The sequence below is a fragment of the Rhodococcus sp. P4_B6 genome, from assembly GCF_056402215.1.
Window position 1 is genome coordinate 1 of sequence record NZ_JBFUHV010000027.1, and the last position, 57,671, is coordinate 57,671.

Genomic DNA, 57,671 nt, shown 5'->3' on the forward strand with positions numbered 1-57,671 from the left:
GGGGACCGGGGCTGCCTGCGCGACACCCGCGACCGCCGGGGCCTCACCCGCCGCGGCGGCGACCTCGGCCGGTGGGATGCCGTTGGCGATGACGCCGTCGATGCCCTTGAAGAACACCCCGGCCATCTTCTTCGCGACGCCGGTGATCATCCGCTGCCCGACGCCGCCGACCATGCCGCCGACGACGGCGTCCGCGTCGTAGCTGAGCAGGGTGCCGCCGTCGCGTTCCTCGAGCCGCACCGTCACGTCGGCCTTGACGGTGCCGGGCGCACCGGCTCCGGACGCCGTCATCACGAACGACTGGGGCCGATTCTGCTGCGACAGAATCACTTCGCCGTCATAGGTGCCCTTGATGGATGCGACGCCCGCGGTGATGGACAACTTGTAATGGTTGTCGCTGACCTGCTCGAGGGACTGCACCCCGGGAATGGTGGCCGCGAGGACCTTTCCGTCCTGCAGGTTGTCGTACACGGCCTCCGGCGGTGCGGTCAGTAGGGCGGTGCCTGCGATTCTCATTCGTTCTCCTTGCTCTGTGACGACGCGTGCGCGAGGCGAAGCTCGAACAACTCCGAAGGGGATATCGGCATGGATGTGATCGGGATGCCTTCCGCGTCCTCGATCGCGGCGGCGATGACGGCGGACGTCGGAATCACGCCCGCCTCGCCCGCACCCTTCATACCGAGGGGATTGAGGCCGGATGGGGTGACGGTGTGGTCCATCTCGAGCGAGTCGGGCATCTCGGTGACGAACGGCATCAGGAAGTCCATGTACGACGCGTTCAGCATCTGGCCGTGCTCGTCGTAGACGATCTTCTCGTACAGCGCGCCGCCGACCCCCTGCGCGACCGCGCCCATGACCTGGCCCTCGACGATCCGCGGGTTGATGACGTTGCCGCAGTCGTGGATGACGGCGTACCGCCGGACGTGGATTTCCGCCGTCACCGGATCGGTTTCGACGATCGCCGCGTGCACGCCGGACGCGAACGTCGACGTCGGGGGCGAGTAGTAGCCGGTGGCCTCGAGCCCGGGTTGTTCACCTTCCCGGACCGGCGGAATCGTCATGTCCGTGTCGGCTTTCGCGAATCCGGTGGCCTGCCGCGACGCGTCGTCGAACGCGTAGCGCAGCGGGTTCGACAGCACGGCGACCACGCCCAGCGAGATGGAGGTGCCCTCGGCGCCGGGCAGCGTGCCGATCTTGCACACGTGCCCACCGCGAAGTTCCAGTTCGGCGGGATCGAGGTTCAGCGCGTCCCCGGCGATCTTGCGGGCCTTCTCCGCGACCATCTGCGCGGCCACGTGGAACGCCGACCCGGACATCACGGCGCCGCGGGACGCGAACGTGCCGACGGCATAGCCGAATCGGCGGGTGTCGCCGGTGACGATCTCCACGTCGGTGACCGGCACGCCGAGGTCGTCCGCGACGATCTGCGCGAACGCCGTCTGGTGGCCCTGCCCCTGAGTGGTCAGACCCGTTGCGGCCTTCACCTTCCCGGACGTTTCGACGAGGACGTGGGCGCCCTCGTACGGGCCCGGCCCGGTTCCCTCCACGTAGGCGCCGATCCCGATGCCCACGGCCCGGCCCTCGGCCTTCGCCTGCTTCTTGTACTCGGCGAACCCGTCCCAGTCGATGAGCTTCTTCAGCTTGTCGATCCCGGCCTGGTAGTCGCCGGTGTCGTAGATCAGCGGGCGGCCGTCCTGGAACGTGAGATGGAAGTCGTACGGCATCTCCTCGGGCCGGATGAAGTTGTGCTCGCGGACCTCGATGACGTCCTTGCCGAGATACTTCGCGATCGCGTCCATCGCCCGTTCCATCGCGAACACGGCCTGCGGGCGCCCGGCGCCGCGGTAGGGCGTCACGATGACGGTGTTCGTGTACAGCGAATACGCGTCCACCCGGAACGACTTCGGCTTGTACGGCCCGAGCACCTGCGTCGACGTGTTCAGCATGACGATGATGCCGTACGGCAGGTAGGCGCCGTTGTCGTGCCAGAACGTGAAGTCGAACGCGAGGAGGGTGCCGTCGTCGTCGAATCCGACCGTCACCTCCTGGATCTGGCCGCGTTCGTGCGCGCTCGACACGAAGTGCTCGCGCCGGTCCTCGACCCATTTGACCTCGCTCGAGATGCCCGCCGTCCCGAGCCGCCGCGCGGCCCAGGTGACCATGACCTCCTCCGGCCACGGGTGGACGATCTTGACACCGAAGCCGCCACCGACGTCGGGGGCGATGCAGTGGACCTTGTTGTGCGCCATCTTCAGCCGGGCCGCGATCGCGGCACGCGCCGACGTCGACGTCTGAGTCGACGTCCAGAACGTGAGCGCCTGCTCGTCGGTGTCCCAGCGCGCGTAGACGCCCTTGCCCTCCATCGGCATCGCCGCCGACCGCTCGATCTCGAGGTTCAGCGTGAGCCGGTGCGGTGCGTTCGCCAGTTCCGCGTCCACGTCGCCGAATCCGTGCTGCAGGTGCGCCGCGACGTTGTCGGGGACGTCCGCGTGCACGGCGTTGTCCGCCTGCCGTGCCACGTCGATACCCACGACCGGCGGGAGCATTTCGTACGTGACGTCGATCTTGGCGCACGCGTCCTCGGCGATGTACCGGCTGTCGGCGACGACCATCGCGATCGCCTCACCGACGTGGTTGACCTCGTCCTTGGCGAGCGGATACCCGTTGCGCGGGGCGGTGATCGCCGGGTGCGGGATCAGGAGGGGCAGGTTCTCGGCCATCTCCGGGGAGTCGTCCGCGAGGTCGTCGTACGTGTAGATCGCGTGCACGCCGGGCAGATCCAGGGCGGCGTCGATGTCGATGCCGGTGATCCGGGCGTGCGCGTGCGGTGACCGGACGAACGCGGCGATGAGCGCGTTGTGGCCCAGGTCGTCGAGGTAGCGGCCGTTGCCGGACAGCAGACGGGCGTCCTCGGTGCGGGGAATCGGTTTGCCGAACAGCTTCTCGGATTCGGCGGTGTCCCGTCCGGTGCGCTTCGTGCCTGCCGGCGCGGTGCGGGGTTTCGTGACGCTCATGCTCTCCCTGCCCTTCCCCCGACGGGGTTGGTGGTGCCGCGGACCTTCGGATCGAGTGACGCGCGGGCCGACTCGTCGTCCTTGCCGAGCGGGAATTCGCCCGAACGCTCCCGCTTGATCTCCGCGGCGCGCAGCACGGCCGCCCGGATGTTCTGGTAGCCGGTGCACCGGCAGAGGTTGCCGGCGATCGCGTCGGTGGCTTCCTCGCGGGTGGGCGAGTCGTTCTCCTCGAGGAACGCAGCGATGGTCGTGACGAACCCGGGAGTGCAGAACCCGCACTGCAGGCCGTGGCAGTCGATGAACGCCTGCTGCACCGGATGCAGCGTGCCGTCGGGTTCGACGAGACCCTCGACGGTGGTGACCTCACGGCCCTCGAGGCTCGCGGCGAGCACCAGGCACGACCGCACCGGCTTGCCGTCGAGCAGCACGGTGCAGGCGCCGCACACGCCGTGCTCGCAGCCGACGTGGGTTCCCGTCTGGCGCAGATGGTGCCGGATCGCGTCGGACGCGAGCGTCCGCGACGGCAGCAGCACCGTCTGCGTCACCGCGTTGAGCGTGAACGTCACCGCGACGTGCTGTTCGCCCGTCTCCTCCTGTAGCTCGGCGAGTTGCTCGTCGATGCTGGTCGTTGCCTTTGCCATGGTCATCTTCCTCCCGCCGACGCGTGCACGGCGGCACCGTCGAGCACTGCATCCTGCGCGGCCGCGAACCCGACCCGTGCGGTCAGCGCCGCCACCAGTTGCGACCGGTACCGCGCCGTGGCGTGGATGTCGGGTTCGGTGTCGATCCGTTCCCGCGCGAACTCGGACAGATTCCGCCACAACGGGTCCCGGTCGTCCGTCGCGGACGCGCCCTGGAGGATGTCCGTGTAGTCGACGACCTCACCGAGTTCGCCGGCCGACACGTACGTCATCCGGGCCTCGGCCACGACGCCGTCCTCGACCCGCACCTGCGCCGCGACCCCGACGAGTGCGTAGTCGCCGTGTCTGCGGGCGATCTCGTCGATCGCCGTCCCGACACCGGGCTCGGCGGCCGGGACGGTGACACTGGTCGCGATCTCGTCCGCCTCGAGGGTGCTTTCGAGCGGCCCGGCGAACAGGTCGGTCGACCGGATCTCCCGGACCCCGCGCACCGAGCGCACGGTGATCGAGCCCCCGAGCAGCGCGAGCACGGCCGGCATCTCGGCGGACGGGTCGGCGTGCACGATGGACCCGACCGTCGTGCCGCGGTTGCGGATGGTCGGGTGCGCGACGAGACGCAGCCCGCGGCCGATCAGCGGCTGCACCTGGGCGGCGCCGCGGTCGGCTTCGAGCACCGAATGCGTGGTCAGGGCGTCGAACGTGACACCGAGGTCGCGTGACGACGACACCGCGTCCAGCCGGGGGATCGACCCGATGTCGACGAGGTGCGCCGGCGCGGCCAGCCGCATCGAGAGCAACGGGATCAGCGACTGCCCGCCCGCGAGCACCTTTCCCTCGTGAGCCACGTCCGCGAGGATCTGACAGGCCTCGTCGATCGACCGAGGTCGGTGATAAGTCAGTGGCGACGGTTTCATTCCTCAGATCCTGCCCGTATCGTACGCTCGACGTTTCGTGAACTAGTGACAAACCTCACGTGCTGACGCTGGCAGATCACGTGAGCTGACCGACCCGGTCCGGGACCGTTCCGTCGTCGGTGGTCGGCTTCGGGTGGTGACGGCCGGTGCCTGCGTCGTCGGGGTTGTCGGCGTCCTTCGGGGCGATGACGCGGCACAGGTGGTACATCCCGATCACCACGATCGTGCCGAGCGCGATGCCGCTGAGGGAGAAGCTGTCGCTGAACGTCAGCTCCACGTCACCGATCGCGATGATCAGGCCCGCCGCGATGGGCATCAGGTTGAGCGGATTACCGAAGTCGACGCCGTTCTCCTTCCAGATCTTCGCGCCGAGCAGGCCGATGATCCCGTAGAGCACAACCGTGATTCCGCCGAGCACGCCGCCGGGGGTCGCGGAAATGACGGCACCGAACTTGGGGGAGAAGCCCAGCAGCATCGCGATCACCCCGGCCGCGGCGTACGCGGCGGTCGAGTACACCTTGGTCGCGGCCATGACGCCGATGTTCTCCGCGTACGTCGTCGTGGGGGATCCGCCGACGCTGGTAGCAATGGTGGTGGCCAGGCCGTCGCCGATCAGGGCGCGTCCCATCATCGGGTCGAGGTCGGTCTTGGTGATCTCCGCGACGGCCTTGACGTGTCCGGCGTTTTCCGCGATCAGGGCGATGACACCGGGCAGCACGAGGACGATGAACGTGAGACTGAACGACGGCGCGTGGATGCCGACGATGCCGTTCGCCTCGTCGGAGAACGGCGGAAGCCCGATCCACGACGCCGAGGAGACGCCGTCCCAGTTGACGCGGAAGTGCTCGGTGACCGCGCCGGCGACCGGGTCGTACGACGTGATCATGCCGGTCGTCAGGTCGAGCACCCACGACAGCACGTAGCCGAACAGCAGGGTCAGGAAGATCGCGACCCGCCCGAGGAATCCGCGCAGCGCGACGCTCGCCACCACCAGCACGACCATCACCGTCAACGCGACCCACTGGTCCTGGGGCCAGTACGTTCCGGCGACCACCGGGGCCAGGTTGAACCCGATCAGCATGACGACGGCGCCGGTGACCACGGGCGGCAGGATCTTGAACACCACCCCGCCGCCGAGGAAGTGGATCAGCACGCCGATCCCGGCGAGCACGAGACCCGACACCAGGATCGCGCCCGTCACCTGCGCGGACGTGCCGCCCTGGGCACGGATCGCGGCGATGCCGCCGACGAATGCGGCCGACGTCCCGAGGTAGCTGGGAATCCGGCCCTTGACGACGAGCAGGAAGAAGAGCGTGCAGAATCCCGACATCATCACGGCCAGTTGAGGATTGAGGCCCATGATGATCGGGAAGACGAACGTGGCCCCGAACATCGAGACCACGTGCTGCCCGCCCAGCCCGATCGTGCGGCCCCAGCTGAGCCGTTCGCTGGGGGTGACGACCTCCCCGGGTGCGATGGTCTTGCCATCTCCGTGCAGTGTCCAGATAGGCATAGGGGGACCTTTCAGACAGGTGGCGGTGCAGGGGTGCCGGCGGGCCGCTTCTGGCGATGTGCCGCACGTCACAATTACACCTCGATAGGAGGGAAACGTTATTACAGCGTCAGCCACCCGGCGTGAGAAGAATCTGCCAGGGCGTGCCCGGCGAAATTGGCAACTTTAGGAATTGATGCCGCGCATCGCCATGATCTTGAGGGCGAGCGACAGGTCGAGGCGCAATTCGGGGTGATCGGTGAACGACCCGAGCATCTTCTCCAGCTTCACCACCCGGTACCGCAGGGTGTTGTAGTGAAAGTGGAGTTGACGTGCGGTTTCGGCGATGTTGATGTTGGTGGCGAGCAGCACCTCGAGGGTGCGCCGCATGTCCTGCGCCTCCGCTGTGTCCGCGGTCAGTTCGCGCAGCGTCTCGCTCGCGAACGACTCGAGTTCACGGTCGTCCTCGACGAGACTCAACAGCCGGTACACGCCGAGGTCGTCGAAATGCGTCACCGCCCAGGCGCCGGTGATCTGCCGTCCCACCTTCAGCGCGGTCCGAGCCTGACCGTAGAGGGCGGGGATGCCGTCCACCGAGTCCGTCGGCCGGGAAACGCCCACCCCGAACGGGCGGCGACCGCCGCCACCGGCGCCGCGCACAGTGGCGACGAGTTCGTGGACGAGGTTCATCGTGTCGGTGCCGACACCCATGAGGATCACCGTCTCGGTTGCCAGCGCGGTGACGGCGGCGCCCTGGTCGCGGCCCGCGACGGCGCTGGTGAATGCCCGCGCCTGCCGCTCGACGAGCGGCATCCGGGTGGGCATCGACGGTTCGTCCTCGCCGACCGGGTCGGGTTCGATCACCACGACCACCACGGGGCGGTCCAGGTCCCAGCCGAACGTCTTGGCGTGCGCGACCACGTGCTCGTGTTCGCCGCCGCGGCCGAGCAGCAGGTCGCGCACGAAGTTCGCGCGGTGCTTCTCCTCCACCGAGGAGACGACCAGTTCGCGGGCCACCACCAGGGCGCACACCGCGGCCGCCTGCTCGACGAGGTACAGGTCCTCGCTGCGCAGCGCGCGTCCGGTGCAAGAGTGCACCAGCCGCCCGTGGTCGATGCCGTTGGCCGAAATCGCTGATACCGCGATGGACTCGTCGCCCAGCCGGTGCAGGCCGAGCCCGCCCTCCGTGGAATCGGTGCGGACCCGTCCGGTGGAGTCGAGCGCTGCACTCGATGCCAGCCGGCTCAGTTCCGACTCGTCGCCCGCCCGGCACAACTGACGTCCGTCGGGTGTCGTGATCAGCACCGCCCCGCCCAATTCGGCGGCGACGGCGACGGACAGTTCGGCGAACCCGCCGCCTGCCATCACGACGTCGACGAGCACCCGCCGCAGCCGGTCCGCCTCGAACACGGCGTCGACCTGCCGGGCCGACAACTCCGCGAGAGCCGCCGCCAGCGGATGTGCCTGCGAGTACAGGTCGGCGACCACGACGACCGGAAGCCCGAGTTCGTCGGCCGCATCGGACATCTCGGCCGGCAGCGGCGCGGTGGGGTCGTCGAGGCGCACGGCGAGCCCAGCGACACCTCGCCGGTCGAGCCGGGCCAGGAACGCGTCGATCGGCTCGACCAGCCGGCCGAGAACCGCGGTCGTGGTGATCAGCAACTGTCCGGTCCGGAGCCACGGTCCGATGCCCGGCACCGCCATCACGGCGATGTTCGACACCTCACGCGAGGTGCCGCTCTCGCCGGCGACGAGGGTCGGGGAGACGAGCAGATCGGATGCCAACACGTCGGCGAGCGGTTGCGGCGCAACGCCCGGACCAGGCCCGTTGCCGGTGTCGGCGGCTGCGCGGAACCCGGGAGCGGAACTACCGGCATCCCTCGTCGTCACTGCAACACCCTGCTCACCTGATCCGACACTCGCCCCGGATGGCGCGAAAGCCTGACCTTAAGTCTCGACCCGAATACCCGTCAAACGTCGCTCACGCGGTGCACTCGAGCGGACGGCCGGTCCCGGCGGGCGCGTCACGGTGGATCGGACCGCTCAGCTGCTGGAGCTCGAGGCCCGTGGTTCCGCGGGTCGTCTTCATCATCTCGGCGAGGATCGACACCGCCGTCTCCTCGGGGGTGCGGGCACCCAGGTCGAGGCCGATCGGCGAATGCAGCCGCGCCAGCTCCGCCGCGGTCGTCCCCTGTTCGCACAGCAGCGCGACCCGGCGCTCGTGTGTGGCCCGACTGCCCATCGCGCCGATGTACGCCGCGTCCGATCGCAGGGCCAGTTTCAGCAGCGGGATGTCGAATTTTTCGTCGTGGGTGAGCACGGCCAGGACGGTCCGGTGGTCGACCGGTGCGGTCTCGAGGAACCGGTGCGGCCACATCACGACGACGTCGTCGGCGTCCGGGAACCGGGCGCGCGTCGCGAACACGGCGCGGGCGTCGATCACCGTGACGTGGTAGCCGGCGAACGCGCCCAGCGTGCACATGGCGGCGGCGAAGTCGATGGCCCCGAAGATGTACATCCGCGGTGGCGGCGCGAAGATCTCGACCATGCACACCGTCTCGGACCGCAGCTGATACACCTGCGACTCACCGGCCTCGAGCCGCCGGCGGACGCTGTCGACGTCGGCGCCGGGCAGGTCGAGGTCGCCCACCGGCCCGTCGCCGGTGATCACGCAACGCCGGGTCCGCGATCCGTCGCCGGTTTCCGTCACGACGGCGATCGATTCGCCGCCGCGGATGCGCCGCGCCGCGTCCGCGAAACCCGGGAAGTCGTGCCGCCCGATGCGCTGGACGAACACTTCGATGGTGCCACCGCACGTCAGTCCGACCCCGATCGCGTCGTCGTCGGCCACACAGAACACCTCGGTGCGGCTCCGCCCGTCGGCCAGCACGTCCCGCGCCGTCTCGTACAGCGTGCTCTCGACGCACCCACCGGACACACTTCCGAGCACCTCACCGGATTCCGACACGGCCATCGCCGCGCCCGGCGCCCGCGGGGACGACTTCCAGGTGCGCACCACCGTAGCGAGCGCGAACGTCTCGCCGCGGTCGAACCACGATTCCAGGCCCGTCAGGATGTCGCGCATCGTCTCGTCCTCCTCGGGTGCTTCTTCGGGTAGCTCACGCTAACCGGCCGTGACCTGCCGTCGCGGCACACAATGCGCCGAAATCCCCAGCGGCCGCTTGTGCATTCTCGCCATCGCTATCGACCGGCGAGTCCGCAATTCTCGGACGGTCCCCTTCCTTCTCAGAGAACCGAGGATCCACCATGAACCAGTTGCTCAGCGGGATCCGGGTCCTCGACCTCACACGGGCCCTCGCCGGACCGCTGTGCACGGCACTGCTGTCCGATTTCGGCGCCGACATCATCAAGGTCGAGACCCGTTCCGGTGGCGACAGTTCCCGGCAGTGGCCGCCGTTCGACGGCAGCGACAGCCTCTACTTCACCTCCGTCAACCGTGGCAAACGTTCGGTCGCTCTCGACATGCGTAGTGAGCAGGGCCGGAAACTGCTGCGCCGCATTGCCGTCGGCGTGGACGTCATCGTGGAGAACTTCCGTCCCGGCGTTCTCGCGGAGATGGGACTCGACCAGGAGTCGCTCGCCGCGGACAATCCCGGGGTGATCGTGATGAGCGTCAGCGGTTTCGGCCCGACCGGTCCCGAGCAGTTCTCGCCGGGACTCGATCAGGTCGCGCAGGGCATGTCGGGGCTGATGTCGGTGACCGGCGCCGGTGACCACACGCCGATGCGCGTCGGGATCCCGATCATCGACACGGTGTCCGGTATCTATGCGGCGCTGGGCATCACGGCGGCACTCGTGGCCCGGGGGCGGGACGGTGCGGGTCATCACGTGCAGACGTCCCTGCTCGAATCGGCGCTGTCGATCATGTCGTTCCAGGCCCAGGACTACCTGAGCACCGGACGCGTCGCGGAGCCGAACGGGAACACGCACCCCACGATCACGCCGTACGGCACGTTCGACACCGCCGATTTCCCGATCATCATCGCGACCGGCTCGGACAAGCACTGGGACTCGCTGTGCCAGGTTCTCGGGGATCCCGCCCTCGCCGACCGGCCCGAATACCGCACCGGCCAGTCACGACTCGCGCACCGGGACCAGCTCACCAAGGAACTTCTCGAACTGCTGTCCGTGCGTCCGGCCGCCGAATGGGTGACGCTGATTCGCGCGGCGGGCATCCCGTGCGGTCCCGTCCACACGATCGATCAGGCGTTCGCCGACCCGCAGGTGCAGGCCCTGAAGATGGTGCAGCCCGTGGCCACCCCGGACGGCGGTGAGGTGCCGCTGGTCCGGAGCCCGTTCTGGGTCGACGAGGAAACCCTGCCGATCCGGAATGCGCCACCGATGGTGCTGGGGCAGGACACGGCGGAGGTGCTGGGCGAATTCGGGTTGAGCGAAGCAGACATCGAGGGTCTGCGTCGCGACCACGTGATCTGACACCTGGCCGTGGTCGCCTCACAACCGGGCGGCCACGGCCAGCGCGACGTGCTCGCACCACGGCCGCGCGACGACCTGCACGCCGATCGGCAACCCCGACTTCGTGATTCCCACCGGAACGACGACGGACGGCAGACCCGTCACACTGATCGCGCGGCAACTCGCCAGGGCCTGAGCCCACGTGAGAGACTGCCCACCGACGTCGAACAGTTCTTCGCCGAGCGGCGGCGCCGGAATCGAGGCGACGGGAAGGACGAGGACGTCCCCCATCTCGCCGAGCAGCCGGTGCACCAGTTCCGATCGCCGCGCCCACAGCCGTTCGACCCCGCGCCGGTCCACGTCCCGCCCGTCGGCGAGCATCGCCGCGATGTTCGCCCCGAAGCCGGTGCCGAGTTCTTCGATGTCGGTGTGGGTTTCGACGGACCGCAACTTCCCGAACAGGTCGTTCCCCTCCGCCAGCGCCGCACCCCGGTACGGGCGGGCACCGAGTTGCCGGGCGACACCGGCGACGGCCGCGACGATCTCCTCGTCYACCGGGACGGTCCCCTCACCGGGTGCCCACGTGACGTCGAGACGTGGGAGGTCCACCGTGCCCGGGTCGGTCCACCGATATTGCCGGGACGAGAGCACCCGCAGCACGAGGGCCGCGTCGTCCAGCGTCCGCGCCATCGGACCGATCGTCTGCAGCGTGCCGTGCATGGTCGCCGGATTGGTCAGCAGGTGATCGCCCGACGGGACACCGGGATACTGGCCGTCGGGGTCGACCCGGCCGACGGTCGGGCGGACGGAGCGCAGTCCCGTGCAGTGCGCGGGCCAGCGCACCGAACCGCCGAAGTCGGTACCGAGGCCGACCACGCTCATCCCGGACGCGATCGCCGCCGCCTCGCCGCCGCTCGACCCGCCGGGTGAGCGGGGTACGCCGTCGGGCCGGAGTGGGTTCACGGTGTACCCGAACAGGTCGTTGTGCGTGAGGCCGCTGGCCCCGAACTCCGGGGTGTTCGTCTTCCCGACGAGGATCGCGCCGGCCGCCCTCATCGCGGCCACCGCGGGGGCGTCGACAGAAGGCACGTTGTGCTCGAGCGCGCGCGATCCCGCCGTCGTCCGGACACCCGCGGTCGCGATCAGGTCCTTCACCGTGAACGGCACCCCGGCCAGCGGACCGACGTCCTCACCTCGGCCGATCCGGCTGTCGAGGTCGTCGGCGGCCCGGATCGCCTGGTCCTCGGCGACGGTGACGACGGCGTTCAGCTCCGGGTTCCGCGCCTTGATGTGCGCCAGGTGGTCGTCGAGCACCTCGCTCGCGGACACCTCCCGGCTCGTCACGGCGCGGGCGATCGTCCGCGCGTCCGAGCCGACCCAGCTGCCGTCGTTACCCCACACATGTCCTCCTCGGCTCGTGCTCAGGGGTCGACGCTAGACATCCCCGGACCCGCCGCACACGGCCAGTGTCCACAGGAATGCGGAGCCCGACCTGTGAAGAGTTGATACTTCGCCGCGCTACCGGCTCTGGGAGGATCGGATGATGCTCTCGCCCTGGGTCCGCCTTGCCGTCGCGCTGTTCGCGGTCAGCTGGGGAGCCAACCAGTTCGCCCCGATGCAGCTGGTCTACCGCGAGCATCTCGGTCTCGGGAGCGGTTCGTTCACCGCGATGCTCGCGTCGTATGTCGTCGGTCTGATCCCTGCGCTGCTGTACTTCGGGCGCGTGTCCGACCGGTTCGGCCGGCGCGCGGTGATCCGTCCGATGATCCCCGTCGGCATCGTCTCCTCCCTAGTCCTGATCGCGGGAGCCGCCGTCCCCGACCTGCTCTATCTGGGACGGGTGCTGGCCGGACTCGCCTCCGGCATGGCGTTCGGCGCCGGCACCGCCTGGATGAAGGAACTCAGCTCCACGTCGCCGGCCGGGGCGGGTGCGCGCCGCGCCGCCATGTCGCTGTCCGCGGGATTCGGCTGCGGAGCGCTGTTCGCCGGCGTGATCGCGCAGTGGCTCCCCGAGCCGGAACTGCTCCCGTATCTGGTGCACATCGTGTTGATGGTCGGCGCCCTGGCACTGGTGTGGTCGGTGCCCGATGCGCGGGTCCGCGCGACGGACCTCGTCGCCAAGCCCCTGTCGGCGCTCGCGACCTCCCGGTTCCGGTGGGGCATCGCGCCCTGGGCGCCGTGGGTGTTCGGGGTGGCGACCGTGTCGTTCGCGACGCTTCCGCCGCTCGTGTCCGAGTCACTGCGCTCCACCTCGGTGGCGTTCACCGGTCTCGTCGCGGCACTGACCCTGATCACCGGGGCGGTGATCCAGCCGTGGGCCAAACGGTGGTCGCAGCAGGACGACGCCACCGGGATCCGGGTCGGCATCGTGCTCGGGGTGCTGGGTTTCGGGGCCGCGACCGTGGTCGCGTATACGCACGGTGCGCTGCCGGTGGTCGCGATCGTCGTCGCGGCCTTCCTTCTCGGATCCTGCTACGGGATCCTGCTCGGGTCCGGTCTCGCATCCGTCGAGAAGCTGTCGCCGGAAGACGAACTCGCGCAGACCGTGGCGGTGTTCTACTGCCTGATCTACGTCGGCTTCGCCGTCCCGTTCGTCATCTCACTCCTCGCCCCGCACGTCGGCTACGCCGCCTGTTTCGCGGGGGCGGCGCTGCTGATGCTGGCGTCCGTGGCCGTGGGCCGCAAGGCGAAGGATCCGCACCTCACCCCCACGTGAGTGGCAAAGTGTGCCCGGGCACGCTTTGCCACTCACCTGGGGTCAGCGGGTGCTGAACCCGCCGTCGACGACCAGTTCGGAGCCGGTGACGAAGCTGGCATCGTCGCTGACGAGGTAGGCGACGGCCGCGGCGAGTTCGGTGGGATCGGCGCGTCGACCGAGGGGCGTTTCCGGCACGACCCCGCCGTCGGGCTCCTGGGCGTTGATCGGGGTGCTGACACCGACGGGGACGAGGGCGTTGACCCGGATGCCGTCCGGAGCGAGCTCGAGTGCCGCGGTACGGGTCAGCCCGAGCATGCCGGCCTTGCTGGCGGCGTAGGCGGCATAGCCGATGGCGCCGGACGGGCCGAAGATCGAGGAAGTATTGACCACTGCGCTCCCGGTTCCTTTGCGCAGGAGCGGGATCAGGGTCCTCAACCCCAGGAAGGCGCCGGTGAGATTGACCGAGAGCACCCGGTTCCACACGTCGAGGCCGAGGTCTTCGAGCGGGGTGACGTCGACGATCCCCGCGTTGTTGACCAGAATGTCGAGCCGGCCGTGCTTCGCATCGAGCAGCCGATAGGCGGCGTCCCAGTCGTCGGGCGTGGAGACGTCGAGGTGCAGGTAGGTTGCGTCGAGGCCCTTGGCTCGGAGTTCTTCGGCGGTGCGGGCTCCGTCGTCGTCGAGGACGTCGGCGAGGAAGACGACGGCACCTTCACCGGCCAGCCTGTAGGCGTGGGCGGCGCCTTGACCTCGCGCACCGCCGGTGACGAGTGCGACGCGGTTCGTGAGACGGTGGGAAATTCCATTGCCGGAGGTAGGCACGAAAAGTCCTTTCGGTGGTGGGGTCGGGGACGGATCACACGACTCCTTGCGCGAGCATGGCGTCGGCGACACGGATGAATCCGCCGATGGCGGCGCCGGCGACGTAATTGTCTGCGTCGTCGGTGTAGGTGGCCGCGGTGGCCCGGGTGTGATCGTGGATGTCCCGCATGATGTTTTCGAGGCGGCTCTCGGTTTCCGCCCACGTCCACGACGTCCGGGCGGCGTTCTGCTGCATCTCCAGGGCGGAGGTGGCCACACCCCCGGCGTTCGCCGCCTTGCCGGGACCGAAGAGGACGCCGGCGTCGCGGAACAGTGCGACCGCCCCCGGGGTGCACGGCATGTTCGCACCCTCGGAGACGGCCTGAACTCCGTTGCGAATCAAGGCGGTTGCGTGCTGTTCGCCGAGTTCGTTCTGGGTGGCACACGGAAGGGCGACATCGCAGGGCAGGTCGAAGACGGAACCGGTCGTGACGTAGGTGGCGGACCGGCGTTCGGCGGCATACGCGGACAGCCGGGCCCGCCGGACCTCCTTGACGTCCTTGACGTCCTTGAGCAGGTCCACATCGATGCCGGCGTCGTCGACGACGAAGCCGCCCGAATCGGAGCAGGCGATCACGGTGGCCCCGAGTGCATGGGCCTTCTCGATCGCGTAGATCGCCACGTTGCCCGAACCCGAGACCACCGCGCGGCGGCCTTCGAGCGTCCCGCCGCGGGTGGCCAGCATCTCGCGCAGGAAGTACACGGCCCCGTACCCGGTGGCTTCGGTCCGCGCATGGGATCCGGCCCACCCGACGCCCTTCCCGGTGAGCACGCCGGCTTCGAAACGGTTCACGATGCGCTTGTACTGTCCGAACATGTAGCCGAGTTCCCGGACACCGACGCCGATGTCGCCGGCCGGCACGTCGGTGTGCTCGCCCAGGTGGCGGTAGAGCTCGGTGACGAACGACTGGCAGAACCGCATGATCTCGGCGTCGCTGCGCCCGGCCGGGTCGAAGTCGCTGCCACCCTTACCGGCGCCGATGCCCTGCCCGGTCAAGGCGTTCTTGAAGATCTGCTCGAAGCCGAGGAACCGGATGACTCCGAGGTCGACGGTCGGGTGGAAGCGGAGTCCACCCTTGAACGGCCCGAGGGCGCTGTTGAATTCGACCCGGTATCCGCGGTTGACCTGTACCTGTCCGGTGTCGTCGACCCACGGAACGCGGAACATCACCTGGCGTTCGGGTTCGCAGAGCCGTTCGAGGATCCGCGCCTCGACGTACTCGGGATGCCGGTCCAGGACCGGTCCGAGGGCGGCGAGGACTTCCTCCACCGCCTGATGGAAGACCGATTCCCCGGGGCTGCGATGACGAACGCTACGGAGAACCACGGAAACGTGATCGGTGGAAGGGAGAGTGTCGGTGTCCAGGAGTGTCATTGCTTCCTCCGCAACGAAGTGTCGATAGGGGGTCGGGTTCTACGAGGCGCCGTTCGGGCCGGTGAGGGTGGTGCCGGTGGGGAGGTCCGCAGGGGTCGCGGTGGTCTGCGCCGCCGAGGCCAGCGACTGGTTGCGGGTCTCCTCGGCCCAGAAGAAGCTGATGACGAAGCCGAGGAGGGTGATTGCGGCTCCGATGAGCATGGTGGTGCCCGTGCCCAGCGTGTCCAGCGACACCGGCACCAGGAAGGTCCCGGCCGCTGCACCGACGCGACTGATCGCGGTCGCCAGCCCGACCGCGCTGGCACGGATCTGGGTGGGGAACAACTCGTTCGGGTAGATGAACACCAGGATGTTTCCGGCGCTGTTGATCAGGGTGAACAGGAAGAAGAACACCATGACGAACCAGGAGGGGGCACCGGGCCACACGCCCAACGGCACGAGCGCGAGGGCGCCGAAGAAGAAGCTACCGAGGATCAGGGGCCGCCGTCCCCGCGTCTCGACCCATCGCATCCCGGGAAGTGCACCGAGAACGAAGCCCAGATTCAGGATGATCTGACCGAGAGTTTCCGAGGCACCGTTTCCACTGAAACCCATGTGCGAGAGAATGATCGGCCCGTAGGTGAACAGCGCGAACTGCGGGATCGCGAAGCACATCCAGAACAGTCCGCAGAATACGACGCGTCGCAGGTAGTCGCCGCGCAGCAGTTCGGTGAACCGGCCCGGGCCGGGGGAATCTTCGTCGGCGGCCAGGGTCGCGATCTCCTCGAGGGTGACATTGCGGCCGAGCACGTCCGACACGTGTTCGCGCGCCTCCTCGAGTCGGCCCTTCGCGACCAGCCAACGGGGCGACTCGTGGGCACCCATGCGCAGGAGCAGGACGATGACGCCGAACACCGCGCCGCTCGCCAGCATCCACCGCCACGACTCCGGTCCGTACACGCTCGTCAGCGCGAAGCCGACGAGGTAGGCGACCACCGCACCGACCAACCAGACCACCGACAGCAGGCCGATGATCGCGCCGCGGGACTTCTTCGGAATCCACTCGGTCAGAAGAGATGTCGCGATCGGATAGTCGGCACCCACCGCTGCGCCGATGACGAACCGCAGGGCGATGAGCTGCCACCCGGTTTCGATCCACAGGCAGGCCACGGAGGCGAGGATCATCACCAGCAGGTCGGCGGTGTACATCACCCGTCGGCCGATCCGGTCGGTGACGGGGCCGAAGATCAAGCTTCCGAAGAACAATCCGACAAGCGAGACCGCGCCGGCGAATCCGAGCGTGCTCGCGTCCAGGTCGAGGTCGGCGCTCGCACCCGCGAGGGCGACGCCGACGATACTGAGTAGGTAGCCGTCCAGGAACGGGCCACCGGAACAGGCGACGATCAGCTTCTTGTGGTATCGCGTCAGCGGACTGTCGTCGATGAGATGAGTGGTCATGGTGTGTCCTCGGGGAGGGGAGGTCAGGGGGTTGGCACAGCGTCGGGATGCGCGGTCGCGACGGTCACTTGCCGATGCGGGCGGCGTCGCCGACTGTCGCGGCGTAGGCGTCGAGAAGCCGTTCGGTGTCGGCGATCTGGTCGTTCCAGATGTCGCGGGGGATGTCGATGCGGTCTTCGGCCTCCTGCAGTCGCGCGACGTAGGCGGCGACGTCGGCGCCACCCGGCCCGGCCTGCTCGTGCAGGGTGATCATGCGTTCGGCGATCTCGGACTGCCGGCCGTAGACGGGGATCTGCGGGCCGCGCGGCGCGGCCATTCCGATGTAGTACAGCTTTTCGAGGCCCTGCGGGATGATGCCGCCGGCGTAGCGAAGCGGTCGCTGGTTGCGGCGGGCGATGAGGGCGTCGTCGACGAACGGCACGCTCGGGTGGAACCCGGTGGCCCACAGGATGGTGTCGTACTCCCTCGCCGTGCCGTCCGCGAAGTGGACGGTGTTGCCGTCGAATCGGGAGATGTCGTGGCCGACGACGCCGACCCGGCCGTGGTGGATCCAGTACAGCAGAAGGTCGTTGACGACGGTGGCACCGTCCGCGAGCGTGCGGTGCTTCGGGACCGGCATCCCGGGGTAGTCGGCGTTCTCGCCGATCGACACCCGGGCGAGCAACCGGGCGATCAGGTCCTGTTCGGAGGGTGAGAACTCGGCCATGAACGGCAGTTCCTGGCGCGGGCGGCCGAAGTACATCTTCGGCTGGAAGTACGAACCGTGCCGCACCACGATGTCGGCTTCGAGACGGTGCTGGGCGACGTCGACGGCGAGGTCGCAGCCGGAGTTGCCGGCCCCCACGACGAGCACACGGTTGCCTTCGATATCCCCGACGTTCCGGTAGCTGCCGGAATGAATCTGCTTGCCCGCGAAGGTGCCCGGAACGTGGGGCACCTTGGGGTCCCACAGGTGTCCGTTGGCGATCAGCACGCCGTCGTAGGTGCCGGCGCCGCTGGTGGTCGTGACGTTCCACCCCGCCGATCCGGTGGGGCCGTCGGTGTCCACGGGGGTGACCGACAGGACCTCGGTGTCGAACGAGATCCGCTTGTCGTGCCCCCGGGCACGGGCGTAGGAGGCGATGTAGTCGCGGATCTGGTCGCGCCGCGGGAAGTGCGGGTACTCCGCGGGCATCGGAAAGCCCTCGAAGTGGGTCATGTCGCGGGAGGTGATCAGGTGCAGGGCGTCGTAGTCGGTGTTCCAGTGGCCGCCGACGCGATCACTCTTCTCGTAACAGTCGACCTGGTAGCCACGCTCGGTCAGCACGTTCAGGGCCGAGAGTCCGGCCGCGCCGGCGCCGATGACACAGTAGGAAGTCATGGTGTTCCTTTCGAAGAGGGATCGGACGTCAGCGGATGACATCGCCGCCGGAGAGGACGATGGTTTCGCCGGTCATGAACGCGGCGTCGGGGCCGGCGAGGATGGACACCCAGCGGGCGATTTCCTCGGGTTCGGCCACCCGGCCCAGCGGAATGCCTGCGGCCGCGGCGGCCATCCGGCCGGTTGCCGCGTTGCCGGGTGTGTTGACCCAGCCGGGCGCGATGGCGTTGACGCGAATTCCCTTCGGCGCCAGCTCCAGTGCGAGTTCCTTGGTAATCATCACCACCGCTGCCTTCGAGGCGCCGTAGAGCATCTGTCCCGGCGAGACCGTGAAGGCGTCGACGGACGCGAAGTTGACGATCGCGCCGCGCTGCATGTGCGTCACCGCCTCGGCCGCGACGTTGAGCACGCCGAGGACGTTGACGTCGAACACCGTGCGGTACAGGTCCTCGGTGAAGTTTTCGAGGGTGCTGGGCGGGTAGATGCCGGCAATGTTGGCTACCAGCTCCAGGGACCTCGATCCGTCCGCGAGGTGATCGGCGATCGCGCGGCCGACGGCCTCCCGCGACGTCACGTCGACCTCGACGGTCCGCACCGTCGCACCGGGCGCCTCGAACTCCGTCGCGACGCGGTCGAGGGCGAGGACGTCCCACCCCTCCTTCACCAGAGCGGCCGCCGTGCTCCGTCCCATCCCGCTCGCCGCACCGGTGACGACCGCTGTCTTCACTTCGCCCAGGCCTGCCATCGTGAACTCCTTCGATCGACTTTCGCCGGTGTGTTCCAGCCCACACTCGACTTGCTGTTTCCCCAGTCTGTGCGACGCCTGGGGGCTCGTAAACGGCATAGTCACAGCGCCAGTTCTAGGTTTTACCTATAGATACCGGCGAATGTTGAGCGTTGGGATCGGCGAGGTTACTGCCGTATTTCACGGGGAGCGGGATGTGTCACAGCGATGCCACGACGGGCGGAGGGGCGGCGGTGTCAGCGCCCGTTCTCGCTCGCCGCCGTCCGGGTGGGCCGTCGGCCGCTCCACCCCGAGGCCACACTCTGCAGAGCGGAGATGTGACGGTGGGCCAGGGACATGAACTGCCGGGTCGCCGGGGACAGGCTCCCGCTCGCGTGGGTGACGAACGCGAAACGCTCCTCGTAGGGCGGGTCGAGCGCAACCCACGTCACCTTGTTCGCGCTCTCGTGCGACCGGGCGACGAGATAGGAGACGAGGGTGTCACCGATTCCGTCGGCGGCAAGCTCCATGGCCGCCGACTGGAATTCGACCTCGATGGTGGGCGCCACCTCCACCGACGCCGCCTCGGCGCGTGCCGCGATACTGCGGCGAAGCGGGTCGTCGGCCTGCCACCGGGCCTCCGACAGGATGAGCGTCGCCCGGGACAGATCCTCGATGGAGATCGGCTGCCCCGTTCGGTTCGCGTCGGCGCTCACGTACACCACCTCGTCCACCAGAACGGGGTCGCTCACGGCGAGGCGGGTCTCGTCGATCGGCAGCTGGACGAGTCCCGCCTCGAGATCGCCGTTGCGGACCGCGTTCGCCACCTCGGACGAGTTCAACCCGACGATCTTGACCTTGACCTGGGGGTGCAGCGACCGGAACTCCGTGATCAGCGGTGTGAGGAGGTAACGGTGCGCGCTACTGAACGTGCCGAACGAGACCTCGCCGCCAGTCAGCGTGCGGGCCTCGCGGGCGGTGGCCGCGAGGTCGTCGGCACTGCGCACGGTCTGCCGGGCCAGCGGAATGATCATTCGGCCGACGTCGGTCAGCTGTAGCGTCCGGTTCGTCCTCGTGAACAATTGCGCGCCGATGTTGCGCTCGAGCCGTCGGATCTGCTCGGACAGGCTCGGCTGGGCCACGTGCTCGGCCGCGGCTGCGGCCGAGAAGGATCCGGCCTCCACCGAGCGCAGGAAGTACCGCAGCTGACGCAGAGTCGGCCCTTCGGACATCGGCAGAAACCTTCTCGATAGGAGCTTCCTTGGTCTGGAGTCCCAGTATGCCGCACACCGGCCGGCGTCGACGCGCTGAAACGGCGCCATCACAACACCTTCGACGCACTCCGGAACCACCGATACGGAACGTCGAGAAGGAATGCGCGATGACGGTGATCGAGCCGCGTGTTCCCGGCTACGGGCGTAAGAGGAATTCTCCGGCGAGCCGGATGGCTTCGCGTTTGGTGTACCCGGGGTGGTCGGCGACGATGAAGTGGCGGCCGATGGCGAGCCCGAACATCAGGGTGCTGCGCGCCTCGATCTCGTCGGGGTCGGTGACGAAGGTGCCGAACATCGTGCGCAGGAACTGCATCCGCTCGTTGTCGATGCGCTGCAGGCGTGCCGCGACGGACCGGTCGTGGTGCGCCCAGGCCCGGATCGCGAGGTCGATCCGGTGCAGGTCCTCCGAGTAGGTGAGTTGACCCACGCGCCGGATCCGCTCGGCCGCGTCGCCGCCTTCGGCGTCGGCCTGGGCGATGACGGCCTTGGTGCAGCGGCGTTCCCACTCGTCGAGCATCTCCGTGAGCAACGCGGGCCTGCCGTCGAAGTAGCCGTAGAACCCGCCCTTCGTGACGCCGAGTTCGGCGGCGAGTGCCTCGACGCGGACGGCGTCCGGTCCGCCTCGCGCGAGGGCGTCGAGCCCGGCCTCTATCCAGCGGGCTCGTGTGGTGCGGGCGACGGCGGGAATCGGTCCACCTCCATTGATCGCGGTCAATTTGTACGGTACCGTATAGATGAAATATACGGTACCGTATAGATCGGGGACGACAGTGCCACGAATAGCAGAGGCCACGTACACCGAGCAGCCCTGGCGCATCCACGAATTCACGAGCGACTTCGACGTCGAGGACGTGTGGTCGTATCGCACTCCGGGAGCCGGTCCGGACGACTTCCCCACAATGCTCGCCGCGATGCGGGCCCAGGGCGGACTCGGGAAACAGCCCCGGGTCGTGAGATTCCTGTTCGCCGTCCGGTGGAAGCTCGGCGAACTGTTCGGCTGGGACGATCCGTCGGCGGGCGTCGGCGAACGGGTCGCCTCGCTCCGCGACCGCCTGCCCGACGACCTCCGCGACGCTCCCCGCGGCCCCGACGACGCGGGCATGCCGCTCACAGCGGTGTACGAACTCGACACGGAGGCCGCCCGCGAACTGGCGAACACCACCGTGCACACCGTGATGCATCTCGGCTGGGTGCAAGCAGCGGACGGCGACTACGGGCTCCAGATGACCGTCCTCGTCAAACCCAACGGCCGGTTCGGGCGGCTCTACATGGCCGCCATCGCACCGTTCCGGCATCTCCTCGTCTACCCGGCCCTGACCCGGCAATGGGAACGCGCCTGGCGTGACTACGCCGCGAGGTGAACAAATCACTGTTCCCGATAGGAGACGGCCCCAGCCGGGTACCTTCGTGGCATGGGTGACGAGGCCATCGACCCCGTGACGGCGTATGAAGCGCTCTCCGCCGGCGCGCGCCTCGCCCTGCTGCGAGACCCCGAAGGCATCATGCCGCCGCAGTTCATCGGGCAGGTGATGGCCGTGTGCGGGCACGCGTGCGTCGTGGGCATCACCGGTGGACCCGATCCGGTTCCGCAGATGGCGATGCTCCAGGGGCCGCTCTCGGAGTACCTCGCCCAATGCCGGTGCGTCCTCGACTCGTGGTGGAACTCGCTGACGCCGCGAACCCGGGCTGGCATCAGGTGCCGCGAAGCGGTACCCGAATCGCTGGCACTGCAACTGCCCAAGCACATTCCGTGGACGGCAGTGTCCACGCCCGGTTCTCACCTGCTGGTGCGCGACTATCTGGAGCTGCAGGCGACGGGCTACGAACTGATGTAGATCGCGCGGTCAGTCGGGGGTCTTCTCTCCTGAAATCGCGTCCGGTTCGTATTCGTCGTGGCGGCGCAGCCAGCTCATGAACGGGTCGTCGCCGCGGCGCGGTTCCGGTTCCCAGTCCTCCTGACGACCGCGCGCGGTGAGGTCGAGCCAGTGATAGGTGCCGACGAGCATGTCGGTGGAGCGCGCGTAGCCGGAGTAGGTGTGGAAGACGCGCTCACCCTGGCGGAGGAAGGCACTGACGCCGTGCTCCTCGCCCGACCAGCCCTTCCACGCCGGGTCCATGCGCTCGAGTTCCGCCTCGTCCTTGTAGTTGTATTCGACCGGCGCGACCGACGCGTCGATAGTCACATGGAAGTCGTAGTTGAAGTTGCTCCCGAGCGAGGAGTACCAGGGGATGGTCCAGCCCATGCGCTGCCGGTACTGCTCGAGCTTGTGCAGGGGTGCGCGGGACACGGCCGCGAACGAGGTGTCCCGGGCGTAGAGGTGGTGGAGGTCGCCGACGTTGTCCATCGTGAACGTGCAGGACGGGCATCCCTCGTCGGCGTCGGGTTCGAACATGAAGTGGTAGATCAGGAGTTGGCCGCGGCCGTCGAACAGGTCGACGAGCCGGGCCCTGCCCCCGGGACCGTCGAACTCGTAGTTCTCGGTGATCTCGACCATCGGTAGCGCACGCCTGGCGGCGTTGACCCGGTCGCGGTGGCGGGTCAGCTCCTTCTCCTGTGCAAGTAACTCGCGCCGCGCGACGAGCCATTGCTCGCGGGTGGTGACCTGTGGATCGGACGCTGTCATCGTTCGTCTCCTCTCGAAGGGCACCTGTAATCCTCGCAAGAGACTCTCTGCGATGGCTCCCCGACCGCGCGCGCTACCTCGCCTCACGAATAATTCGCGTCGACGCGAACTCGCGCGGGTCCTATTCGAAATGGGCCGGTCTACACCCGTAACTTTGTGGCATCCGGTACCAAGGACTGTGCCGAGCGATTTCACCACACGCCGAACACCTGATGCGCCGCGGCTCGTTCACCACCAATTTGTTTMCGACGAACGTATGCACGATGAGCGACTTCGAGTGGCTCGCGTCCACCAGGCCGGTGAAGACGAAGTCGTACATGGTCAGCAGCCGTCCGCAACTTTGACAGGACAGTCTTTCGAGGTAGTACTCGTCACCGGCGAGCATGCCCGGCCGCAAGTCCAGGAGCCGCTCCATCTTCGCTATGTCGACTGCATCGGATTTCGTCGACTTGGTTTCGTCGTCGAGTTCCGCCTGGCTCGGCCCCGACTGCTCGAATTCCTCACGGGACAACGAAACAACGCTGTTGTAGTCAGCCATTTCTCCACTCCCACTTCCCAGAATTGCCCGCCTTCGAACACGACCGGTTGGTTCTCATCCTTGTCGGCGGCCTCGGGATTGTCACTGGTGGTTCGCTTCTCTAAACGAAACCACCGCGGCGACGTCAGGAGCTCGTGAGGATGACGAGTCGCTGGGTGGCCCGGGTCATGGCGACGTAGCGGTCGACGGCACCCTCGATGCCCTCGCCGAACGACTCCGGGTCGACGAGCACGACGAGGTCGAACTCGAGCCCCTTCGACAGCTGCGGCGACAGCGACCGGATGCGCGAGGTTGCCTGGAACGTCGGATCGCCTATGACGCAGGCGATCCCGTCAGAGTTCGACGCCAGCCAGGTGTCCAGGATCGAGCGCAGATCCGAAACCGGGCCGCGGACGACAGGAATGCCGCTGCTGCGGATGGAGGTCGGCACATTGGCGTCCGGGAGCGCGGCCCGGATCACCGGTTCGGCTTCCGCCATCACCTCTTCCGGCGTCCGGTAGTTGATGCTCAGCGCGGCCAGGTCGATCCGGTCCAACCCGATCCGCTCGAGACGTTCCCGCCAGGACTCCGTGAACCCGTGCCGGGCCTGGGCCCGGTCGCCGACGATGGTGAAGCTGCGGGACGGGCAGCGCAGCAGCAACATCTGCCACTCCGCGTCCGTGAGTTCCTGGGCCTCGTCCACCACGACGTGCGCGAACGGTCCCGCCAGCAGATCGGGGTCGGCGCTGGGCAGAGCGGTCTCGTCGACCAGGGACTGCTGCAGGTCCTGGCCGCGCAGCATCGACATCACGAGCAACTCGGAGTCATCGGCCGCGATCAGGTCGTCGACGACGGTGCTCATCCGGGCGCGTTCGGCGGCGACGGTGGCGTTGTACCGGCGCTGCCGGAGCGACGCCTCCGGGTCCCCGAGCCGCTGCCGTGCCGCGTCGAGGAGCGGCAGATCGGACACCGTCCAATTCTGGGCGTCCGCGCGCTGCAGTGCCCGAACCTCGCCGGGGCTGAGCCAGGGCGCACACTTGCGCAGGTAGGCGGGCACCGACCACAGGTCGCCGACGAGATCGGCGGCCTCGATCATCGTCCACGCGTTGTCGAGGGTTGCGCGCAGTTCGTCGTTCTGCAGCAACGACTTCCGAACCTGGGCCGCGGGAGCGTCGCCGTCGTACTTGTCCACCAGGATCGTGAGCAGCAGCTCCCAGATCTGTTCGCGCGCTTCGTTGTGCGGGGTACCGGGCTCCGGCGCTTCGAACGCCTCGGCCCAATCTTCGGCGCTCAGCCAGATGTCGGACCAGTCGGTCGCGACCGTCATGCCCTTGGCAGGCGGCTCCTCGTAGAACTTCACGGCCGCGTCGATCGCCTTCACCAGATCTGCCGACGACTTCAGCCGCGCCACCTCCGGATCCTGCTCGACCCGGGCGGTGGCACCCTCGGTGACGAGGTCCCGCAGCGTGCAGAGCTGCACGCCCTCCTCTCCGAGACTGGGCAGCACGTCGGCGACATACGCCAGGTAGGGCTCGTGCGGGCCGACGAACAGCACGCCGTGACGGAGCCGGGGATCGGAATACAGCAGGTACGCGGCGCGGTGCAGCGCAACGACGGTCTTGCCCGTACCCGGACCGCCGTCGACGACGAGGGCGCCGCCGGATCCCGCGCGGATGATCGCGTCCTGATCGGCCGCGATGGTACCGAGCACGTCACGCATCCGGGCCGACCGGTTGCTGCCCAGGCTGGCGATGAACGCGGACTGGTCGTCGAGCGCGGCGTTCCCGTCGAACCCGTCCGGAGTGAAGACCTCGTCCCAGTAGTCGCTGATCCGGCCGCGGGCCCAGCGGTATCTGCGTCGGCTGGCCAGGCCCATCGGGTTGGCGTGGGTCGCGCCGAAAAACGGCTCGGCCGCTGGGGACCGCCAGTCGACCAGCAGCTGATTGCCCGCGCTGTCCATGAGGCCGAGGCGTCCGATGTACACGGGCTCGGAGTCGTCGGCACCGACGATGTGCCCGAGGCACAGGTCCAGGCCGAATCGGCGCAGGGCGCGCAGCTGAGCGCTCAGGTCGTGAACCATCATGTCCCGCTCCATCGCCTCCTGACCGAGGCGTCGGGGCGCCTTGCGCTCGGAATCGATACGGCGGGACAGATCGGCGATGGACTGCTCGAGGCTCTCCTCGATCGCCGCGAAGTGCCGCTCGTCGCCGGCGATCAGCGCCGGGTCGGCCTTGGGCGCGAGGTGGTCGGGAAGGTCGAAAGCGCCGGCAGTAAGGGGTCTCACGTCAACAACTCCGATCTGTCGTGGGTGTTGTGGATTCAGATTTTCGGCGCGCACTCACGACTCCCATTTCGGCAGGTTCCGGGTCAGGCCGGTAATTCTGCGACACCACCCGGGCCTTGCCGCAAGCCCCGGGGTGCGCTATATATTGAAAGTGGAAGAGAGTTGCACTCATTCCTCCCCTCGTCCGATTCGGACCGTCAAACCCCTTTGCGCAGTAAACCCCCGTCGATTCGACGCGGGCAAGGTCCGCCCGAATATTCGAGACGCGCATACTCGCGTTCGGAAGTCGAATCAGGTAGACCGTCAGTACATTTGACGATGTTCGTCAGCGTCGCGATGAGTTTCGGCCGGATCGCGAGTCCGTACTCGTGACCGGCTTGGGACGCCGCACGACTCTGCCCGGCACGAGACACCACGGAGGACACCATGACGACCACGCCGAACGACCCGACCGCCGCGCTGCCCGGACGTCCGCCCGTCGTCRACCGAGCCACCTGGCAGGCCGCCCGCGACGAACTCATGGTCCGCGAGAAGGCCTACACCCGTGAGGGCGACGCCCTCGCCGCGGCCCGGCGCCGGCTGCCGATGGTGGAGTTCGACGGGACCGTCGAGGTCGTCGGACCGGGCGGCCCGGTACCGTTCCTGGACCTGTTCCAGGGCCGCGACGAACTCGTCGTCTACAAGCACATGTGGCACGACGGCGCGCCCCACCAGGGGCAGTGCGAAGGCTGCACCACCACGGCGTGGCACGTGAAGGACGCCGCGTACCTCAACGCCCGCGGCGTCTCGTACGCCGTCCTGACCACGGGCCGGTGGGACGAGGTGGCCCCCTACGTCGAGTTCATGGGCTACACCGAACCGTGGTATTCGGTGCGCGACCTGGACGCGCCGGTCGGCGACAGCATGGGTTCCCTCACGTCCTACCTGCGGGACGGCGACCGCGTGTTCCTCACCTACTCCACGACGGGCCGCGGCAACGAGCGGATCAACAGCTCCCTCGGCCTGCTCGACATGACGCCCTACGGCCGCGGCGAGGCGTGGGAAGACAACCCCGAGGGCTGGCCCGAGGGCAGGAACGCGTGCTGGTCCTGGCGTTCGGACGCGGACGGGAACGCCACCTGGGGCCCGACCAGCCGTCCCGTACCGCAGTGGACCCGCCCCGGCGCGACCCCCGTCGAGACCCTCGGCCGGAACGGCCACCACTGACGCGCGCTGGACCGAGCCGTCCGAGCGACGGTATCGATCACGGCAAGCGGAACTCTCGACGCGAACTCGAACACTTGATCCACTGAGAACGTGGATCTGACCCAACTCTCCGACGAAGTCGAGCACGTCTCACAGGTGTATGCCGCGAGGTTCGGCATCGAGCGTGATGCAACGTGGTTCCTTCTGAAGTTGCAGGAAGAGGTCGGCGAGCTGACCCAGGCCTTTCTGATGATGACAGGCCAGGCACGGGAGAAAGGACGATCACCGGAAGAACTGGACGAGGCTTTCCGGCGCGAAGTCGCCGACGTGTTCTGCCAGACCTTGCTGCTCGCCCGCTTTCACGACATCGACCTGACGAGTGCAGTGAACGACAAATGGCTGGTGTGGGCGGAACGTGGAATCGGGTCCTGAAACTTTCACGGGTGGTGATGATTTCGACCCCGCGTCGAATCCGGTCCGCGCGCGTATTCCCCGGTGTTAATGTGGGAATACTCGTCCTCACCGAAAGGTGCACCTCGATGAGAAGATTCGCTCGAAGAGCCGGTGGAACCCTCGTGGCAATGACGCTCACCGCGGCCGCTTTCGTCGTGTCACCGCCACCGGTGTACGGATTTGCCGAGGATATTTGCTACACCGAGGACGGTGCCCCGCCGCACAATTGCGCGCCACTGCCCCCCGAATGTCTACTCGACGATCCCAACTCGCCGATCTGCGGCGCCGAGGCGTTCCTCCGCTACGGGTTCACGTTGCGCCGCCCGCTCGGCGGACGGAGTCTCGTGCACTCGGACTCGACGTACATCATCGCCCGCACTGTCGGCTTCTCCGAACAAGATGCGTACTGGATCGCGGCGTACGACGAGGCGACCGACCTCGGCACGTTCGTCCCACGCGACATCTTCGGCCGGCCTGCCCCCGGCGCCGACGCGCTGACCACCAAGGACATCAGCGGCCTGGTGCGCACGCACTTCGACACCGGCGGGTTCCTCTTCCACTTCCTGCCCACGTTGCGCGGGCCGGCGGATCCGCTGCCCAACGGGTTACAACCGAACGTCGACGATCCGCGGCACGAGATCATGCTCACGCACCTGCGGACGTGGGCCATGGCCGGTCCGGGAAGCAACGCGCCGTTGTGCACGGGAGGTTTCACGAACCCGTCGGCCAGCGGCGATTACGGTACGGGCGCAACGTGTTACGGAGACGCGAACCCGGTCCCGATCAACGGCACGTACAGCCTCGAGACGCCGGCCGCCATCCCGTTCACCAACATGACCGGGCAGCAGGTCATCACCGATAACGTCCTGTCGTCACAGTTCGACTCGTGGATCGGCGAGAATTCCTGGAACGCCCGGACCGGCATCTACCTTCACGCTCTCGGTGACCGCATCTCGCACCACGTGTGCACCGACGCCGGCACGATCACCCCGCCGGGCCCTGCCGGGCAGGACTTCCGCATCGACCTGAATCAGCCTACCTGCGACCAGGGTCCGCACGCGGTCCGCCACGAATACGAGACGGGTGTGGACTTCGCCGGCCTGAACCCGGAAGACCAGACGACCGAGGCTGCGTTGTCGATGGTGTACGACGAACTCGTCAACTTCGCGCGAGCACGCGGAACGCTGGATGCGCGCGCCACGGCACCCGCGACGAAGAACGCCCTCCTGAACGACGGCCTCCTGCCGGCGCTCGAGATCCGCGAACCGGTCGAGCGGCTGACCGCCGTGACCGACGTCGGCTGCCGCGCGGGCGTTACCCCGTTCCCCGGAAATCCGGCCTGCCGCTGATCGCGCCCGTCAGCTACCGAAGGGGGACGCGCTGTTGGAGTACCGCGCGAAGTCGCCCTGCGCCCCGCTGTAGACGTTGAGGTCGACGTCGCCGTTGACGCCGGGGATGCGACCGGTGCTGGTGTACTGCCAGAACGTCCAGTTGCTCCAGCCGCCGGGGAGGGGGCCGGGCGTGTTCTGACCGTTGTAGTCGGCGATCCACAGGGGGTATCCGGCGAACTCGTTGGTGTTCGCCATCGCCGTCCGCCAGAAGGTCGGGTACGTGTAGATGATCGGCTGACGGCCGGTGAGCGATTGGACCGTGTTGAGGTAGCGGTGCGTCCAGTCGATCAGCGCGGCGGGCGGCAGCCCGGCGGAGTGCTCGAGGTCGAGGACCGGGGGCATGTCACCCGGACCGTTGATACCCAGGACCACCGTCGAGTAGAAGGCGGCCTGCGCTTCGGGAGACTGGGTGGGGTCCGCGTAGTGGTAGGCGCCGCGGGCGACCCCGGCGACGCGCATGGCGAGGCAGTCCTGGACGAAGTACGGATTGACGTAGTTGAGGCTCTCGGTGGCCTTGACCATCGCGAAGTCGTGGCCTGCGTTGCGGACGGAGAACCAGTCGATCGGCGACCCGCCCGGGTGTTGCCACGACGCCACGTCCGGACCTCGGACGGGTTCGGCTGCGGCATGCCCCGGCACCGCGGCCGCGAGTGCACCGGCGAGCAGTAGCGGTGCGATCTTGGAGAACCTTCGGACCTTCACCCCGATAGCCATGCGCCCGAGGGTAGTGGTTGCGGCGTCCCAGTTCCGGTCAATGACGAGGGTTGCCGGGACACGCGAACGGGAAACGATCCCCCCGGTCTGTTTTGTCCGAAAATTTGACCATCGCGGTAGGTTATGCGACTCTTCCCTAGTCAAATCCATAGGTTACCCAAACCTAACTAGAGCTTTTCCGTAGTCGGTCCCCGGAGCACGAGTCGTCACCCGCTGCTCCCAGCAGATAAGAGAACGACCCTTGGAACCGGCAGAATTCGCGGCTGGTAGCCCCGCCCGCACCGAGACCAGTGGCAGCGACGACGCTGCGCGCCCCTTCGCACTGACCGCCGCTCAGCGCGGGATCTGGTTCGCCCAGCACCTCATGGGCGACGTGCCGATCACGATCGCGCAATACGTCGACATCGAGGGCGAACTGAATGTCGACGCCCTGCGACGTGCAGGTCAGGCCGCTGCCCGCGAGATCGGCAGCGGCATGCTCCGCATCGTCGAGGTCGACGGCGAGCCGCTCCAGACGGTCGACTTCACCCTCGACGACGGGGTGGAGCATCACGACTTCCGGACCGAGCCGGACCCCCACGCCGCCGCCCTGCGCTGGATGCGCGCCGACTACACCGCCCCGCTCGACCTGCTCTCGGACCGGCTGATCCGCGGCGCCACGCTGCAGATCGGCGAGCACCACCACCTCTGGTACTGCCGCATCCACCACATCGCGCTCGACGGGTACGGCGCGATGAAGTTCATGAACCGCGCCGCCGAGCTGTACACCGCCGAGGTCCGGGGCGTGGAACCCGCGGTGTCGGTGGCAGGCGACCTCCGGGACGTCTCGGCCGCCGAGGACGTGTACCGCGGTTCGTCCCGGTTCCTCTCCGACCGCGACTACTGGGCCACCCGCTCCCGGGACCTTCCCGCGCCGACCGGGCTCGCGGGCCGCAGTGCACCGGCGCAGGCCCGGTCGCGATGGCACGGCGGGCCGGTGCCCACCGGCATCGCCCGGGCGGTGGACGGGGCCGTCGAGCGTCTCGACTCCGCCTTCGCCGCCGTCGCCGTGGCGGCGACCGCCGCGTTCGTCGCCCGGATGACGGGTTCCGACGACGTCGTTCTCAGCCTGCCCGTGTCGGCCCGCACCAACGCGGTGCTGCGCCGGTCGGGCGGCATGGTGTCCAACGTGGTGCCGCTGCGGGTGTCGATCACCCCGGACACGACGGTCGCCGCGCTGGTCTCCGCCGTCCAGCTCGAACTCACCGGCGCGCTCCGGCACCAGCGGTACCGCAGCGAGGACATCCGGCGCGACGCCGGCGCCGCCCGGGATCAGCGGGGCTTCTTCGGGCTCGCGATCAACATCATGAACTTCCACTCCGAGATCACCCTCGGCGAGCTCACCGGGCAGTTCCACGTGCTGTCGACGGGACCCGTCGAGGACCTCTCCGTCAACCTCTACCCGAGTGTCGCGGGGAGTTCGTCGCGCATCGATTTCGAGGCGAACCCGGCCCTGTACGGCGACGGGGAGCTCGCCGAACACCACGCGCGCTTCCTCGACCTGCTGGCCCGGTTCGCCGACGCCGACGCGGACCCGGGCGCAAAGGTCGCCGCCCTGGACGTGCTGACCGCGCACGAGCACGCCCAACTCGTGCCCGCGGCCGGCCCGCAGGCACCCGGCCCGGCACTGCTGGCCGACCTGTTCGCGGCGGGTGTCCGCGCGAACCCGGACGGCACGGCGCTGATCCTCGGCGACAGCACGATCGGCTACCGCGAACTCGACGAGCGCAGCACCGCGCTCGCACGGCTGCTGCTGGACCGCGGGGTGGGCCCGGGCCACTTCGTGGCCGTGTCGTTCACCCGGTCCGTCGACTCCGTGGTGGCGGTGTGGGCCGCGGCGAAGTCGGGCGCCGCCTTCGTCCCCGTCGACCCGGCCTACCCGGCCGAGCGCATCGCGCACATGCTGTCCGATTCCGGGGTGACCCTGGGGCTGACGGCGACGGCGCACCGCGACGTGCTCGCGGGAACCGACGTCGACTGGCTCGCCCTCGACGACCCCGCCCTGGCATCGGCGTGCGCGCACATGGCGGTCGCGCCGGTGACGGACGCCGACCGTCCGGCAAAGCTGATGCCGCAGCATCCGGCGTACATGATCTACACGTCCGGCTCCACGGGTACGCCGAAGGGTGTGGTGGTCACGCACACCGGACTGGCCACGTTCGCCGCGTCGGCCCGGCCCGAACTTGGTGTGACCCGCCACTCGCGGGTGCTGCGCTTCTCCTCGTCGAGCTTCGACGCGTCCGTGTTCGAGATGGTGCAGGCGTTCAGTGCGGGCGCGGCGATGGTGATCGCACCTGCCGACGTCTACGGCGGCGACGACCTCGCGGCACTGCTCCGAGCGCAGCAGGTCACCCACATCATCAGTGCGCCCGCGGTTCTGGGCACCGTGGACGCCACCGGTCTCGACTCGCTCGAGGCCGTGGTCGTCGGCGGCGACGTGTGCCCGCCGGATCTCGTCGAGCGTTTCGGCGGCCGCTGCCGCCTGTACAACAGCTACGGCCCCACCGAGTCGACGATCGTCATCACCATGACGGGTCCGCAGACCGACCCCGCGGCGATCACCATCGGCGGTCCGATGCAGGGTGCACGCGCACTCGTCCTGGACCGCTGGCTGCGGCCGGTGCCGCGCGGAGTGACGGGAGAGCTGTATCTCGGCGGCCCCGGACTCGCCGAGGGGTATCACGGCCGATCGGGTCTGACGGCGTCCCGTTTCGTCGCCGACCCGTTCCCCGCGGCCACGGGCGACCGCCTGTACCGCACCGGCGACCTCGTGCGATGGAGCCGCGGCGACAGTCCCGTGCTCGAGTACGTGGGGCGCAGCGACTTCCAGGTGCAACTGCGGGGACTGCGCATCGAACTCGGCGAGATCGACGCGGTGCTGTCGGCACACGAGTCGGTGGACTTCGCCGTGTCCGCCGTGCACGAACGTGACGGTGGCACGCCGGTGCTGGTGTCGTACGTGCGAATCCGGCCGGATCACCGTTTCGATCCCGCCGCGCTGGCCGCGTTCGCCGGTGAATTCCTCCCGGCGCACATGGTGCCGTCGCTGACGGTGCCGCTCGACACCATTCCGCTGACACCGGCGGGCAAGGTGGACCGCAACGCACTGCCCGCACCCGAATTCGACATCACCGCAACGCCGTTCCGCGCACCGTCGACGCCGATCGAGCAGATCGTCGCCGACGCGGTGGCCGAGGTGCTGCACGTCGAGGCCGTGGGCGTCGACGATTCCTTCTTCGCGCTCGGCGGCGACAGCATCGTCGCGATCCAGCTGGTGTCGCGGGCCAAGGCCGCCGGTGTGGTGTTCACCCCGCGGGACGTGTTCGAACGCAAGACCGTTGCCGGCCTCGCCGAGGTCGCGGTCGACCTCGCGGCGGCGCAGAAGTCGCGTCTGCCCGAGCTGCCCGGCGGGGGAGTAGGCGTCCYGCCCCTCACGCCGATCGGCCGCGATGTCCTCGGTCGCAGCCGCGGCAACCGTACCAACCTCGATGCCTTCTATCAGGCCGTGACGCTGACGGCGCCTGCCGACGTCGACCTGCCGCGGCTGCACCGGACCGTCGCCGCGATCCTCGACCACCACGACGCGTTGCGCTCCCACCTCTCGGCGGACGGCCGGGAACTGATGGTCGAGCCGGCCGGATCCGTGAGCGCCGACAGCGCCGTCACATACGTACGTACCGATTGCGTTCCGGGCAACGCACGGTTCGACGCGGTACTCGACGCCGAGTGCCGGGCCGCGGCAGACCGTCTCGACACGGCCGCGGGTGTGATGCTGCAGTTGGTGTGGATCGACCCCGTCGATGCGCGCGGCGTACTCCTGGTGGTGGCCCATCACCTAGTGGTCGACGGCGTGTCGTGGCGGATCCTCGTGCCGGACTTTGCGACGGCCTGGGCGCAGGTGGCCGCCGACCGTGCCCCCGAACTTCCGCCCGTCGCGACGTCGGCCCGCCGTTGGGCCCATGCCCTCGTCGAGGCGGCCGAAACCGACTCGGTGCTCGACGAACTCGACGTCTGGCGGTCCATTCTCGACGGCCCGGTTCCGGCACTCGGTTCCCGTCCGCTCGATCCCGCCGTCGACACCGGCGCGACCACCGGCCGGGTGTCCGCCGAGATCGGACCCGACGCCACCGCCGACCTCCTCACGACCCTGCCGACCGCGTTCCGCGGGAGCGTGACCGACGGCCTCGTGACGGCACTCGGTCTCGCGTTCGCCGCGTGGGGCGGCGACCGCACGCTACTGCTGTCCCTCGAGGGCCACGGCCGCGACGAGACCCTCGTGCCCGGCGCCGACCTGTCGCGCACCGTCGGCTGGTTCACCACCGCCTACCCGGCCCGGATCGCACTGGGCGCGCTCGATATCGCGGATGCACTGGCCGGCGGGCCTGCCGGCGGGCGGGCCGTGAAGACGGTCAAGGAGCAGCTGCGTCGTATTCCCGGGAACGGCACCGGTTTCGGGCTTCTACGCCACCTCCGCGACGACAGTGCCGAGATCCTGAACTCCCTGCCCTCGCCGCAGGTCAGCTTCAACTACCTCGGACGCGTCGGCGCGGGCGACCTCCCGGACGCGGTGCGCGAGAACGGGTGGATTCCCGACGCCACCCGGATCGACGTCAACGCGTTCAGCGGCGCCGGACTGTCGACCGCCTTCGTCCTCGACATCAATGCGTCGGTCGGCGACGACGGCCGGCTGTCCGCTACGTTCGACTTCCCGTCCGGGGTGCTCACCGCGTCCGACGTCGAGCGGTTGGCGGAACTGTGGCGGACGGCGCTCGAGGCGCTGGCTTCGTACGTGCGGGGTGCGGGGCCCGCCGGACTGACCCCGTCCGACGTTCCGCTGGTGTCCGTGGACCAGGAGCGGATCGAGCTGTGGGAGAACAGTTACGGCCCGCTCGACGACATCTGGTCGCTGTCGCCGCTGCAGGCGGGTCTGCTGTTCCACGCCGGGCTCTCGGCCGGCGCGGTGGACGTGTACACCGCGCAGATCGTGCTGGACCTCGGTGGCGACGTCGACGCGAGCCGGTTGCACCGCGCGGCGCAGCGCCTGCTGGATCGGCACGCGGCGCTGCGGACCGCGTTCGTCTACGACACCGACGGCGTCCCAGCCCAGTTGGTCCTCGATTCGGTGACCGTGCCGTGGCGCGAGATCCACGTGCAGGGGTCCGGCGGATTGGACGAACTCGTCGCCGCCGAGCGCGCGACGCGGTTCGACATGGCGGCACCACCGCTCCTGCGATTCGTGCTGGCACATTCCGGCGACCGGTCGACGCTGGTGATCACCAACCACCACATCCTGTTCGACGGCTGGTCGATGCCGCTGTTCGTCAAGGACTTCCTGCTGCTGTACGCGTCGGACGCGCCGATCGCGGCACCCGCGCGCCCCTACCGCCGGTATCTGTCGTGGCTCGCCGGACAGGACCGCGCCGGCGCGCTCGACGACTGGGCCGCCGCCCTCGAGGGAGCCACCGAACCGACCGTCCTCGCCCCGCAGCACACGGGCCAGGGGTCGACTCCCCGGGACGTCGACATCCCGGTCACTGCTGAGGTGGCCGAACAGCTAGTCCGCATCGCCCGCGAGCACGGCGTGACCGTCAACACGGTGATTCAGGCAGCGTGGGGAATCCTGCTGGGCGGATTGCTGTCCCGTGACGACGTGGTGTTCGGCGCCACCGTCTCCGGACGTCCGGCCGACCTCCCCGGCGTCGAGGAGACGCTCGGGTTGTTCATCAACACCGTTCCCGTCCGTCTGCGCCTCGATCCGGACGAACCCGTGTCGTCCCTCCTGCGCCGGCTGCAGGTCGAGCAGGTGCGGCTCCTCGACCGGCACCACGTCGGTCTCACCGAGATCCAGTCGGTCGCCGGTCCGGGCAGCGTGTTCGACACGCTCACCGTGTTCGAGTCGTACCCCGTCGACCGCTCGGCCCTGGACCCCGACACCGACATCGACGGACTGCGGATCCGCGGAATCGACGTCACCGACGCCACGCACTACCCCCTCGCGCTCGTCACGGTGCTGGAGCCGGAACTGCGTCTCACGCTGGAGTACTCGGCCGACACATTCGGCGCGGACGACGCCCACCGGGTCTCGGATCGATTCGCGCGGGTGCTCACGGCGATGACCCGGCCGCACACCCCGGTCGGCGCCGTCGATCTGCTCGGGGACGCCGAACGTGCCCTTACCCTGCACGCGTGGAACGCGACCGAACGCTCGATCGACGCCGTCACCCTCGTCGATCTCCTGGGCGCCGCCGCGCTCCGCACACCCGACGCGGCGGCGGTGACGTTCGAGCAGGATTCGCTGTCGTACGCCGAATTCAATGCCCGCGCGAACGCCCTGGCCCGCCATCTGATCTCGCAGGGAGTGGGCCCCGAATCCATCGTGGCCGTCACGCTGCGCCGGTCGCTCGACCAGCTCGTCGCCCTCCACGCCGTCGTTCGCGCGGGCGGGGCCTACCTGCCCGTCGACCCCGGGCATCCGCAGGCGCGCATCGCCCACGTACTCGGCAGCGCCCGCCCTGCGCTGGTGCTCGCGACCGCGGCCGACACCGGGGTCGTCCCCGACGGCCTGCGCACGGTGCGGGTGGACCGGCTCGACCTGTCCACCGTCGCGACGACACCGCTGTCCGACGCGGAGCGTCTCGCGCCGCTGCGCCCCGGCCACCCCGCGTACGTGATCTATACGTCGGGTTCGACGGGACGCCCGAAGGGTGTGGCAGTGTCGCACGCCGCGATCGTCAACCGGCTGCTGTGGATGCAGGACAGCTACCCCCTCGAAGCGCACGACGTGGTGCTCCACAAGACCCCGGCCACGTTCGACGTGTCCGTGTGGGAATTGTTCTGGCCGTTGCTGACCGGTGCCCGCACCGTGATCGCCGAGCACGACGGGCACCGGGACCCGCACTACCTGTCCCGGCTGATCCACGACGAGGGTGTCACGACGCTGCACTTCGTCCCCTCCATGCTCGACGTGTTCCTCGAACACGCCGACACCGCGCTCTGCACGAGCGTGCGGCAGGTCTTCGCCAGCGGTGAGGCGCTCCCGCGGACCACCGTCACGCGCTTCCACCGCCAGTTCGGTGCCGCGTTGCACAACCTGTACGGGCCGACCGAGGCCGCGGTGGACGTGACGTTCCACCGCACCGATCCGTCCGCGACCGGTCCGGTGCCGATCGGTGCGCCGGTGTGGAACACCCGGGTGTACGTACTCGACTCCCGGCTCCGCCCGGTGCCCGTCGGTGCTCCCGGCGAACTGTATCTGGCCGGCACCCAACTCGCCCGCGGGTACGTGGGCCGCCCCGACCTGACATCCGACCGGTTCGTGGCCGATCCGTTCTCCGCAGGCGGTGCCCGCCTGTACCGGACCGGCGACCTGGTGCGCTGGACCGACGGCGGGGAGCTGGAGTATTTGGGCCGCACCGACTTCCAGGTGAAGCTGCGTGGACAGCGACTCGAACTCGGCGAGATCGAGGCCGTACTCCTGAACCATCCCGACGTGGCGCAGGCGGCCGTCCTGGTGCGCGGGGAAGGTTCTGCCGAACGGCTCATCGGCTACGTCGCTCTCCGGTCCGGAAGCACCGCGGACCCCGAGCGGCTGTCCGCTCACGCGGCTGCGGAGTTGCCCTCCTACATGGTGCCGTCGGCGTTCGTCCTCCTCGACGCGCTGCCCCTGGGTCCCAACGGCAAACTCGATCGCCGGGCACTGCCCGAGCCCGCACTCGCGACCGCCACATTCGAACCGCCGGCGACGGCCGCGGAGATCGCCGTCGCCCGGATCTTCGCCGACGTCCTCGGCGTCACGGACGTCGGCGCCACCGACAACTACTTCGACCTCGGCGGCAACTCGTTGACCGCCACCCGGGCGGTCGCCCGGATCAACGCCGAACTGGGTTCCGCGCTCGGTGTTCGGGAGTTGTTCGATGCTCCCACCGTCCGCGCTCTCGCGGCGGCGTCGACCGCGGATCCCGGGCACACCCGTCCCGCCCTCGTCGCCGGCAGGCGCCCGTCGCGGCTGCCGTTGTCTCCGGCGCAGTACCGGATGTGGTTCCTCAACCGTTTCGACACGACGTCCGGCGCCTACAACATCGCCGCCGCGCTGCGGCTCACCGGAGAGCTCGACGTCGACGCGCTCGGCGCGGCCGTCGGCGACGTCATCGCGCGTCACGAGGTCCTGCGCACCGTCTACCCCGATTCCGCCGACGGACCGCACCAGGTGGTGCTCGACAGGACCACCGCTGACCTGGCGCCGGCCCCGACCACGGAGCAGGAACTTCCGTTCGCCGTCGAAGACCTCGTGACCCGTGGCTTCGACGTGACGGCGAACGTTCCGCTGCGCGTGGCCCTGCTCCGCGTCACGCCGGACGAGCACGTGCTGGTTCTGGTGACCCACCACATCAGCGCCGACGGCTGGTCGATGGGACCCCTGGCCCGGGACGTCATGTCCGCGTATGTCGCCCGCGCGGCGGGCACCGCACCCGAGCAGCCACCGCTGCCCATGCAATATTCCGACTACGCCCTGTGGAAGCTCGACGTCCTCGGCGACGAGGGCGACGCCGGATCGCTCGCCGCCCGACAGATCGACTATTGGACGAACACCCTCGCCGGGTTGCCGGAACGGATCGAACTCCCCACCGACCGTCCGCGACCGCACGTCGCGTCGCACCGCGGTGACACCGTCGACTTCGCCCTCGACCCCGAGACGTACGGCGCGGTCACCGCACTCGCCCGATCCGTGCGGGCGACCCCGTTCATGGTGCTGCACACCGCCCTGTCCGTGTTGCTGTCCCGGCTGTCCGGTAGCACCGACCTCGCCGTCGGCACGCCGGTCAGCGGCCGCGGGGAGGCCGAACTCGACGACGTGGTCGGCATGTTCGTCAACACCCTGGTCTTGCGCACACAGGTCGACCCGGCGCTGACGTTCGGCGCGCTTGTCGAGCAGACCCGCGACACCGACCTCGCCGCCTACGCGCACGCCGACATCCCGTTCGAGCGGCTGGTGGAGATCGCGAGCCCGGCCCGCTCGACCGCCCATCACCCGCTGTTCCAGGTGGTGCTGTCGATCGACGACGTCGCGCCGCCGAGCATCGACCTCCCCGGACTGACCGTCGCGGCTCTTCCGCTCGACGAGGCCGTCGCCAAGTTCGACCTGCAACTGTCGGTGACGGAGAACGCGGACGGGTCCGGCGCCCGGGGCAGGTGGACGTTCGCAACCGACCTGTTCGACCGCGCGACCGTCGAGGCGTTCGGGCGCAGGCTCGTCCGGATTCTCGCCGCCGCGGTGTCGGAACCCGCCCTCGCGGTCGGTGACATCGACCTTCTCGACGACACCGAACGCGCCGCTCTCGTCACCCGCACCGACATCCGGAACCCCGGAAGTCGCACGCTTCCAGAGATTCTCGCCGACGGTGCCGCTGTGGGCGGCACGGCGCTGGTCACCGAGGACGGGGAACTGTCCTACGCGGAACTCGATGCCCGCTCGAATCGCCTCGCCCGGGTTCTTCTTGCGCGGGGCGCGGGCCCAGAAACGGTGGTCGCGGTGGCGCTCACCCGCTCCGCGCTGTCCGTGTCCGCGGTGTGGGCGGTGGCCAAGACCGGTGCCGCGTTCGTGCCCGTCGACCCGGACTACCCCACGGATCGCATCGAGCACATGCTGACCGACTCCCGCGCGGCGCTGGGCCTGACCGACTCTCACGCCGCGGCGACCCTGCCCGGAACCACCGACTGGCTCGTCGTGGACGACCCGGAACTGGGTGCGGGCGCGTCGGCCGATCCGATCACCGACGCCGACCGGACGCTGCCGTTGCGTGCCGAACACCCCGCCTACCTCATCTACACGTCGGGTTCGACCGGAATCCCCAAGGGCGTCAGCATCACCCACGCCGGCCTCGACAGTTTCGCAGCCGAGCAGGTGGAGCGATACGCACTCGACCCGCTCAGCCGGACGCTGCATTTCGCATCACCGAGTTTCGACGCGTCGATTCTCGAACTGCTGATGGCGTTCGCCGCAGGCGCGACGCTCGTGATCGTGCCGACCGCTGTGTACGGCGGGGAGGACCTCGCATCCCGGATCCGCGACCGGCGGGTGACCCACGCCTTCGTCACTCCCGCCGCGCTCGCCACCCTCGACCCGAACTTGCTGCCGGAACTCGGAACCGTCGTGGTGGGCGGCGACGCCTGCGATGCGTCTCTGGTGGAGAAGTGGGCACCCGGCCGCCGGATGTTCAACGCGTACGGGCCCACCGAGTCGACGATCATGGCAACCCTGTCGGGTCCGATGACGGCGGGCGACCCGGTGCGGATCGGCGCCCCGATCCGGGGAACCACTGCGCTGGTACTGGATTCGCGGTTGCACCCCGTTCCCGACGGTGTCGTGGGTGAACTCTGTCTGGCGGGGCCCGCGCTGGCCCGCGGCTACCACGACCGTCCCGCGCTCACCGCCGAGCGTTTCGTGGCGAACCCGTACGCCCCCGGGCGCCTGTACCGCACCGGCGATCTGGTGCGATACACCCCGAACGGTGAACTGGAGTACCTCGGCCGCGCCGATTTCCAGGTGAAGATCCGCGGCTTCCGCATCGAACTCGGCGAGATCGATGCCGCGGTCGCGGCGCACCCGAGCGTCGAATTCGCGGTCACCACCGCGGTAGCCGTCCGAAACGACGCGACGGCACTGGTGACCTACGTACTGCCCGCCGGCGGATCTGCTGTCGACCCGGTCGAGGTGACGGCGCACGCCGCCGGCCTCCTGCCCGGCTACATGGTGCCGTCCACCGTGATGGTGCTCGACCGGGTTCCGCTGACCCCGGCAGGCAAGGTGGATCGCACGGCCCTGCCGGAACCCGTCTTCGCGGTTCGCGCGTACGTGGCCCCGCGCACCGACACCGAACGGCTGATCGCGGCCGCCTACACCGACGTGCTCGGTGCCGAGATGGTGGGAGCCGAAGACGATTTCTTCGACCTCGGCGGCAACTCGCTGAGTGCCACCCGGGTGATCGGCCGGGTCAACGAGTCGGCGGGCACGTCGCTGGCAGTGCGGGTGATCTTCGAGGCGCCCGGCGTCGCCGCCCTCGCCGCGGTGATCGACACGGCCGAGCGCGGGGACCGCCCGGTGCTCGCCGGCATCGCACGGCCGGATCGTATTCCGCTGTCCGCGGCGCAGTCCCGGATGTGGATCCTCAACCGCTACGACCCCGAGTCGGTGGCCTACAGCATCCCGCTCGTGCTGCGCCTGTCCGGCGACCTGGACACCGCCGCCCTCGATGCGGCACTGCGGGACGTCCTGGAGCGCCACGAGGCGCTGCGGACCGTGTACCCCGAGTCGGCCGACGGTCCGTACCAGCGGATCGTTCCCCTGGGCGACCTCGTCGTGGATCTCGAACCGCGCCTGGCCGAGGACGAAGACCAGCTGTTCGCACTGCTGACCGCCGAGCTGTCGACCGGATTCGACGTGACGACGGCGGTCCCGTTGCGCAGCAGCATATTCCGACTGTCACCGGACGAACACGTCCTCGTCGTGGTGGTGCACCACATCAGCGCGGACGGTGCGTCGATGGGGCCGCTCGCCCGCGACCTGATGCTGGCGTACACCGCACGCGCCGGGCACCGGGAACCGGAATGGTCACCGCTCGCGGTCCAGTACGCCGACTACAGCGTGTGGCAGCGGCAGCTTCTCGGCGACGAGACGGATGACCGCAGTGTCGCAGCGCGTCAGGCCGCGTACTGGCGTCAGCAGTTGCGCGGTGCCCCGGAGCTGCTCGAACTTCCCACCGACCGGCGACGCCCGGCCGTGGCGTCGCTGCGCGGGGAGGTCGCGACGTTCCGCCTCGACAGCGCACTCGTCGAGCAGGCCACCGCATTCGGACGCAGCCACGGCGCCACCCTGTTCATGGTGGCGCACGCGGCCCTCGCCACCCTCCTCGCGCGCCTCGCCGCCACCACGGACGTGGTGGTGGGCACTCCCGTCGCGGGCCGCGGCGAGCAGGCGCTCGACGATCTGGTGGGCATGTTCGTGGGGACACTCGCGCTGCGCACCCACATCGATCCGGCGCACTCGTTCGCCGAGGTGCTGGGACATGTCCGGGAGACCGATCTCGCGGCGTACGACAACGCCGACCTGCCGTTCGAGCGGCTGATCGATCTGCTGCAACCGGCTCGCTCGCAGGCGTATTCGCCGATCTTCCAGGTGGCGCTGTCGCTCGAGGACCAGACCGTAGACCAGCTCGCCCTGCCCGGGTTGTCCGTGTCCGCCATGGATCTCGGTGTGGTGCCCGCGAAGTTCGATCTGCAGTTGACCCTCCGTCCCGACGGCACGGGGATGGCGGCGTCGTGGATCTTCGCCACCGATCTCTTCGACCGCGCCACGATCGACTCGTTCTCCGTCCGCTTCGAGCGGATCCTGCGGGTCGCGATCACCGAACCTGGGCGCGCGGTCGGCGACCTGGACCTGCTGGACGCCGCCGAACGCGCCACACTGACCGTGCTGCCCGCACCCTCCGCCGTGGCCGCGCGGGCGTTGCCGGACATCTTCGCTCGCGGAGCCGAACACGGCGGGATCGCACTCGTCTCGGAGGAGGGCGAACTCTCCTACGCCGACCTCGACGCGCAGTCGAACCAGTGGGCGCGCGTGCTCATCTCGCACGGCGTCGGGCCGGAAACGGTGGTGGCGCTGGCACTTCCGCGGACGGCGCGGGCCGCACTCGCCGTGTGGGCCGTGGCCAAGACGGGCGCCGCGTTCGTGCCCGTCGATCCGAGCTACCCGCGCGAACGCATCGAGCACATGCTCGCCGACTCGGGTGCGACGCTGGGGTTGACCGACACCGCCACCGCGGCGGTGCTGCCCACCGGCGCCGAGTGGCTGTTGCTGGACGACTCCGCACTCGTCGCGTCGGCCGCGCCGGTCACCGACCGCGACCGCACGACGCCGCTGCGCCTGGCACACCCGGCGTACCTGATCTACACGTCCGGCTCCACCGGAACACCGAAGGGCGTCACGGTCACCCACACGGGGCTGAGTGCGTTCACGGCGGAGGCGCGCCCGGAACTGGGCACCACGGCGCAGTCCCGCGTGCTCCGGTTGTCATCGGCGAGTTTCGACGCCTCCGTGTTCGAGATGATCCAGGCGTTCAGCGCCGGGGCCACCCTCGTGATCGCACCGCCGTCCGTGGTCGGCGGCGAAGACCTCACCGCCCTGCTCCGCGACCAGCGCATCACCCACGTGCTCACCGCCCCGGCGGCACTGAGCACCGTCGACGCCCGTGAACTCGACGACCTGCGCACCGTCGTCGTCGGGGGCGAGGTGTGCCCGCCGCAACTGGTCGAACAGTTCGCCCCGGGTCGTCGCTTCTTCAACAGCTACGGACCGACCGAGACCACCATCGTCGTCACCATCGGTGAACCGCTCACCCCGGTCGACGACATCACCATCGGCAGCCCGCTCGACGGCACACAGGCACTCGTCCTCGACTCCCGGCTGCGGCCCGTGCCGCGCGGTGTCACGGGTGAGCTGTATCTGTCCGGCCCCGGCCTCGCCCGCGGCTACCACGCCCGGCTCGGCCTGACGTCGGAACGGTTCGTCGCCAATCCCTTTGGATCCCAAGGATCCCGGATGTACCGGACCGGCGACCTGGTGCGGCTGCGCACCGACGGGCAGCTCACGTATGTGGGCCGCGCCGACTCCCAGGTGAAACTGCGGGGCCTGCGCCTCGAACTCGGCGAGGTCGAGGCCGCGCTGTCCCGGCATCCCGATGTGGTCGCCGCGGCAGCGTCCGTCCACCACCACCCTCGGCTCGGCGATCAACTCGTCGGCTACGTCGTGCCCGCGCCGGGCACCAGCCCCGACGTCTCCGGCATCCTGGCGGCGGCGGTCGAAGTCCTGCCCCGCGCGCTCGTGCCGGCGACCGTCACCGTGCTCGACGCCATTCCACTCACCCCGGCCGGCAAGATCGACCGCCCGGCGCTGCCCGCCCCGACGTTCGCGGCGCGGACGGAGTTCCGGGCGCCGTCGACCGCGTCCGAACTACTGGTCGCGCAGGTGTTCACGGATGTTCTCGATGTCGAGCGGGTGGGCGCCGACGACAGCTTCTTCGAGATCGGCGGCAACTCCCTGTCCGCCACACAGGTGATCGCCCGCCTGCGCGCGGCCACGGGCACGTCCCTGTCCGTGCGGTCGCTGTTCGACGCACCCACCGTCGCGGCACTGGCCGCCGCCGTGGACGCCGCCGGACAGTCCGACCGTCCGGTCCTCGAGGCACGTCCGAGACCCGATCGAATTCCGCTGTCCCCGGCGCAGGCGCGGGTGTGGTTCCTCAACCGGTTCGACCCGGCCTCCGCCGTCGACAACCTGCCGCTCGCCCTCCGCCTGACCGGAACGCTCGACGTCTCCGCGCTGCGGACAGCTCTCGGCGACGTCCTCGAACGGCACGAGGCGCTGCGCACGATCTACCCCGACTCACCCACCGGTCCGCACCAGGTCCTGCTCGCCACCGAATCGGCGCTCCCCAGCCTGACCGTGCTCGACGTGAGCGAGAGCGAAGCGTTGCAGCGGGCCCTGGAGTTCGCGGCCACGGGATTCGACCTCACCGCCGAATCGCCCCTGCGCGCCGGTCTGTTCGCGGTCTCCGAGAACGAGCACGTTCTCGTCGTGGTGGTCCATCACATCGCCGCCGACGGATTCTCGCTCGCGCCGCTGGCCCGCGACGTGATGCTCGCGTACACCGCACGCGCGCAGCAGGACGTGCCCGCGTGGTCGCCGCTCCCGGTCCAGTACGGCGACTACAGCCTCTGGCACCGCGAACTGCTCGGCAACGAGCACGACCCCACGTCGCTCGCGTCTCGCCAGACCGACTACTGGGCGCGCACTCTCGCCGATCTTCCGGACGAGCTCACCCTGCCCACCGACCGGCCGCGCCCGCGTCGGCAGTCGCACCGCGGCAGGGAACTGACGTTCACCGTCGACGCCCACACCCACGGGTTGCTGCGCGAACTCGCGGCCGCCCGCGACGCCAGCCTGTTCATGACCGTGCACGCCGCATACGCACTGTTCCTGAGCCGGTTGTCGAACACGGCGGACATCGCGGTCGGGACTCCAGTCGCCGGTCGCGGCGAGCAGGCCCTCGACGACCTCGTGGGCATGTTCGTCAACACCCTGGTCCTGCGGACCCAGATCGACCCGGCGGCCACGTTCGAGGAACTGGTGGAGCGCACCCGCGAGACCGACCTCGGTGCGTTCTCGCATGCCGACGTGCCGTTCGAGCGGCTGGTGGAAGTACTCGATCCGGTTCGCTCCCAGGGGCGGCACCCGCTGTTCCAGGTGGCCCTGTCCTTCCACAATCTCGCCCCCGCCACGTTCGACCTGCCGGGACTCGTGGTCTCGACCGTCCCGGCAGAGCTGCAGACCGCCGAGTTCGATCTGCATCTGACGCTCACCGAGCAGGCCGAGGGCGGTATCCACGCGTCGTTCACCTACTCCACCGACCTGTTCGACGCCTCGACCGTCGCCACGTTCGCCGAACAGTTCACGCGCATCCTGCGGGCCGTGGCCGCCGACCCATCCGCAACGGTCGGTGATGTGTCGTTGCTCGATTCGGGTGAGTACGACGAGCTGGTCGACATTCGCAACCGGACGGTCCATCCGCTGCCCGAGGCCCTGCTGCTCGACACCTTCGCAGATCAGGTTCGCCGGACCCCGGACGCAACGGCGATCGTCTTCGAGGGCGAATCGCTGACCTACCGGGAGTTCGCGAACCGGGTCAACCAGGTCGCGCGGGTCCTGATCTCCGAGGGTGTCGGACCGGAATCGCTGGTGGCCCTGGCCATGCGCCGCTCCCTCGACCTGGTCGTCGGCATGTACGCCGTCCTGACCGCCGGCGGCGGCTACGTGCCCGTCGACCCGGACCACCCCACCGACCGCATCGGCTACATCCTCGACGCCGCCGACCCGACCTGCGTCCTGACCACCACCCGGGACGCCTTCACGAGCGACAGGCCCGTCCTCCTTCTCGACACCCTCGATGTCGACGGCGTTTCCTCGGCGCCGCTGACGAATTCGACGGTGCACCCGGACGGTGTGGCGTACGTGATCTTCACGTCCGGTTCCACCGGCAAACCGAAGGGCGTCGCAGTCACCCACCGCGCCATCGTGAACCAGATCGCGTGGATGGCGAACCAGTATCCGCTGGGCGCCGGCGACGTGTACCTACAGAAGACGGCGACGACGTTCGACGTGTCGCTGTGGGGCTTCTTCCTGCCGCTCCGGGTCGGTGCCACCCTCGTGGTCGCGACCCCGGACGGGCACCGCGACCCGCAGTACCTCGCCGAGCTGATCGACCGATACGGCGTCACCGCAACCGACTTCGTCCCGTCCATGCTCTCCGTGTTCGCGGGGTCCGTGGATCCACAGCAGATCACGTCCCTGCAAGACGTGTTCGTGATCGGGGAGGCCCTGCCCGCCGCCACCGTCCACGACTTCACCGACATCTCCACCGCCCGGGTCCACAATCTCTACGGGCCCACCGAAGCCGCCGTCTCCATCACCTACGCCGACGTCACCGACACCCCCGAGGGCGGCGCCGTCACCATCGGTACCCCCGAATGGAACAGCCGCGTCTACGTCCTCGACTCCCGGCTGCACCCCGTCCCCGCCGGAGTCCCCGGCGAGCTCTACCTCGCCGGCGTCCAGCTCGCCCGCGGCTACCACGGCCGCGTCGACCTCACCGCCGACCGCTTCGTCGCCGACCCCCACGGCGCACCCGGCGAACGGATGTACCGCACCGGCGACCTCGTCCGCTGGACCACCACCGGCGAGTTGGATTACACCGGACGCACCGACTTCCAGGTCAAATTCCGCGGCCAACGCATCGAACTCGGCGAAATCGAAACCGCCCTCCTCACCCACACCGGCGTGTCGCAGGCCGCGGTCCTCGTCGTCCCCACCCCCACCGGCGACCACCTCGCCGCCTACGTCGTCCCCACCACCGGCACGAACCTCGACACCGAGGAAATGCGCACCCACATCGCGCACACACTGCCGACCTACATGCTGCCCGAAACTATCCTCGTCCTCGACAGCTTCCCCCTCGGCACCTCCGGCAAACTCGCCCGAAAAGCCCTACCCACACCAACATTCCAGACCCGCACCTTCCGGGCCCCGACCACCCCCGCCGAGACCTCCGTCGCTCACACCTTCGCCGACGTCCTCCACCTCGACCGCATCGGCCTCGACGACGACTTCTTCGCCCTCGGCGGCAACTCCCTCATCGCCACCCAGGTCGCAGCCCGACTCGGCCGCGCCCTCGACACCCGCATCCCCGTCCGCGAACTCTTCGAAAACCCCACCGTCGAAGCACTCGCCGCCCGCGTCGCCGGGCTCGCCGGCACGGGTGGCGGGACGGCACTCGAGGCGGCCCCGCGTCCCGAGCGAATCCCGCTGTCGCCGGCACAGAACCGGATGTGGTTCCTCAACCGCTTCGATCCCGAGTCGGCCGCCTACAACCTTCCGCTCGCCATCCGGCTGACCGGAATCCTGAACGTCGCGGCCCTCGACACCGCCGTCCACGACGTGCTGGAGCGTCACGAGTCGCTGCGTACCGTGTTCCCCGACGACGGGGACGGCCCCGTGCAGGTGATCCTGCCCGCAGACCGGGTCGACCTCGATCTCACCCCGGTCGACGTGACCGCCGACGAACTTCCGGACGAGGTTCGCCGCACCCTGCACGGCGGCTTCGACGTGACCGCGGGAATCCCCATCCGGGGAAGGCTTCTGCGCACCGCCGTCGATGAATACGTGCTCGTGATCGTCGTGCACCACATCAGCGGCGACGCCGTGTCCATGGGCCCGCTCGCCCGCGACGTCATGGTCGCCTACACCGCCCGAAGTGCGGGCCGGGCGCCGGACTGGTCACCGCTGCCGATGCAGTACGCCGATTTCGCGATCTGGCAGCATGCGGCACTCGGCTCCGAGACCGACCCGGAATCGTTGTCCGCACAGCAGATCCGGTACTGGACCGAAACGCTGTCCGGGCTCCCGGACCTGCTGGAGCTGCCCACCGATCGTCCCCGCCCGGCCGTGCCGACGCAGCGCGGCGACACTGTGCGCTTCGACATTCCGGCGGCGACCACCGTGGCACTCGAGCAGACGGCCCGCGATCACGGCGCCACCGTGTTCATGGTGCTGCACGCGGCGCTGGCGATCGTGCTGTCGCGGCTGTCGTCGACGTCCGACATCGCCGTCGGCACCCCGGTCGGGGGTCGCGGCGAGCAGCACCTGGACGACCTGGTCGGGATGTTCGTCAACACCCTCGTCCTGCGCACGCACGTCGCGGCGCACGAGAGCTTCACCGAACTCCTGACACGGGCGCGGGACACCGACCTCGGCGCGTACGGGCACGCGGACATCCCGTTCGAGCGGCTCGTCGACGTCCTGGCCCCCGCCCGCACGCAGGCCCACACACCGCTGTTCCAGGTGGCGCTGTCATTCGAGCATCGCGGCGTCACGCGATTCGAATTGCCGGGTGTGACCGTGGAACCCGTTCCGTTCGAGGCGGACACCGCCCAGTTCGACCTCGCGTTGGTCGTTTCCGAGGGCGAGTCGCCGGCCGGATTGTCGGGCGCGTTGCGCTTCGCCACCGACCTCTTCGACCGCACGACCGCGGAGGACTTCGCCCGGCGGTTCGTCCGTGTCCTCGACGCCGCCGTGTCCGACCCTGGCGCGGTCGTCGGCGACATCGACCTCCTCGATCCGGCCGAGTGGGCCGCGGTCCCCGTTCGAGGTGTGCCGTCGGCGCCCCCGGCCACCCTCGTCGGCCTGATCGACGCCGCCGTCCGGACCGATCCGGAGTCGTCCGCGCTGAGCTGGAACGGCCGGGAGTACACGTACCGCGAGGCGGACGAGTGGTCCACGCGGCTGGCCTGGGTGCTGCTCGCGCACGGTGTGGGCCCGGAAACGTTCGTGGCCCTTGCCCTCCCGCGTTCGCTCGAATCGGTGCTGTCCGTGTGGGCGGTCGCCAAGACCGGTGCCGCGTACGTGCCGGTGGATCCGACGTACCCGGCGGATCGCATCGCGCACATCCTCACCGACTCGGGCGCCACCCTCGGTGTCACGCTGTCCGGTGAGCGGGCCGCGTTGCCGGACACCGTTGTCTGGCTGACCCTCGACACCGCCGACGTGACCGCCCGGCACGAGTCCGCGAGCTCCGAACCGATCACCGACAGGGACCGGATCCGCCCGGCCCGCGTCGAGAATCCGGCGTACATGATCTACACGTCGGGCTCGACGGGTCTGCCCAAGGGCGTCGTCGTCACCCACGGCGGCATCGCGAACCTCGCCGCCGAACGCCGCGAGCACTACCGTATCGAACAGTCGTCCCGGTTCCTGCACAAGGCGTCGCCGAGCTTCGACATGGCCGTCGGCGAGATGGTGTCGGCACTGAGCGCCGGCGCCACGCTGGTGATCACACCGACCGAGATCGTGGGCGGCGACGAACTGTCCGGCCTCCTGGATCGTCAGCGGGTCACCCATGCTCTGATCACCCCGGCGGTGCTGGCCACGATGGATCCCGACGGGCACCCGCAGTTGCGGGTGCTCGGTGTCGGTGGCGAAGCGTGCACCCCCGAACTGGTGGCCCGTTGGCAACCCGGACGCACCATGCTCAACGGCTACGGGCCCACCGAGGCCACCGACATCTCCACGGTCGGCGACCTCGTATCCGGTGCACCCGTCACGATCGGGCACCCGGTGCGCGGCTTCGAGATCATGGTCCTCGACACCCGGCTGCACCCCGTCCCCGCAGGCGTGCCCGGCGAGCTGTACGTCGCGGGACCGGCACTGGCCCGCGGCTACCACGCCCGGCACGGCCTCACCGCCGAACGGTTCGTCGCCAACCCCTACGGCGCACCCGGCGACCGCATGTACCGCACCGGCGACGTCGTCCGCTGGACCGGAACACACGGACTCGAGTACTTCGGCCGCGGCGACAGCCAGGTGAAGATCCGCGGCAACCGGATCGAGCTGGGGGAGATCGAGTCGGCGGCGTCCCGGCACGACACGGTCGGCCAGGCGGCGGTCGTCGTCCACGACACCCCGTCGGGTCAGCGTCTCGCCGCCTACCTCGTGCCCGCAGCCGGTCACGCAGTCGACACGGATACGATCCGCCGCCACCTCGAGGATGCTCTGCCGGCGCCGATGATCCCGGACGCCTACGTGGTGATCGAGGCGCTGCCGGTGACGGTGAACGGGAAGCTCGACCGCGCGGCGCTGCCGGAGCCCGTGTTCGTCACCGCGTCCGCACGGTTCCGGGCGCCGGTCACCGACACCGAGAAGGTCCTGGCGGCCGTGTTCGCCGAACTCCTCGGCGTCCCGACGGTCGGCGTCGACGATTCGTTCTTCGGCCTGGGCGGCGACAGCATCGCGTCGATCCAGCTGGCGTCGAGGGCGAAGGCGCACGGGCTGATCATCTCGCCCCGGGACGTGTTCGAGCACAAGACCGTTGCCGCTCTCGCACTGGTCGCGGCGCGGGCCAACGACACCGAACCCGGCGTGCTCGAGGAACTTCCGGGTGGGGGTGTCGGCCCGCTTCCGCTCACCCCGGTGATGCGTCTGGTCACCGAGCGCGGGGGCACCCTCGACCGCTACTCGCAGTCGGTCGCGCTGGAATTGCCGGTGGGCATCGACCGGGTGGGTCTGCTCGCGACCCTGTCCGCCGTGATCGATCACCACGACATGCTGCGTGCCCGTCTCGTCGGCGGCGACGCGCTCGAAGTGGCACCGGCAGGCRCCGTCGACGTCGCCTCCCTCGTGCACCGGATCGACTGGGATCCGCGTGTCGATCCGACGGAACCGGCACGCCGGGAACTGGATTCGGCGCTGGGCCGCCTGAATCCGCGGGCCGGCATCATGTTGCAGTGCGTCTGGCTCGATCCGGTGGGCACACCGGGACGCAGTGGCCGTCTGATCGTCGCCGCCCATCATCTCGTGGTCGACGGCGTGTCCTGGCGCATCCTGATTCCGGATCTGATCGCCGCCTGGGCGCAGATCTCGTCCGGTGGGGCCGCGACGCTCCCGCCGGTCGGCACGTCGATGCGGCGATGGGCGCACGCCCTCACCGAGGATGCACGCAGCACGGAACGTGTTGCGGAACTGCCTCTCTGGCAGCGGATTCTCGACGGTCCCGATCCGACGCTCGGAACCCGGCCGTTCGATCCGGCCCTCGACGTCCTGGCGACGGTCGATCACGTGCGCGTCGAACTCGACGCGTCCGTGACGCGATCACTCGTGACCTCCGTTCCGGCTGCCTTCCGCGGCGGTGTGGGCGACGGGCTGATCGCCGCGTTCGCCCTGGCCGTGAGCGCCTGGCGACGACGCCGGGGCATCGAGGAGCCGTCGCTGCTCCTGCAACTCGAGGGCCACGGACGCGAGGAGCAGGCGGCGCCCGGCGCCGATCTCTCCCGCACGGTCGGGTGGTTCACCAGCGTGTATCCGGTCCGTCTCGACCTCGGCGGCATCGACGTCGACGCCGCCCTGGCGGGGACGGCCGACACCTCCCGTGCCGTCAAGGCCGTCAAGGAGGACCTGCTCGCGGTGCCCGCCCGCGGACTGGGCTACGGGCTGCTGCGCCATCTCAACTCCGAGACCGCCGCCGCGCTGCAGCAACTCCCGACCCCTCAGATCAGCTTCAACTACCTGGGCCGGGTCTCCGAGGCCGACATCCCGGAGGAGTTCGCGCACCTGGGCTGGACCCCCGCCACGGACATCGACGACCTCCGGGGCGCCGGCAACGACGACATGCCCGCCGCCGCCGTTCTCGACGTCAATGCGATCGTCACCGGCGTGGACGGTGAATCCCGGCTGACCGCCACGTTCTCGTATCCCCGGGAACTGCTCTCGGATACGGACGTCCGGGAACTGGCCGACCTGTGGACGCGCGCGCTCACCGCGGTCGCCGCGCACGTGGACAGCGGGACCGCGGGCGGGCTCACCCCGTCGGACGTACCCCTCGTCCTGGTGGGGCAGCGCGACCTGGAACTGTGGGAAGAGCAGTTCGAGGCGCTGTCCGACGTCTGGTCGCTGTCGCCGTTGCAGCACGGGCTCGCGTTCCACGCACAGCTCGCGCGGGACACGGTGGACGTCTACACGACGCAGACGGTGCTCGAACTCGGCGGCGTCGTGGACGCCGACCGGATGCGTGCGGCGATCTCCGCGCTGCTCGACCGGCACCCGAACCTGCGCACCGCGTTCGTCGGCGCGAGCACCGGCGAGCTCGTCCAGGTGGTCCTCGACCGCGTGCAGATTCCGTGGCGCACCATCGATCTCGGGGCTATGGACGAGGCCGCCCGGTTGGCTGCGCGGGACGAGGCGCTCGCCGCCGACCGCGAACGCCGATTCGACCTCGCGTCGCCCCCGCTCCTGCGGTTCACGCTGATCGACGACGGCGACGGGCACCACGCGCTCGCCGTCACCCTGCATCACATCCTCGTCGACGGCTGGTCCATGCCGCTGCTGCTGAAGGAACTCCTGGTCCTGTACGCCACCCGGGGTGACGCGTCCGTGTTGCCGCGGGTGCCGTCGTACCGCGCGTTCCTGTCGTGGCTGGCGTCGCGCGACCGCGCCGCGTCCCGGCAGGTGTGGGCCGAGGCGCTGACCGGCGTCGAGCAGCCGACGCTCGTCGCCTCCGACGGTCCCGGACTACCCGGACCCGCAGAGGTGGCCGCGGTGGACGCGGACGCCGGACCCGGCCTCTCCGCGCAGCTGACCGCGCTCGGCGCGGAACTCGGTGTCACCCTCAACACGCTGGTGCAGGCCGCGTGGGGAATCCTGCTGTCCCGCATGCTCGGCCGCGACGACGTCGTGTTCGGGGCGACGGTGTCGGGGCGGCCGGCGGAGCTCGAGGGCGTCGAGTCGATGGTCGGCCTGTTCATCAACACCCTGCCCGTGCGGGTGCGGGTCGACCCGGACGAGTCGGCGGCCGGCCTCCTGATCCGGGTGCAGCGGGAACAGGCGACCCTGCTCGATCACCACTATCTCGGCCTGAGCGACGTGCAGCAGACCACCGGCAGCGGTGCGCTGTTCGACACTCTGACGGTGTTCGAGTCGTATCCCGTGGACACCGCGGCGCTGGCCGAGGTGACGTCGATCGACGGCATGACCGTCCTCGGGGTGTCCGGCGAGGAAGCCACCCACTACCCGCTCACCCTCACGGTGTTCGCCGAGAACGGGTTGCGGTTCACGCTGAGGTATCGCACCGACGTGTTCGACGCGACGTACGTGACCGCGCTCCGCGCACGGCTGCTGAAGGTGCTCACCGCGCTGGTCGCCGACCCCGCCGCACCGATCGGCGGGATCGAGATCCTCGACCCCGAGGAACGCACTGCCCTCGCCCCAGTCCGTGGTCTGCCGACCGCAGCGCCGGCCACACTCGCCGGGATCATCGACGCCGCCACGACTTCCGCGCCGGACGGGATCGCGCTGTCCTGGCAGGGTCGTGACTGGACGTACCGCGACGCGGACGCCTGGTCGAACCGTCTGGCCCGGCTTCTGCTCGCGCAGGGCGTGGGACCCGAAACGTTTGTCGCGGTCGCGTTGTCGCGGTCGGTGGAATCGGTGCTGTCGGTGTGGGCGGTGGCCAAGACCGGCGCCGCGTACCTCCCGGTCGATCCCACCTACCCGATGGACCGCATCGACCACATGCTGTTCGACTCCGGCGCCCACCTCGGCATCACCGTCGCCGGGGAGCAGGACGCCTTGCCGGACAGCGTGTCCTGGCTCGTCCTCGACGAACTCGCGGGCGCACTCGAAGCCGCGCCGGCCACCCCGGTGACCGATGCGGAACGCGCGCGGCCCGTGCGCGTCGAGAATCCGGCGTACATGATCTACACGTCGGGCTCCACCGGGCGACCCAAGGGTGTCGTGGTCACCCACGGCGGGCTGGCGAACCTCGCGACCGAACGTCGCGAGCACTACCGCGTCGACCCGTCGTCCCGGTTCCTGCACAACACGTCGCCCAGCTTCGACATGGCGGTGGGCGAGATGATGTCCGCCCTCTCCGCCGCAGCGACTCTGGTGATCACCCCACCGAGCGTGATCGGCGGGGAGGAACTGGCGGCCTTCGTCCGCGGCGAGCACGTGACGCACGCGCTGATCACCCCGGCCATGCTGTCGTCGATCGACCCTGCGGGGTTGGAGGAGCTGCGGGTACTCGGCGTCGGTGGCGAAGCATGCACCCCCGAACTGGTGGCCCGCTGGCAACCCGGACGAACCATGCTCAACGGCTACGGACCCACCGAGGCCACCGACATCTCCACCGTCGGCGACCTCGCAGCCGGGCAGCCGATCACCATCGGGCACCCGGTGCGTGGATTCGAGGTCATGGTCCTCGACGCGCGGCTGCGTCCCGTCCCCTCCGGGGTTTCCGGCGAACTGTACGTCGCGGGACCGGCACTGGCCCGCGGCTATCACGCCCGGTACGGCCTCACCGCCGAACGGTTCGTCGCCAACCCCAACGGCGCACCCGGCGACCGCATGTATCGCACCGGCGACGTCGTCCGCTGGACCGCGGCGGGAGAATTGGAGTACTTCGGCCGCTCGGATCACCAGGTCAAGGTCCGGGGCTATCGCATCGAACTCGGCGAAATCGATGCCGCCGTACTGGAACACCCCGACGTCGACTACGCGATCACGCTCGGCCGCCGCGGCCCGTCCGGCGACACGGTGCTCGTGTCGTATGTGGTGCCTGCCGCGGGATCCGCCCCGGATCCCGCGCGGATTCGAGCGTTCGTGTCCGAGTTCCTCCCGACGCACATGGTGCCGTCGGCGGTGGTGTGCATCGATTCCGTCCCGCTCACGCCCACCGGGAAGCTCGACGTGGATGCGCTGCCCCGCCCCGATTTCGTTGCCGCCGAATACCGTCGGCCTGCCGAGGGGCACGAGAGCGCGATCGCGACGGTCTTCGCCGCGGTCCTCGGGGTCGACCGGGTCGGCGCCGACGACAACTTCTTCGACCTCGGTGGCACGTCGCTGTCCGCGATGCGGGCGATGAGCCGTCTGCGGGCAAGCAGCGACGTGACCGTGTCGCTGCAGTGGCTGATGACCGAACCGACACCGGCCGCGATCGCCGCGCGCATGGACGCGGCCGACGGCGACACCGCTGACACCGCCCTCGACGTGGTCTTCCCGATCCGGGCCGACGGCGCGGGTACGCCGATGTTCTGGATTCACCCGATCAGCGGACTGTCTTGGTGCTACACGGGATTCGCCGAGCACATCGACAACGACCGGCCCGTCTTCGGCATCCAGACCCCGGCCGTCGCCGGGGAGGTGCTGCCCGGCTCGATCGAGGAACTCGCCGCCCGGTACCTCGCCGAGGTGCGGAGGATCCAGCCGGACGGTCCCTACGATCTGGCCGGCTGGTCGATCGGCGGCGTCATCGCCCACGCGATGGCGGTGCAACTGCAGCAGTCCGGACACGCGGTCGGCTCACTGGTGATGCTCGACAGCTTCGCGGAAACGCAGCAGTCGCAGGAGATCACCGAACAGCCGGCACCCGGGGAGGGCGAGGACACGGCCTCAGTGCTGTCGGCCCTGAGCCCCGAGCACGTGCGCCGCCTGACCGCGGCCGCGCACCACAACGCGGGCCTCATGCGCGACTACCGGCCGGGATTGTTCGACGGGGACGTGCTGTTCTTCACGGCGGCGCACGACGACCCGACGCTGCGGCGAGCGGTCGGCACCTGGCGTCCCTGGGTGAACGGGCGGATCACGAATCACCCGGTTCAGTCGAATCATTGGCAGATCACCGAACCGGCCGCGGTCCGGGTGATCGGCCCGCTGCTCGCCGACTACCTCACCGACGGCGCGAATCACGTTTCGAGAATGGAGATCGACCGATGAGACTGTTCACCGCGGGCGTGGCCACCGTGGCCGCAGCGTTGCTCCTGGGCCTGCCCGGCCCGGTAGCGATGGCCGAGCCCGCCGACGGCGGTGCGGTGGTGGCGCCGAGCGCGTCCGGCAGCCTCGACCGGATCGAGAAGATCGACGATCGGCGCTGGAACGTCTTCGTGTACTCGCCGTCGATGAACGAGGTCGTGGAACTGCAGGTGCTGCGCCCCGCCGACACCAGCGTTCCGCGTCCCACGCTGTATCTGCTGAACGGGGCCGGAGCCGGTGAGGACGGCGCCAACTGGATTCGGCAGACCGACATCGTCGACTTCTTCGCCGACAAGAACGCGAACGTCGTGATCCCCGTCGGCGGCTACATCAGCTATTACACCGACTGGCGGAACGACGACCCCGTCCTCGGGCGCAACCAGTGGCAGACGTTCCTCACCGAGGAACTGCCGCCGGTGCTGGACACCGCGCTCGGCGCCAACAGGGTGAACGCGATCGGCGGACTGTCGATGTCGGCCGGCTCGGTGATCGACCTCGCGGTCCAGGCACCGGGCCTGTACCGGGGTGTCGCGTCGTACAGCGGTTGTGCGATGACGAGCGACCCGATCGGGCAGAACCTGGTCCGGCTCGTGGTCGAGGTGGTGGGCGGCGGCAACACCGAGAACATGTGGGGCCCCACCGACGACCCGGCCTGGACCGCACACGACCCCTACGTCAACGCGGACAAACTCCGCGGGCTCGAGCTGTACATCTCCAACGCCAGCGGACTGCCCGGACCGTACGAGGCCCTCGACGCCGTCCGCCCCGCCGCGGCGCCCCCGCTCCCGGACCAGATCGTGATCGGCGGCGTCATCGAGGCGGCGACGAACTACTGCACGCACCGGCTGGTCGACCGGCTCGACACCCTCGGCATCCCCGCGACCGTGAACTTCCGGGACACCGGCACACATTCGTGGGGCTACTGGCAGGACGCCCTGCACGAATCGTGGCCCGTCCTCGCCCGGGCCCTCGAACTCACCTGACACCAGCCGTATGTCCTCGTCGTCGAGCGGAGTATCGGCGGCCATGCACTGTGTGAACCGACGGCGAAGACTTGGTGCCCGAGTTGCACTTCTGATGGCAGGCTTTTGCGCGAGCACGAAGCCGCCGAATTGCGGCTCGGACTCGACCCCTTCCGGATCTCTGGACGTCGCTCGAGACTGCTCTGCATTCCATTGACGGACTATTCCATCAATGGAATGCTCTGTGGGTGATCGTCGACATGCCGGAAGACTTCTTCGCCTACCTCGATCGCCTCGAGGAGCAGGCGGAGCGTGGGGACGCTCACGCGGTGCAGGTGTTGGCACATGTGACGGCCGCGTTGGCGGATCTGGCCGCACTGGAGGAACCACCATCGGTGGATCTGCCAGGATTGAAGCGGGTGCGTCAGTCCAGGCGGGTATCCGGTGTGGCGGACCTCGCACCCGTTCGACGAGGGTGTCGCGGTCCGGGTGATCTGCTGGTTCCCGCTGGGCACCGACGTCGTGGTGGTGGCGCTGTTCGCGGGGGACAAGGCGCAGATGGGGGATGTGTTCTACAACAGCGTCGGTTCTCGTGCCGATGCGGCGATCGAGCAGTGGCTCTTCGAAACCCGAGGTGAGGATCATGACTGACAAGCGCACGTTCAGGCGGGCGAACGAGAGGATCGCAGAGCTGACGGCGCACTCCGCCATCACCAGTGAGGTGGAGCGTGTCCGTGCGGAGACGGCGGAAATGAACCGGGTCTACGTGCAGACTCTCGCCGACATCCGTAGGGCCGGTGATCTCACGCAGACCGAGGTGGCGAAAGTGCTCGGCGTGGAGCAGGCGGCGGTGTCGAAGATCGAGCGGCGCGACGACTTGCTCCTCTCGACGCTGCGGCAGTACCTAGCGGCGACCGGGGCCGAGCATCCGCGGATCGTCGTGGAGAAGAATGGGATCGAGGTCAGCCTGGACCTGGACACCTTCTCGGGCACATAGCCGTGCAGTTTGTGGCGAGGTTCTCCTTACACATACGTTGGCCCCCGCGCCTGCCTCGAACAAGCAACTCGAATTAGTCCAACACGGTGAGTCCGTCCCGCGGGGACGCGTCTTGGACCATTACTCTCGCCGTCTGACGAAAAGGCGAAAGCGGCAGTGCTGCAACCCTGGCCAGACGAACATCTCGGCGAACGAGTACGGCGTGGCGACGGGTATGGAATGCGCTTTTCGCACCGTTCGAGTACCCGACCGGATTGCCCCGGTTGACGCTCGCGCGATTGACCGGGGCCGGCGGCGTCACTTCGTCACATACGCCGCCTGCCGGAGTGCCTCGCCGCGGCCTGCCCGTCCGGGAGCCGACGACGCGTTGATCGCGAG

General features: G+C 69.1%; 31 protein-coding genes (1 of these 31 running past the window's edge). 11 read left to right on the plus strand and 20 right to left on the minus strand.

Features of this window, described 5'->3' with window-relative positions; genetic code table 11:
* The 7 genes from AC1DWT_RS15710 to AC1DWT_RS15740 form a co-directional block, all read right to left on the minus strand.
* Positions 1 to 516: SRPBCC family protein (locus AC1DWT_RS15710; RefSeq protein WP_477921290.1), on the minus strand; the 516-nt coding region annotated here is incomplete at its 3' end.
* Positions 513 to 3,014, minus strand: coding sequence for an aerobic carbon-monoxide dehydrogenase large subunit (cutA, locus tag AC1DWT_RS15715; RefSeq protein WP_206014011.1), 2,502 nt, complete (start codon positions 3,012 to 3,014; stop codon positions 513 to 515). The genes AC1DWT_RS15710 and cutA, both read right to left, overlap by 4 nt.
* Entirely contained in the window at positions 3,011 to 3,661 is a 651-nt protein-coding gene (locus tag AC1DWT_RS15720; protein ID WP_083395698.1) for a (2Fe-2S)-binding protein, read from the minus strand. The genes cutA and AC1DWT_RS15720 overlap by 4 nt, the downstream gene beginning before the upstream one ends.
* On the minus strand, positions 3,658 to 4,569 hold the full coding sequence (locus tag AC1DWT_RS15725; protein ID WP_095861493.1) for an FAD binding domain-containing protein: 912 nt from the start codon (positions 4,567 to 4,569) through the stop codon (positions 3,658 to 3,660). Before AC1DWT_RS15725 ends, AC1DWT_RS15720 begins: the two co-directional genes overlap by 4 nt.
* 76 nt (positions 4,570 to 4,645) lie before the next feature.
* Positions 4,646 to 6,082 carry a uracil-xanthine permease family protein gene (locus AC1DWT_RS15730; RefSeq protein ID WP_072945079.1) on the minus strand — a complete coding sequence of 479 codons (1,437 nt, stop codon included), beginning with the start codon at positions 6,080 to 6,082 and terminating at the stop codon, positions 4,646 to 4,648.
* Between the two features lie 165 nt (positions 6,083 to 6,247).
* The gene (locus AC1DWT_RS15735; RefSeq protein WP_095861492.1) at positions 6,248 to 7,951 is read right to left on the minus strand and encodes a PucR family transcriptional regulator; all 1,704 of its coding nucleotides are present in this window, start codon (positions 7,949 to 7,951) and stop codon (positions 6,248 to 6,250) included.
* A gap of 91 nt (positions 7,952 to 8,042) precedes the next feature.
* The gene (locus AC1DWT_RS15740; protein WP_072945077.1) at positions 8,043 to 9,146 is read right to left on the minus strand and encodes an XdhC family protein; all 1,104 of its coding nucleotides are present in this window, start codon (positions 9,144 to 9,146) and stop codon (positions 8,043 to 8,045) included.
* 182 nt (positions 9,147 to 9,328) lie between these two features.
* Between AC1DWT_RS15740 and AC1DWT_RS15745 the strand changes: the two genes are divergently transcribed.
* Complete coding sequence (locus AC1DWT_RS15745; protein WP_206014012.1) at positions 9,329 to 10,516, plus strand: CaiB/BaiF CoA transferase family protein; 1,188 nt, start codon at positions 9,329 to 9,331, stop codon at positions 10,514 to 10,516.
* Positions 10,517 to 10,534: 18 nt separating this feature from the next.
* On the opposite strand, the gene AC1DWT_RS15750 is transcribed toward AC1DWT_RS15745, so the two are convergent.
* Positions 10,535 to 11,896, minus strand: coding sequence for an amidase (locus AC1DWT_RS15750; protein WP_206014013.1), 1,362 nt, complete (start codon positions 11,894 to 11,896; stop codon positions 10,535 to 10,537).
* Between the two features lie 142 nt (positions 11,897 to 12,038).
* On the opposite strand from AC1DWT_RS15750, the gene AC1DWT_RS15755 reads away from it, so the two are divergent.
* Positions 12,039 to 13,211, plus strand: coding sequence for an MFS transporter (locus tag AC1DWT_RS15755; protein WP_206016088.1), 1,173 nt, complete (start codon positions 12,039 to 12,041; stop codon positions 13,209 to 13,211).
* Positions 13,212 to 13,253: 42 nt separating this feature from the next.
* On the opposite strand, the gene AC1DWT_RS15760 is transcribed toward AC1DWT_RS15755, so the two are convergent.
* From AC1DWT_RS15760 to AC1DWT_RS15790, 7 genes are all read right to left on the minus strand, one after another.
* Complete coding sequence (locus AC1DWT_RS15760; protein WP_206014014.1) at positions 13,254 to 14,015, minus strand: SDR family NAD(P)-dependent oxidoreductase; 762 nt, start codon at positions 14,013 to 14,015, stop codon at positions 13,254 to 13,256.
* Between the two features lie 34 nt (positions 14,016 to 14,049).
* Positions 14,050 to 15,429 (minus strand): NADP-specific glutamate dehydrogenase, encoded by a 1,380-nt coding sequence (gene gdhA / locus AC1DWT_RS15765; RefSeq protein ID WP_206014015.1) that lies wholly within the window; start codon positions 15,427 to 15,429, stop codon positions 14,050 to 14,052.
* Positions 15,430 to 15,468: 39 nt separating this feature from the next.
* Entirely contained in the window at positions 15,469 to 16,866 is a 1,398-nt protein-coding gene (locus AC1DWT_RS15770; RefSeq protein WP_072945071.1) for an MFS transporter, read from the minus strand.
* Positions 16,867 to 16,930: 64 nt separating this feature from the next.
* Complete coding sequence (locus AC1DWT_RS15775; protein WP_206014016.1) at positions 16,931 to 18,226, minus strand: flavin-containing monooxygenase; 1,296 nt, start codon at positions 18,224 to 18,226, stop codon at positions 16,931 to 16,933.
* 28 nt (positions 18,227 to 18,254) lie between these two features.
* Complete coding sequence (locus AC1DWT_RS15780) at positions 18,255 to 18,971, minus strand: SDR family NAD(P)-dependent oxidoreductase (RefSeq protein WP_206014017.1); 717 nt, start codon at positions 18,969 to 18,971, stop codon at positions 18,255 to 18,257.
* Positions 18,972 to 19,207: 236 nt separating this feature from the next.
* Positions 19,208 to 20,182 (minus strand): LysR family transcriptional regulator, encoded by a 975-nt coding sequence (locus tag AC1DWT_RS15785; RefSeq protein WP_206014018.1) that lies wholly within the window; start codon positions 20,180 to 20,182, stop codon positions 19,208 to 19,210.
* Positions 20,183 to 20,360: 178 nt separating this feature from the next.
* Complete coding sequence (locus tag AC1DWT_RS15790) at positions 20,361 to 21,017, minus strand: TetR/AcrR family transcriptional regulator (protein WP_095861484.1); 657 nt, start codon at positions 21,015 to 21,017, stop codon at positions 20,361 to 20,363.
* Here AC1DWT_RS15790 and AC1DWT_RS15795 point away from each other — a divergent pair.
* Positions 20,995 to 21,585, plus strand: coding sequence for a DUF2867 domain-containing protein (locus AC1DWT_RS15795; protein WP_095861483.1), 591 nt, complete (start codon positions 20,995 to 20,997; stop codon positions 21,583 to 21,585). The genes AC1DWT_RS15790 and AC1DWT_RS15795 overlap by 23 nt on opposite strands.
* 51 nt (positions 21,586 to 21,636) lie before the next feature.
* Complete coding sequence (locus AC1DWT_RS15800) at positions 21,637 to 22,059, plus strand: hypothetical protein (protein WP_072945063.1); 423 nt, start codon at positions 21,637 to 21,639, stop codon at positions 22,057 to 22,059.
* A gap of 9 nt (positions 22,060 to 22,068) precedes the next feature.
* Here the strand turns inward: AC1DWT_RS15800 and AC1DWT_RS15805 are convergent, their stop codons facing one another.
* From AC1DWT_RS15805 to helR, 3 genes are all read right to left on the minus strand, one after another.
* Positions 22,069 to 22,848, minus strand: coding sequence for a DUF899 domain-containing protein (locus tag AC1DWT_RS15805; RefSeq protein ID WP_072945061.1), 780 nt, complete (start codon positions 22,846 to 22,848; stop codon positions 22,069 to 22,071).
* A 121-nt stretch (positions 22,849 to 22,969) separates the two neighbouring features.
* Entirely contained in the window at positions 22,970 to 23,386 is a 417-nt protein-coding gene (locus AC1DWT_RS15810) for a hypothetical protein (protein ID WP_477921300.1), read from the minus strand.
* 124 nt (positions 23,387 to 23,510) lie between these two features.
* Positions 23,511 to 25,649 carry an RNA polymerase recycling motor ATPase HelR gene (gene helR, locus AC1DWT_RS15815; protein WP_206014019.1) on the minus strand — a complete coding sequence of 713 codons (2,139 nt, stop codon included), beginning with the start codon at positions 25,647 to 25,649 and terminating at the stop codon, positions 23,511 to 23,513.
* Positions 25,650 to 26,075: 426 nt separating this feature from the next.
* Here helR and AC1DWT_RS15820 point away from each other — a divergent pair, with 426 nt between their 5' ends.
* The 3 genes from AC1DWT_RS15820 (at position 26,076) to AC1DWT_RS15830 (ending at position 28,636) form a co-directional block, all read left to right on the plus strand.
* Complete coding sequence (locus AC1DWT_RS15820) at positions 26,076 to 26,855, plus strand: DUF899 family protein (protein ID WP_477921302.1); 780 nt, start codon at positions 26,076 to 26,078, stop codon at positions 26,853 to 26,855.
* A gap of 90 nt (positions 26,856 to 26,945) precedes the next feature.
* Positions 26,946 to 27,266, plus strand: coding sequence for a nucleoside triphosphate pyrophosphohydrolase family protein (locus tag AC1DWT_RS15825; protein ID WP_206014020.1), 321 nt, complete (start codon positions 26,946 to 26,948; stop codon positions 27,264 to 27,266).
* A gap of 107 nt (positions 27,267 to 27,373) precedes the next feature.
* Positions 27,374 to 28,636, plus strand: a complete 1,263-nt coding sequence (locus AC1DWT_RS15830; protein ID WP_206014021.1) for a hypothetical protein — start codon at positions 27,374 to 27,376, stop codon at positions 28,634 to 28,636.
* Positions 28,637 to 28,645: 9 nt separating this feature from the next.
* Here AC1DWT_RS15830 and AC1DWT_RS15835 read toward each other — a convergent pair whose 3' ends face one another.
* Positions 28,646 to 29,392 (minus strand): glycoside hydrolase family 25 protein, encoded by a 747-nt coding sequence (locus AC1DWT_RS15835; RefSeq protein WP_206014022.1) that lies wholly within the window; start codon positions 29,390 to 29,392, stop codon positions 28,646 to 28,648.
* A 241-nt stretch (positions 29,393 to 29,633) separates the two neighbouring features.
* On the opposite strand from AC1DWT_RS15835, the gene AC1DWT_RS15840 reads away from it, so the two are divergent.
* From AC1DWT_RS15840 to AC1DWT_RS15855, 4 genes are all read left to right on the plus strand, one after another.
* Complete coding sequence (locus tag AC1DWT_RS15840; RefSeq protein WP_477921305.1) at positions 29,634 to 55,298, plus strand: non-ribosomal peptide synthase/polyketide synthase; 25,665 nt, start codon at positions 29,634 to 29,636, stop codon at positions 55,296 to 55,298.
* Positions 55,295 to 56,317: an alpha/beta hydrolase gene (locus tag AC1DWT_RS15845; RefSeq protein WP_206014024.1), complete on the plus strand. Its 1,023-nt coding sequence runs from the start codon at positions 55,295 to 55,297 to the stop codon at positions 56,315 to 56,317. The genes AC1DWT_RS15840 and AC1DWT_RS15845 overlap by 4 nt, the downstream gene beginning before the upstream one ends.
* 423 nt (positions 56,318 to 56,740) lie before the next feature.
* Complete coding sequence (locus AC1DWT_RS15850; protein WP_241031399.1) at positions 56,741 to 56,947, plus strand: hypothetical protein; 207 nt, start codon at positions 56,741 to 56,743, stop codon at positions 56,945 to 56,947.
* Positions 56,940 to 57,293, plus strand: coding sequence for a helix-turn-helix domain-containing protein (locus AC1DWT_RS15855; RefSeq protein WP_072945033.1), 354 nt, complete (start codon positions 56,940 to 56,942; stop codon positions 57,291 to 57,293). The genes AC1DWT_RS15850 and AC1DWT_RS15855 overlap by 8 nt, the downstream gene beginning before the upstream one ends.
* A gap of 297 nt (positions 57,294 to 57,590) precedes the next feature.
* Here AC1DWT_RS15855 and speB read toward each other — a convergent pair whose 3' ends face one another.
* Positions 57,591 to 57,671 carry the 3' end of an agmatinase gene (gene speB, locus AC1DWT_RS15860; RefSeq protein ID WP_072945031.1) on the minus strand. The gene runs 936 nt beyond the window's last position, so 81 of the gene's 1,017 nt are visible here — the last part of the coding sequence; its start codon lies off the right edge, out of view; its stop codon occupies positions 57,591 to 57,593.

Excerpts from the sequence above, each read along its gene's own strand:
- cutA (WP_206014011.1), bottom strand. The coding sequence starts at position 3,014 with ATGAGCGTCACGAAACCCCGCACCGCGCCGGCAGGCACGAAGCGCACC.
- AC1DWT_RS15720 (WP_083395698.1), bottom strand. The coding sequence starts at position 3,661 with ATGACCATGGCAAAGGCAACGACCAGCATCGACGAGCAACTCGCCGAG.
- AC1DWT_RS15725 (WP_095861493.1), bottom strand. The coding sequence starts at position 4,569 with ATGAAACCGTCGCCACTGACTTATCACCGACCTCGGTCGATCGACGAG.
- AC1DWT_RS15730 (WP_072945079.1), bottom strand. The coding sequence starts at position 6,082 with ATGCCTATCTGGACACTGCACGGAGATGGCAAGACCATCGCACCCGGG.
- AC1DWT_RS15740 (WP_072945077.1), bottom strand. The coding sequence starts at position 9,146 with ATGCGCGACATCCTGACGGGCCTGGAATCGTGGTTCGACCGCGGCGAG.
- AC1DWT_RS15745 (WP_206014012.1), top strand. The coding sequence starts at position 9,329 with ATGAACCAGTTGCTCAGCGGGATCCGGGTCCTCGACCTCACACGGGCC.
- AC1DWT_RS15755 (WP_206016088.1), top strand. The coding sequence starts at position 12,039 with ATGCTCTCGCCCTGGGTCCGCCTTGCCGTCGCGCTGTTCGCGGTCAGC.
- gdhA (WP_206014015.1), bottom strand. The coding sequence starts at position 15,429 with ATGACACTCCTGGACACCGACACTCTCCCTTCCACCGATCACGTTTCC.
- AC1DWT_RS15770 (WP_072945071.1), bottom strand. The coding sequence starts at position 16,866 with ATGACCACTCATCTCATCGACGACAGTCCGCTGACGCGATACCACAAG.
- AC1DWT_RS15775 (WP_206014016.1), bottom strand. The coding sequence starts at position 18,226 with ATGACTTCCTACTGTGTCATCGGCGCCGGCGCGGCCGGACTCTCGGCC.
- AC1DWT_RS15780 (WP_206014017.1), bottom strand. The coding sequence starts at position 18,971 with ATGGCAGGCCTGGGCGAAGTGAAGACAGCGGTCGTCACCGGTGCGGCG.
- AC1DWT_RS15785 (WP_206014018.1), bottom strand. The coding sequence starts at position 20,182 with ATGTCCGAAGGGCCGACTCTGCGTCAGCTGCGGTACTTCCTGCGCTCG.
- AC1DWT_RS15800 (WP_072945063.1), top strand. The coding sequence starts at position 21,637 with ATGGGTGACGAGGCCATCGACCCCGTGACGGCGTATGAAGCGCTCTCC.
- AC1DWT_RS15805 (WP_072945061.1), bottom strand. The coding sequence starts at position 22,848 with ATGACAGCGTCCGATCCACAGGTCACCACCCGCGAGCAATGGCTCGTC.
- AC1DWT_RS15830 (WP_206014021.1), top strand. The coding sequence starts at position 27,374 with ATGAGAAGATTCGCTCGAAGAGCCGGTGGAACCCTCGTGGCAATGACG.
- AC1DWT_RS15835 (WP_206014022.1), bottom strand. The coding sequence starts at position 29,392 with ATGGCTATCGGGGTGAAGGTCCGAAGGTTCTCCAAGATCGCACCGCTA.
- AC1DWT_RS15845 (WP_206014024.1), top strand. The coding sequence starts at position 55,295 with ATGAGACTGTTCACCGCGGGCGTGGCCACCGTGGCCGCAGCGTTGCTC.
- AC1DWT_RS15855 (WP_072945033.1), top strand. The coding sequence starts at position 56,940 with ATGACTGACAAGCGCACGTTCAGGCGGGCGAACGAGAGGATCGCAGAG.